The 50,476-nt window shown below is 46.7% G+C and carries 34 protein-coding genes (1 of these 34 only partly in view); 16 read left to right on the top strand and 18 right to left on the bottom strand.

The window, feature by feature from the left end; genetic code table 11:
• Positions 1-16 precede the first annotated feature (16 nt).
• On the top strand, positions 17-739 hold the full coding sequence (locus tag DW039_RS04030) for a LuxR C-terminal-related transcriptional regulator (RefSeq protein ID WP_371682735.1): 723 nt from the start codon (positions 17-19) through the stop codon (positions 737-739).
• A gap of 2 nt (positions 740-741) precedes the next feature.
• Here DW039_RS04030 and DW039_RS04025 read toward each other — a convergent pair whose 3' ends face one another.
• On the bottom strand, positions 742-1,326 hold the full coding sequence (locus DW039_RS04025; RefSeq protein ID WP_117703366.1) for a nucleotidyltransferase domain-containing protein: 585 nt from the start codon (positions 1,324-1,326) through the stop codon (positions 742-744).
• Positions 1,327-1,453: 127 nt separating this feature from the next.
• Between DW039_RS04025 and DW039_RS04020 the strand changes: the two genes are divergently transcribed.
• The gene (locus DW039_RS04020; protein ID WP_117703367.1) at positions 1,454-3,514 is read left to right on the top strand and encodes a 3'-5' exonuclease; all 2,061 of its coding nucleotides are present in this window, start codon (positions 1,454-1,456) and stop codon (positions 3,512-3,514) included.
• 286 nt (positions 3,515-3,800) lie between these two features.
• Here the strand turns inward: DW039_RS04020 and DW039_RS04015 are convergent, their stop codons facing one another.
• Positions 3,801-5,090, bottom strand: coding sequence for an MATE family efflux transporter (locus DW039_RS04015; RefSeq protein ID WP_117703368.1), 1,290 nt, complete (start codon positions 5,088-5,090; stop codon positions 3,801-3,803).
• A gap of 627 nt (positions 5,091-5,717) precedes the next feature.
• Here DW039_RS04015 and miaA point away from each other — a divergent pair.
• The 9 genes from miaA (at position 5,718) to DW039_RS03965 (ending at position 17,222) form a co-directional block, all read left to right on the top strand.
• A complete protein-coding gene (miaA, locus tag DW039_RS04005) occupies positions 5,718-6,635 on the top strand; it encodes a tRNA (adenosine(37)-N6)-dimethylallyltransferase MiaA (protein WP_005835499.1) in 918 nt (305 codons plus the stop codon).
• 66 nt (positions 6,636-6,701) lie between these two features.
• Positions 6,702-7,628 carry a diacylglycerol kinase family protein gene (locus DW039_RS04000; protein ID WP_005828845.1) on the top strand — a complete coding sequence of 309 codons (927 nt, stop codon included), beginning with the start codon at positions 6,702-6,704 and terminating at the stop codon, positions 7,626-7,628.
• Between the two features lie 23 nt (positions 7,629-7,651).
• Positions 7,652-8,452, top strand: a complete 801-nt coding sequence (gene kdsA, locus DW039_RS03995) for a 3-deoxy-8-phosphooctulonate synthase (protein WP_005828848.1) — start codon at positions 7,652-7,654, stop codon at positions 8,450-8,452.
• A 103-nt stretch (positions 8,453-8,555) separates the two neighbouring features.
• Positions 8,556-11,384: a pitrilysin family protein gene (locus tag DW039_RS03990; RefSeq protein WP_005828850.1), complete on the top strand. Its 2,829-nt coding sequence runs from the start codon at positions 8,556-8,558 to the stop codon at positions 11,382-11,384.
• 83 nt (positions 11,385-11,467) lie between these two features.
• The gene (locus DW039_RS03985; protein WP_005835497.1) at positions 11,468-12,955 is read left to right on the top strand and encodes a DUF5687 family protein; all 1,488 of its coding nucleotides are present in this window, start codon (positions 11,468-11,470) and stop codon (positions 12,953-12,955) included.
• 25 nt (positions 12,956-12,980) lie between these two features.
• Positions 12,981-13,784 (top strand): ABC transporter ATP-binding protein, encoded by an 804-nt coding sequence (locus DW039_RS03980; RefSeq protein WP_005828854.1) that lies wholly within the window; start codon positions 12,981-12,983, stop codon positions 13,782-13,784.
• On the top strand, positions 13,781-14,293 hold the full coding sequence (locus DW039_RS03975) for a C40 family peptidase (RefSeq protein WP_005828855.1): 513 nt from the start codon (positions 13,781-13,783) through the stop codon (positions 14,291-14,293). Before DW039_RS03980 ends, DW039_RS03975 begins: the two co-directional genes overlap by 4 nt.
• 78 nt (positions 14,294-14,371) lie before the next feature.
• On the top strand, positions 14,372-15,256 hold the full coding sequence (locus tag DW039_RS03970; protein WP_005835496.1) for a TraB/GumN family protein: 885 nt from the start codon (positions 14,372-14,374) through the stop codon (positions 15,254-15,256).
• A gap of 439 nt (positions 15,257-15,695) precedes the next feature.
• On the top strand, positions 15,696-17,222 hold the full coding sequence (locus DW039_RS03965; RefSeq protein ID WP_120381716.1) for an ATP-binding protein: 1,527 nt from the start codon (positions 15,696-15,698) through the stop codon (positions 17,220-17,222).
• A 78-nt stretch (positions 17,223-17,300) separates the two neighbouring features.
• Here the strand turns inward: DW039_RS03965 and DW039_RS03960 are convergent, their stop codons facing one another.
• From DW039_RS03960 to DW039_RS03900, 13 genes are all read right to left on the bottom strand, one after another.
• Complete coding sequence (locus DW039_RS03960; protein WP_087332990.1) at positions 17,301-19,544, bottom strand: GH92 family glycosyl hydrolase; 2,244 nt, start codon at positions 19,542-19,544, stop codon at positions 17,301-17,303.
• 295 nt (positions 19,545-19,839) lie between these two features.
• Positions 19,840-20,811, bottom strand: a complete 972-nt coding sequence (locus DW039_RS03955; protein ID WP_005828866.1) for a glycoside hydrolase family 130 protein — start codon at positions 20,809-20,811, stop codon at positions 19,840-19,842.
• Positions 20,812-20,834: 23 nt separating this feature from the next.
• Complete coding sequence (locus DW039_RS03950) at positions 20,835-22,145, bottom strand: MFS transporter (protein ID WP_005835491.1); 1,311 nt, start codon at positions 22,143-22,145, stop codon at positions 20,835-20,837.
• 21 nt (positions 22,146-22,166) lie between these two features.
• On the bottom strand, positions 22,167-24,437 hold the full coding sequence (locus DW039_RS03945; protein ID WP_005828868.1) for a GH92 family glycosyl hydrolase: 2,271 nt from the start codon (positions 24,435-24,437) through the stop codon (positions 22,167-22,169).
• 166 nt (positions 24,438-24,603) lie between these two features.
• Entirely contained in the window at positions 24,604-26,586 is a 1,983-nt protein-coding gene (locus DW039_RS03940) for a BT_3987 domain-containing protein (protein ID WP_120381715.1), read from the bottom strand.
• 38 nt (positions 26,587-26,624) lie between these two features.
• On the bottom strand, positions 26,625-27,779 hold the full coding sequence (locus DW039_RS03935; RefSeq protein ID WP_005828870.1) for a DUF1735 and LamG domain-containing protein: 1,155 nt from the start codon (positions 27,777-27,779) through the stop codon (positions 26,625-26,627).
• Positions 27,780-27,788: 9 nt separating this feature from the next.
• Positions 27,789-28,802, bottom strand: a complete 1,014-nt coding sequence (locus DW039_RS03930; RefSeq protein ID WP_005835485.1) for a glycoside hydrolase family 18 — start codon at positions 28,800-28,802, stop codon at positions 27,789-27,791.
• A 22-nt stretch (positions 28,803-28,824) separates the two neighbouring features.
• Positions 28,825-30,414, bottom strand: coding sequence for a RagB/SusD family nutrient uptake outer membrane protein (locus DW039_RS03925; RefSeq protein WP_005828876.1), 1,590 nt, complete (start codon positions 30,412-30,414; stop codon positions 28,825-28,827).
• Between the two features lie 11 nt (positions 30,415-30,425).
• On the bottom strand, positions 30,426-33,812 hold the full coding sequence (locus tag DW039_RS03920; protein ID WP_120381714.1) for a TonB-dependent receptor: 3,387 nt from the start codon (positions 33,810-33,812) through the stop codon (positions 30,426-30,428).
• Between the two features lie 303 nt (positions 33,813-34,115).
• Complete coding sequence (locus DW039_RS03915) at positions 34,116-36,392, bottom strand: GH92 family glycosyl hydrolase (protein ID WP_120381713.1); 2,277 nt, start codon at positions 36,390-36,392, stop codon at positions 34,116-34,118.
• 65 nt (positions 36,393-36,457) lie between these two features.
• The gene (locus DW039_RS03910; protein ID WP_035450066.1) at positions 36,458-37,447 is read right to left on the bottom strand and encodes a FecR family protein; all 990 of its coding nucleotides are present in this window, start codon (positions 37,445-37,447) and stop codon (positions 36,458-36,460) included.
• Between the two features lie 11 nt (positions 37,448-37,458).
• Entirely contained in the window at positions 37,459-38,052 is a 594-nt protein-coding gene (locus DW039_RS03905) for an RNA polymerase sigma-70 factor (protein ID WP_005828885.1), read from the bottom strand.
• An 11-nt stretch (positions 38,053-38,063) separates the two neighbouring features.
• Positions 38,064-40,295 (bottom strand): GH92 family glycosyl hydrolase, encoded by a 2,232-nt coding sequence (locus tag DW039_RS03900; protein ID WP_117749677.1) that lies wholly within the window; start codon positions 40,293-40,295, stop codon positions 38,064-38,066.
• A 173-nt stretch (positions 40,296-40,468) separates the two neighbouring features.
• Between DW039_RS03900 and DW039_RS03895 the strand changes: the two genes are divergently transcribed.
• The 4 genes from DW039_RS03895 to serS all read left to right on the top strand — a co-directional run bounded on the left by DW039_RS03895 (position 40,469) and on the right by serS (position 44,733).
• Entirely contained in the window at positions 40,469-42,481 is a 2,013-nt protein-coding gene (locus DW039_RS03895; protein WP_022401695.1) for an HAD-IA family hydrolase, read from the top strand.
• 226 nt (positions 42,482-42,707) lie between these two features.
• Entirely contained in the window at positions 42,708-43,025 is a 318-nt protein-coding gene (gene rplU, locus DW039_RS03885; protein ID WP_005828892.1) for a 50S ribosomal protein L21, read from the top strand.
• Between the two features lie 22 nt (positions 43,026-43,047).
• Positions 43,048-43,317: a 50S ribosomal protein L27 gene (gene rpmA, locus DW039_RS03880; protein WP_005828893.1), complete on the top strand. Its 270-nt coding sequence runs from the start codon at positions 43,048-43,050 to the stop codon at positions 43,315-43,317.
• A gap of 141 nt (positions 43,318-43,458) precedes the next feature.
• Positions 43,459-44,733 (top strand): serine--tRNA ligase, encoded by a 1,275-nt coding sequence (gene serS / locus DW039_RS03875; protein WP_005828896.1) that lies wholly within the window; start codon positions 43,459-43,461, stop codon positions 44,731-44,733.
• Positions 44,734-44,880: 147 nt separating this feature from the next.
• Here the strand turns inward: serS and DW039_RS03870 are convergent, their stop codons facing one another.
• From DW039_RS03870 to DW039_RS03860, 3 genes are read right to left on the bottom strand one after another with little or no spacing between them, the layout of a single operon-like run.
• A complete protein-coding gene (locus DW039_RS03870) occupies positions 44,881-45,582 on the bottom strand; it encodes a LytTR family DNA-binding domain-containing protein (protein ID WP_005828898.1) in 702 nt (233 codons plus the stop codon).
• Position 45,583: 1 nt separating this feature from the next.
• On the bottom strand, positions 45,584-46,597 hold the full coding sequence (locus DW039_RS03865; RefSeq protein ID WP_005828900.1) for a sensor histidine kinase: 1,014 nt from the start codon (positions 46,595-46,597) through the stop codon (positions 45,584-45,586).
• A 5-nt stretch (positions 46,598-46,602) separates the two neighbouring features.
• A complete protein-coding gene (locus DW039_RS03860) occupies positions 46,603-48,738 on the bottom strand; it encodes a TonB-dependent receptor domain-containing protein (RefSeq protein WP_034533151.1) in 2,136 nt (711 codons plus the stop codon).
• A 196-nt stretch (positions 48,739-48,934) separates the two neighbouring features.
• Between DW039_RS03860 and DW039_RS03855 the strand changes: the two genes are divergently transcribed.
• Positions 48,935-50,476, top strand: the 5' portion of a protein-coding gene (locus DW039_RS03855; RefSeq protein ID WP_005823564.1) for a bifunctional dihydroorotate dehydrogenase B NAD binding subunit/NADPH-dependent glutamate synthase. The gene runs 765 nt beyond the window's last position; 1,542 of the gene's 2,307 nt are visible here — the first part of the coding sequence; its start codon is at positions 48,935-48,937; its stop codon lies beyond the right edge, outside the window.

Raw genomic sequence — 50,476 nt, 5'->3', positions numbered from 1 at the left:
GTGGGGCACTTTTTAAATGTTGTTCCGGGTCCCTTTTCAAGTGTTAGCTACATGGAACAAGAAAAGAATATCCGTGCAAGCGTTCTCACAAATGAGTCAGAGCTGTATTTTTACAGTTGACGTATTTAAAGAGAGATACGATTTTGCATCCGACAGTTTTGCCCATCTTTTCGGATACAATCCCACTTGGATAAAGACAATCAGGCAACAAGGCGATTTACTGGAAGAGAGAATACACCCTGATGACAGAATGCAACTCACGGAATGCCAAATCGAGCATGGACAGTTCATCTACTCACTCCCACCGGAAGAAAGAAATGACTACCGGCAAATATTTCAATTCCGTATGTTGAATGCACGGCAACAGTATATCAATGTAAGTAGCCGGCAACAAGTCATAGAAACAGACCGGAATGGTAAAGCCTGGATAATCATGGGAGTAATGGACATACTTCCCGACCAGACCCCTATCGAAAGAATCAAACGGACGGTGGTGAACAGAAAAACGGGAGAGATGCTTCCAACATGCACTGTTTCTCCCGACAAACAATTATCCAACCGGGAGAAAGAAATATTACGACTCATCCGACAAGGTTTTCTAAGCAAGGAAATCGCTTACCAGCTGGGAGTGAGCATCTATACTGTGAACAATCACCGGAAAAACATCCTAAGCAAGTTAGATGCCAACAATATAATGGAAGCCATCCATATAGTAGAAAATCTTGGCATCTACCTCTAAGATTACGGAAGCCAACCGAGACTGTCCGCCAACTGATTTGTTTTGCGCCACTCTTCAAGCTCCTTATAAGTGCGGACACCTCCCGTAAAGACAGCATGATAAATCTCTATACCTGGAATCGTTACACCATCCGGCACATCGAATTTGATTTGCAATATCGTTTTCCTAATTTCAGGAGTAAGGCGCTCCGCAATAGCGGCAGTCACCTTTTCTACAACACCATCATACCTGGAACCTTTCCGGATGTGAATCATATCAAACTTCCAAGTATTCTGTTCTCTATCCTTATATAAAGCATGCCACTCCATGCACTCTTCCTCCGTATGGATAAGGTTCCTATATTGTATTTCCTGCAAAGGCAACCGTTCCGCAAGTTCCCGGATGACCGAAAAGCTCTCTCCTACATCCAACCTATCGGTATAAATATGGATATCTATATCCCTACTTTTCGCCAACAGCCCGGTACGGAGTGAGCCCACCAAATGAACGGTTGCTCCAATGCGCTCCCATGCTTCAATAATACGGGTATCTTCCAATACTTTCCATGCAGATTGCTGATTCTGCCTTGCAAGCTCATGAATGTCCATTTACCTCCACTTTTTTGAATGTGCAAAGATATAAAACTTCCCAGTATATAGCTATAAATAGCCATTTCCCTTCCCGATACAATACACTAATTTTGCACACTGTCTTATCTTTTAGCAACAACTAATTATGGCATTCAATCAAACAGAGAAACAAGAGAAAGAATATTTAAAGCAAATAATCAGTTTTCTGAAAAAGGTTATCGGTAATACCGACGCATCAGTGAAAGACCACGTCGACACCTTGGCAGAATACAAAGACTATATCTGGTCCAACAAAGACATCGACCCGCATGAGATACGCTCCATGCGCGAAAGCATCCTAAACCATTTTGCCTTGGGGGAAAGTGTAATCAACAAGCGTAAGCGGCTCACCAAGATACTTGCCATTCCTTACTTCGGACGAATTGATTTTTTGGAAAAGAAAGAAAACAGCAAAGTGATGCCTATCTATATAGGCATCCATACCTTCTATGACCCGGAAAGTCGAGCTACCCTTATCCATGACTGGCGAGCACCCGTTTCGAGCATGTTCTATGACCATGAATTAGGAGAAGCAGGCTATCGGTCTCCATCGGGAGAGATTAAAGGAGAAATTTCCCTAAAACGCCAATACAGAATTCGGGGCGGCAAAATGGAATTTATGATTGAAAGTGCCCTGACCGTCCATGACGACATTCTGCAAAAGGAGTTAAGTTCCAATGCAGATGACAAGATGAAAAATATCGTTGCCACCATCCAACGGGAACAGAACCGGATTATCCGTAACGAAGATATCCGCACGCTTATTATTCAAGGAGTGGCCGGCTCTGGAAAAACATCCATCGCCCTGCACCGCATAGCCTACCTGCTCTATACCTTCAGAGACAGCATCTCGTCAAAAGATATTCTGATTGTCTCCCCCAACAAAGTGTTTTCCGATTACATCTCCAACGTCCTCCCCGAACTTGGAGAAGAAACCGTGCCCGAAACCAGTATGGAACAAATACTCTCCGGAGTGTTGGAACACAAATACAAGTACCAAACATACTTCGGGTTAGTGAATGAACTGTTAGAGAAGCCATCCTCAAGCCTCATCGACAGAATAGCCTATAAAGCCTCTTTCGGCTTCATTTCAGAGCTTGACAAGTTTATCCTCCACATAGAGAACACCTACTTCAAGGCAGCAGACGTGAAGCTGACCAAATACATCACCATACCTGCCCCGTTTATTGAAGAACAGTACCTACGTTTCAACCGTTATCCCATACGCCGACGATTTGATGCTATGGCTGATTATATGCTGGATATGTTGAAAATACAATACGCCTTTACGGTAACCACCGCCGGCAGAAACCTTTTGAAAAAAGAAATCAGACTAATGTTTGCAGGCAATAACGACATTCAAGTCTACAAAGATTTCTTTAAATGGACAAATAATCCCGGAATGTTCAAAATGCGAAAGGGACATACACTCGAATACTCAGACTTGGCACCGCTGGCATACCTACACTTGGCATTGGAGGGAAGCGGGAACCAGCCATTCAGAGTCAAACATCTGTTGATAGATGAGATGCAGGACTATTCGCCCATACAGTACAAGGTAATACAGAAACTCTTTCCATGCCGGAAAACCGTGTTGGGCGATGCAGGACAGTCCGTGAATCCTTATGGCTCATCCACAGCAGAAACTATCCAAAAGTCACTTACTGCAAGTGAAATCATGAAATTGTGTAAGAGTTATCGTTCCACCTTCGAGATTACGGATTTTGCGCAAAAGATTCATCCTAACGCAGAGCTGGAACCGGTTGCCCGGCATGGAGAAAAGCCACAAATCCTGCAGTTCGGCAGTGCCGTAGAAGAACTGTCCGGCATTATGGGACTAATCTCCACTTACCGGAAATCCGGATATAAGTCTCTTGGCATCATATGCAAGACGGAGCAGCAAGCCAGGGAGATGGCAGACGTGCTGAAATCATATGCCAATGATATCAGCTTCCTATCAAGTCAAAGCTCCGCATTTGTGCAAGGCATCGTCATCACCTCTGCCCACATGGCAAAAGGGCTTGAGTTTGACGAAGTCATTATTCCACAGACGGATGAGAGAAATTACCGTTCGGAGATTGACAAGAGTATGCTTTATGTAGCTGTAACCAGAGCTATGCACCGCCTAACCTTGACATTTCACGAGGCAAGACCGACAACTCACTGATGATGGATTATTAAGGAAATCTATCCCAACAGCCTTGTACAAGATGCGGCAAGCAACGGCGTATCTCATCAATAGTGTATCTTTTCTTGCCGACAAGTTGGCAAGGTTTTGCCTCCTTCTTGGCAAGACTTTGCCACCGCATTGGCAAAACTTTGCCATCGGCTTGGCAAAAGTTTGCCAAAAGCACGGCAATAGGTTGGCAAAATTACTCTCTGATTGACAACAAGTTAAAACAATCATCACATCGGTAACATGAAAGATATGCCAAGTCAATTCCGCCAACGGTTTATTGTTTACTTCTTAAATAGAAAACCGATTGCAGTGCCAGCAAAATCACAAAAAGGTATTCTGCCGTTAAGTAAATAGCCAAGGATGCATGAGTGCAAGCGCTTAACCAATAAAGATACCCCAAATACACGACAGTGGTAGTCACTTGGAAAAGAAAAGTAATCCGGGTTTTACCGGTCCCTCCAACTGCGTTGAGATATACATAGCCTGGCAAGGCAAAGGTATAATTCAGCAACGTCACAACAAAAGGGATGAAAGCCTGCTCCGTCAACAGTTCGTTATCTGTATAGATTCCTATTATCAAGCGATTACAGCATACAGCTACCCCTATCAGTGGAAATCCAGCAGAATAGCCCAACCTCAGTATCTTACGGCAGATAATGAAAACAGCCCTCCTTTCTCCAGCCCCAATCGCATTACTGACCAGCGAACCCGTAGTGACCGCAAAAGAATTGACTATTACAAAAAAGACAGCAGATACACTTCGCGTAATATTGGAAATGGCTAATTCCGTTTTACCCAAATGTTCCACCGCCACAAAAAACAAGAACCACGGAGCCACGCTGATAAAGGCATGAAGCATGCTCCATACCGACAAGCTCAGCACATCCACCAACAGCTTTCCGTCATATACCGGTTTCAATCCATATTTCCCTTTATCTATTTTCAGCCATACATAGAAAAGAAGCATCACCAAAGAACCCATCTCTGCCAGAGAAGAAGCAATGGCAGCTCCCGATATTCCCAGTCCTCCAACAATTATCAGAATATAATTCAAAGGAATATTAATCACTATTGCAACGGCAGCAGCCCACGATAATGCCCGAGTGCATGTTATTCCCACAAGAAAAGAACGGATAACCAAAAACGGAAACGAAAACAGCAAACCGAAACTGCGCCAGTCCAAATATTGAATTACAGCCCGATAAATCTCCGGCGAGGAAATCAACCTTCCCAATATGAAAGGAGAACTTGCCTGCATCAGCAGACAAAGCAAAATGGCCAATCCCGATAAAAAGAAGAAACCTTGAAAAAATATCTTCCCAGCCTTACCATAGTCACATTCTCCATTCCTTCGGGCAATCATCACCTGCAATCCGATACTAAACCCAAACCCAAGCATGTAGACCGCCAAATAATAAATCCCCGCAATGGCAGATGCTCCCAATTCCACCTCGCCAACGTGACCTAAGAAAACAGCATCGGTTATATTTATCAGCTGCTCCATCAAAATGCTCATCATTACCGGAAAGTTGATAAGCCATATCTGTTTATATGTATAATGCATTGCTCAACAATAAAATAGCACAAAACAACACACTGTACAAGTACAGCATGCCATCCTGCAAATTCATGAATAAAAGGATACACAATCTCTGTGGCAAACGGGTCATCGCTTGCCAGATAGCTGAATAGCTTTATCAAGCAGGGCTATTCGTTGAGCGTAGCTATATACAGAGCTTCATAAAAGGTGAATATGTTTGTTCATTCAAGATATAGTGCAAAAGTACAGAAAAAATGTGCCAAAGTTCAGTTTAGGGCATAAAAAAAGGAGTACCGCTGTACTCCAACCTTTGTTAACCTTAAATCTAATACTATGAAAAACACATTGCAAAGGTACGGACTTTTGGGACATTGACAAACTTTCCAAGAAAAAAAGCATGTTTCATAACACATTTTAATAAGATAAATGCTCGTTTTCACGTCCTTTTTCACTTTTTCTGCTTCAAAATAGAAAAGGAGGTATAGCATCACGTAAAAAAATAAGCAAGTTCTTTCCATTATACTCCCAGTTTGCATTATCTTTGCACTAACACGAAGATAAGCTGCACCTCAGCATAAAAAATGAACGAGTTCATTTTATTCTGCATTCGGTTTGCACTATCTTTGTAATGAGATTAACAAGAACTTATATATGCCAGACTATGATTTAATCGCCATATTAGGGCCTACCGCCTCAGGAAAGACTCCATTTGCAGCCGCCTTGGCCGCCGAACTCCATACGGAAATCATCAGTGCCGATTCACGGCAAATCTACCGGGGGATGGACCTGGGCACCGGCAAAGACCTTGCCGACTATACCGTCGACGGGAAACAGATTCCCTATCACCTCATCGACATAGCCGACCCGGGCTATAAGTACAATGTTTTCGAGTATCAGCGTGATTTCTTGAATGCTTACGAGACTATTAAACAAAAAGGTTGCCTGCCCGTTGTATGTGGAGGAACCGGAATGTATCTCGAATCAGTGCTGAAAGGCTACCGTCTGCTGCCCGTACCCGAGAATCCTGAGTTGCGCACCCGTCTGGCGGACAAATCGCTGGAAGAACTGACCGACATACTGAAAGGTTACAAAAGCCTGCACAATACTACGGACGTGGACACAGCCAAACGTGCCATACGAGCCATCGAAATCGAAGAGTACTATGCCCATACCCCAGTAGACGAACGTTCCTTCCCCCAGATGAACAGCCTCATCATAGGTGTGGACATCGACCGGGAATTGCGTCGGGAGAAAATCACCCGCCGCCTGCACCAGCGCCTGGAAGAAGGAATGATAGACGAAGTGCGCCGTCTGATAGAGCAAGGCATCCAACCGGATGACCTCATCTATTACGGACTGGAATACAAGTATCTGACACTTTATGTCATCGGCAAGTTGACCTATGAAGAGATGTTCACGCAACTGGAAACAGCCATCCACCAGTTTGCCAAACGCCAGATGACCTGGTTCCGCCGTATGGAACGGCGTGGATTTACCATCCATTGGATGAATGCCCGGTGGCCGATGGAAGAAAAGATAGCTTTTGTAAAGAAGAAGTTGGAAGGATGATGAAATGATAAAGTGACCGGGTGATTTAAATCGTAAATAGTAAATAGTCAAATTGTAAATAGAATCATGAGTGCAGAACCCGAAAAGTTGGGAGTGATATACAACCCCAAAGCCGGAACACGGAAAGTGCAGAAACGGTGGAAAGAAATCAAAGAATACATGGACAGCAAAGGTGTGCCTTACGACTATGTGCAGTCCGAAGGGTTCGGTTCGGTAGAGCGTCTGGCAGGCATCCTCGCCAACAACGGCTACCGCACCATTGTTGTAGTAGGCGGTGACGGCGCACTGAATGACGTCATTAACGGCATCATGCTTTCCAATGCACCGGACAAGGAGAATATAGCCATCGGCATCATCCCCAATGGTATAGGAAATGACTTTGCCGACTATTGGGAAATGAGTTCGGATTACAAGAAAGCGGTGGATTGCATTATCAACAACCGCCGCCGGAAAATAGACGTGGGTACCTGCTATTATTACGACGGTGAAAAGCATCTGACACGCTACTTTCTCAATGCCATCAACATAGGCCTGGGAGCCCGTATCGTGAAAATCACCGACCAGTGCAAGCGTTTCTGGGGAGTGAAGTTCCTCTCTTACTTCATGGCACTGCTATCCATTATCTTCGAACGGAAGCTGTACCGCATGCATCTCAAGATAAACGGCGAGCATATACGCGGACGCATCATGACTGTCTGCATAGGCAGTGCGTGGGGATACGGACAAGCGCCTAGTGCAGTGCCCTATAATGGCTGGCTGGATGTTTCCGTCATTTACCGTCCCGAATTGCTGCAACTATGGTCGGGATTGTGGATGCTTATCCAAGGGCGGATTCTGAACCATAAGGTAGTGATGCCCTACCGTACGCAAAAAGTAAAAGTGCTGCGTGCGCAAAATGCCTCTGTCGATTTGGACGGACGTATTCTTGACCGTCATTTTCCACTGGACATCAGCGTACTGCATGAAGCAATAACATTGATTATACCCAATTGAAAATACTTAATCAGTAACAACCTATGATTGAATTAAAGAATAATCCTGCCGGAAACTTCTTCCTACTGGCAGGTCCATGTGTCATCGAAGGAGAAGAAATGGCAATGCGCATTGCCGAACGTATCGTGACTATCACCGAAAAACTGCAAATCCCCTATGTATTCAAAGGGTCGTACCGCAAAGCCAACCGCTCCCGCCTGGATTCCTTTATGGGCATCGGCGACGAAAAGGCGCTGAAGATACTGCAAAAAGTGCACACCACCTTCGGAGTACCTACCGTGACCGACATTCATGCAGCCGAAGAAGCCACCATGGCTGCCGAATATGTGGATATTCTGCAAATTCCCGCCTTCCTCTGCCGGCAGACAGACCTGCTTGTAGCCGCCGCCAAAACCGGAAAAACCATCAACATCAAGAAAGGGCAGTTCCTCTCTCCGCTTGCCATGCGCTTTGCGGCTGATAAAGTAGTGGAAGCAGGCAATAGGAACGTCATGCTGACGGAACGCGGAACTACTTTCGGTTATCAGGATTTAGTCATCGACTATCGCGGCATCCCCGAAATGCAGACCTTCGGTTTCCCCGTCATCCTGGATGTAACCCACTCCTTGCAACAGCCCAACCAGACCAGTGGCGTCACGGGAGGTATGCCGCAACTTATCGAGACCGTAGCCAAAGCCGGTGTTGCCGTAGGTGTAGACGGACTGTTCATCGAAACCCACGAAAATCCCGCCGTAGCCAAGAGTGACGGCGCCAACATGCTGAAACTCGACCTGCTGGAAGACCTGCTGACCAAATTGGTCCGCATCCGGGAAGCAGTCAGATAAATTCCATTTATCCGGAATGGAATCCGAAAAAAACAACAGAAGTTGTGATTTATCCAAGGGCTGTCCGACAGATAGTTCAAGAACAATTTAAATTCATAATAATATGAAACATCTATTACGTGGTTTATGGATTGTAGCGTTAATTCTTTGCTGCAATTTTCAGCAGGTATTTGCACAGCAAATGCCGCCTATCCCGGTCGACAAAAATGTCCGTATCGGAAAGTTGGACAACGGATTGACCTATTATATCCGCAAGAACAGCCAGCCTGCAAACCGGGCCGACTTTTACATTGCCCAAAAGGTAGGCTCCATTCAGGAAGAAGCCGACCAGCGCGGCCTTGCCCACTTCCTGGAACACATGTGTTTCAATGGAACGACCCACTTCCCCGGTGATGCACTGAAGCAATACCTGGAGCGTATCGGGGTGAAATTCGGTGAGAACTTGAACGCCTATACTTCCGTAGACGAAACCGTATACAACATTTCCAATGTGCCGGTCACTACTCCGGGAGCCATCGACTCCTGCCTGCTGATTCTGCACGACTGGAGTAACGATTTGACCCTGGACCCGAAGGAAATAGACAAAGAACGCGGAGTCATCAACGAAGAATGGCGCACCCGTATGAGCGCCATACAACGCTTCCAGGAGAAGATGCTTCCAGTCATGTTCGAAGGAACGAAGTATGCCACTTGTTTCCCTATCGGAACGATGGAGGTCGTTATGAACTTCAAACCGCAAACTTTGAGAGACTACTATGAAAAGTGGTACCGTCCGGACCTTCAGGGTATTGTGGTAGTTGGCGATATAGATGTGGACGCCATCGAAGCCCAAATCAAGAAAATGTTTTCTGATATTCCCGCCCAGCCCAATGCTGCCAAACGCGAGTACTATCCGGTAAACGACAACAAGGAGCCTATTGTATTGGTTTATCAGGACAAGGAACAGTCCAATGTACAAGCCCTCATCTTCAACAAGCACGAAGCCACTCCTGACGAGCAGAAAGGCGACATGGGCTATCTGGTACAGAATTATGCAACCACGCTCATCAACAATATGCTGAATGCGCGTCTGAACGAATTGGTACAGACCGCCAATCCTCCTTATATATATGCCGCCACTTATGACGATGATTTCTTTGTTGCCAAAACCAAAGATGCCTTCACCGGTGTCGTTGTCTGCAAGGAAGATGCCATAGAAAATGGAATAGCCACTCTCCTGCGCGAAACAGAACGCGCCCGCCAATTCGGCTTTACGGAAACGGAATACAACCGTGCCCGTGCCGAATATCTGCGCCAACTGGAATCTGCTTATAACGAGCGTGACAAACGCAAGAATGAAGAGTACGTGGATGAATATGTCCGTCATTTCCTCGATAACGAACCGATTCCGGGCATCGAAAACGAATACGCCATCATCAATCAGATAGCTCCCGCCATTCCGGTTGCCGCACTGAACCAGATGATGCAAGCCCTCGTGACAGACAGTAACCAGGTAGTCGCAATTCTCGGTCCGGATAAGGAAGGATTGAAAATGCCGACAGAAGATGCAATCAAGAAGATTCTGAAAGATATTAAAGCTGAAAAACTGACTGCCTACGTAGACAAGGTGTCGGATGAACCTTTGATGGCCGAAGCCCTGAAAGGCGGAAAGATTGTATCCGAGCAGACAGATGATACATTCGGCACTACAACGCTGACACTCTCCAACGGAGTCAAGGTCATTATCAAGAAGACAGATTTCAAGGCAGACGAAATCCGCATGAAGGGAGTCAGCCTAGGCGGTAGTTCCCTGTTCCCCGACTCGGAAATCATCAACATCAACGGACTGGATGCAGTGAGTGTCGGTGGTCTGGGTAATTTCAGTGCCGTAGACCTGGAAAAAGTTCTGGCCGGCAAGAAAGCTTCCGTCAGCTATGGTATCGGTGACAAGACAGAAACCGTCAATGGCAGCTGTTCACCGAAAGACTTCGAAACAATGATGCAGCTCACTTACTTGACGTTCACCGCTCCACGCCGTGACGACGATGCCTTCGCATCCTACAAGAACCGCAACAAAGCTGCTTTGCAGAATATGGAAATGAATCCCCAGGTAGCGTTCAGTGACTCTGTCTCGGCCGGTATTTACATGCACCATCCCAGAAGAGCCAGAATAAAGGCGGACATGATTGACAAGATGGATTATGACAAGATTCTGTCCATGTATCAAGACCGCTACAAAGATGCCAGCGATTTTACCTTTATCTTTGTAGGAAATGTGAATGTGGAGGAAATGAAACCACTCATCGCCGAGTACCTGGGTTCACTGCCTGCCATCAACCGCAAGGAAACATTCAAGGACAATAAAGTGGACATGCGCCAGGGAGTTTATAAGAACGAATTCGTACGGAAGCAGGAAACTGCCAAAGCGTCGAACTTTGTCCTGCTGAACGGTGACTGCAAGTACGACCTGAAAAATGACATCCTGCTGAGTATGACCAGCCAGATTCTCGACTTGGTTTATACAGCCAAGGTACGTGAAGACGAAGGGGGCACTTACGGTGTATATGTAGGCGGCCAATTAAGCAAATATCCGAAAGAAAAGGCTCTCTTGCAGATTGTATTCGAAACCGCTCCGGCAAAAAGAGAAAAGCTGATGCAGATTATCTTTGCAGAACTCGACAACATCGCCAAAGCAGGTCCGTCGGAAGGAGACTTGAATAAAGTGAAGGAGTTCATGCTGAAGAAACATGCCGAAGACTTGAAGGAGAACAGCTACTGGCTGGGAAGCATTGACGAATACCTGTTCACCGGTATGAATCCGATAAAGGATTACGAACAGATTGTCAACAGCATCACCGTGAAGGACATCCAGAAGTTCACCGACGACTTGTTCAAGCAGAAGAATGAGATTGAGGTATCAATGATTAGTCCTGAAACTCCTGACAAAGAATAAGAGAGCCATACACACAGAAGGCTGCGTTGTTCGATGAAAGGCAGCGCAGCTTTTTTTATACAAACTCTATATATACAAATACTATGAGTCTTTTCTTAGATTTGCGCAAGCACGGAAAACTGGCAGAAAAACGAAATCCGATGTACGAAAAAAGTAAATTCGGAAAATTCTGGATGTACTTCATGTTTGTCTTCTGGGCCGGTTACCTGATATTCTTCGGTACGACCTTTGCATTCGCCTTTGACGGCGGTGCCACAGAAGCCTATCACGTAATGAATTCCGGATTGATATTTGTCCTTGTGCTGGATTTCCTGATACGCCTGCCTTTCCAAAAAACACCCACCCAGGAAGTGAAGCCCTACCTGCTGCTTCCCATCAAGCGGAACCGTCTTATCGACTTCCTGCTGATCCGTTCCGGACTGGATGGCTTCAATCTGTTCTGGCTGTTTCTGTTTGTTCCGTTTTCCATCATCACCGTCACCAAATTCTATGGAATCAGTGGTGTGCTGACCTATTGCATTGGCATCTGGCTGCTGATGGTATTCAATAACTACTGGTTCTTGTTGTGCCGCACACTGATGGGTGAGCGCATCTGGTGGCTGGCACTACCGGTAGTAGTATATGGTGGCATTGCCGCCGCACTATTCATTCCGGACAACAGTCCGCTTTTCGACTGTTTTGTCAATCTGGGAGAAGGGTTCATCACCGGCAATATACTGTCATTCATCGGTGTACTGGCTGCCATCGCCCTCATGTGGTTCATCAACCGCACCCTGATGCAGAAACTCATCTACAATGAACTGAACAAAGTGGAAGATACACGGATAAAACATGTATCCGAATACAAATTCCTCGACCGCTACGGCGAAATAGGCGAATACATGAGACTGGAACTCAAGTTATTGCTACGCAACAAGATTTGTAAGCGTTCGCTCTATTCCATCACCGGTGTAGTGATAATGTTCAGTAGTATCATTAGCTTTTCCGATGTGTATGACGGAGGTCTGAGAGATTTCTTCGTCCTTTATAATTACATTATCTTCGGCATCATGTTCCTCAGCACACTGATGGGTTACGAAGGCAATTACATTGACGGACTGATGAGCCGCAAGGAATCTATCTACTCGCTGCTGCGTGCCAAATACATACTGTACAGCATTGCATTGCTCATTCCTACGATTCTGATGATTCCCGGTATGGTTACCGGGAAGGTATCCGTACTCGGTTGCATTGCATGGCTGATATTCATTCCGGGAGCCGTATACTGCTGTCTGTTCCAACTGGCAGTCTACAACAACAAGACTACCGACCTGAATTCAAAGATGACCAGCCGGCAGAATATAGGCACCGGTCTGCAGAATCTGATTTCAGGAGGTGCTTTCGGCATACCTTTACTGCTGCTTTTTGCACTGAATGCCATCTTTGGCAAAGAGGTCACCCCCTGGATACTTATCGGCATCGGCGTGGCATTCATCGCCACTTCCAAATTCTGGCTGATGAATGTATATCACCGACTCATGAAACGCCGCTACAAGAATATGGAAGGCTTCAGGGACAGTAGACAGAAATAGAAATCATTAAACATCAACCACTAACATGATACGCATCAACAATTTACAAAAGAATTTCGGCACAAAAAAAGCCGTAGATATAGAGAACTACACCATCGGGCAAGGCGATATGCTGGGACTGGTAGGCAACAACGGTGCAGGCAAGACCACCCTCTTCCGGCTTATTCTTGACTTACTGCAGGCAGACCGGGGCAATGTAACCATCAATGACATTGACGTCAGCAAAAGCGAGGACTGGAAGAACTTCACGGGAGCCTTTATAGACGACGGTTTCCTGATAGACTACCTCACCCCCGAAGAATACTTCTACTTCATCGGTAAGATGTACGGTCTGAAGAAAGAGGAGGTAGACGAACGCCTGCTTCCCTTCGAACGCTTCATGAACGGCGAAGTGATGGGGCAAAAAAAATTCATCCGCAACTATTCTGCCGGAAACAAGCAGAAAATCGGCATCATCTCCGCTATGCTACATCACCCGCAACTGTTGATTCTGGATGAACCGTTCAACTTCCTTGACCCCAGTTCACAGTCTGTAATCAAACACTTGCTGAAAAGATACAATGAAGAGCACGGAGCCACCGTCATCATTTCCAGCCATAACCTGAATCACACAGTGGACGTTTGTCCACGTATTGCATTGTTAGAAAACGGTGTTATTATCCGCGATATACGAAATGAGAACAACTCTGCCGAGCAGGAATTGGAAGCTTACTTCAACGTCGGTGTGGAGGAAGAAGCCGTGGTAGAAGAAACGGTAGTAGAAGCAGCCGTAGAAGAAATAACGGAAAAAGAAGATAAAACGGTAGAAGAAAAAAATTCGGAAGCATGAAAAAATATCTTTCTTATATAGTAGCTCTTACCATCATATTGATAGGTCTAAGTTCCTGCCATACTTCCGCGCCACGCCTGGACTACAAAGCCCTGGCGCAGGCATCCGTCCGTTTGGGAGTGGATATTGAACTGCAGGACAACCACAAGCTGTACATCCATGCCTCCGAATGGATAGGCACCCCCTATCGTGCAGGCGGTGACAGCAAGCGTGGAACGGACTGCTCCGGACTGGTATCGCAACTGTATAAGAAAGTTTACCACACCCGTCTGTCGAGAAGCACAGACGGGCAACTGAAAGAGAGCAGCAAAATCTCCCGCCGCAACTTGCGTGAGGGAGATTTGGTGTTCTTCACCAGCCGTGCTTCCCGCAAAAAAGTAGCCCATGTGGGTATTTACCTCAAGGACGGCAAGTTTATCCATGCCAGTACCAGCCAGGGAGTCATAGTCAGCAACCTCCGGGAAAAATATTACACCCAACACTGGCTCTGCGGAGGAAGAATAAAATGATACTAATTTTTCCCCTTCTTGTGATTTTCTTTACTCTTTCCCGACTGATAGTCCAGAAACAATTAAAAGAAGAAAGCAATGAAGAAACTTTTAGGCATCCTCTTATTCATCAGCATTGCGCTGAGTGCCAATGCACAACTTTTATGGAAAGTATCCGGTAAAGGATTAGAGAAACCATCCTATATTTTCGGTACTTACCATCTCTCTCCACTCAGCATCAAGGACAGCATCGCCGCCATGCCGCAGGCCATGAACGAAACCACCCAAGTCTACGGTGAGGTCGTGATGAGCGAAATGGCGACTCCCGCCTTCATGCAAAGCATGCAACAGCAGATGATGATGCCCAAAGACACCACGCTGCAAAACCTCTTTACTCCCGAGCAATACGAAGAAGTGGGTAAAGTTGTAAAAGAGAATATGATGGTAGACATCGCCATGCTTGCTCAACTGAAACCGGCTGCCATCAACCAGCAGCTTGTCGTCCTGCTCTACATGAAACACACTCCGGGCTTCAACCCGCAAGAACAGCTCGACACTTACTTCCAGCAGCAGGCCGGACAGCAAGGCAAGAAAGTTGGCGGTCTGGAAACAGCCCAGTCACAAATAGACATTCTGTTCAACAGCCAGACGCTGCAACGCCAGGCAAACCTCCTCTACTGCGCTATCAGTGACATCGAGAAAGGTATCGAGCAAAGCAAGCGCCTGATTGCCGCTTATGAAAAGCAGGACCTGGATGCCATGCTGCAACTGATGGAAGAGCGCGACGGCAATTCATGCGACCCGCTGCCTGGAGAGATGGAAGCCATGCTGGACAACCGCAACAAGGCATGGGTTGAAAAGATGCCTGCTATCATGACAGAAGCCCCTACCCTTTTCGTAGTCGGCGCCGGACACCTGCCCGGAGACAATGGAGTGTTGAACCTTCTGAAACAACAAGGATATACGATAGAAGCCATGAAATAAATCCTCTAACAATTCTCTCTAACAACTTTTAATGGCAAGCTATACAAAGCGTGACGGTCAAATACCATCACGCTTTGTTTGCATATACACTTTATTCTCCTCATCATATCGTACATCCAAAAAAAATATACTACTTTTGCACCAAAGTCTTGGCAGTTATAGTGATAACGGCCATTTTTGACTTGATTCGATAAGAACGCAAGAAGCGAAAGTTATTATCCCTGCCTATTCGGAATCTGGAAAATTCAATAAACGTCATGGGATGATAGCAACAGTTTCTTCACGTCTATGTTATTATATACTTAGGCGTGGGGACTGTTGTCTATTTATGACGTGGGCATTTTCCAGAGCCTCGAATGCAGATAGGCAATAACAGTCCTCGCGCTTTTTATATAATAACCTTCGTCAATGGGGACAGACGAAATGAAAGACACCGCGTATGCATCTTACATTATTTGGAGAAGTACAGTTATTTCTGTTAATTGCCGTTACATCTGCAAGCTTTCTATACTGGATAAATCATAAATACAAAAGTCTGAACAGACAGATTATCCGGGCAATAGACATTCCAGTATATCTGCTGAACAGACAAGGTATTGTCGTAAAACTACTTAATACACCTACCGAAAAGGCAAACAGACTTCCGTTCCTGAATCCGGGAGTTCTAAATATCAATAATTTAGTGACAGATGCCGATGAATGCCGGAAATACATGACGTCGCTGTTACGCGTACTGAATACCCGCACTTCGGACAGCCTGACCCTAAAGATAAGAATAGAAAGTGGTGAGAAACTATATATCGCAGTGCGCATGGTCTACCTCAACAGAAATTATGTCATAGCCTTCATACGCGACATTACGGAAGATGAAGTCCAACGCCGGGAAAACGAAAAATACCGTTTCTTCCTTGAAAGTATTCTGGAGAACCTTCCCATCGCCACGACAGTAAAAGACAAAAACGATGAAGGACGCTACCTGATATGGAACAAAAAAGCGGCAGAGATGATGGAAGTCCCCGCTGAGGATATTGTGGGACACTATGAAGAGGAGTTCAAACCCCTAATGCAAGATAATTTCATCCAAGAGACAGATAAAGAAGTTGAAGAGTCGGAAACTCCCCAGTCCTACATCAAACACTTTGTCAATCCCAAAGGCAGAGAGTATATTCTGTCGTTTCACAAAACGCTGGTGTCCTACAACAAAGGGAAAGAGAGGTGGATTGTCAGTTCTGCACTGGACATCACCGAACTGCTGGCAGCCAAAGAGAAAGCAGAAGAAGCCAACCGCCTGAAATCGGCTTTTCTCGCCAACATGAGCCACGAGATACGTACTCCGCTAAACGCCATCGTCGGATTCTCCTCCATACTTTCCGATTATATACAAGACGAAGATACAAAGGAATACATACATATCATCGAAGAAAACACCCAACTGCTGCTGCAACTGATTAATGATATTCTCGACCTGTCACGCATCGAAGCTGGCATTCTCGAATTCACAGAAGGAGATATGGATGTAAACAAGACGCTTGATGAAATGCAGACGATGGCAAAACTGAAACTTCCGTCCGAAGTCAGTATACGTCTCCTGCCCGGTGCGGATTACTGTATTATTCACACAGTCCCCAAACGGGTAAGACAAGTACTGAACAACTATCTGTCAAACGCCCTCAAGCATACGGAAGAAGGTTTCATCGACATTGGTTATCACCTGCCGCAAGAAGACAGGATTCGCTTCTTTGTCCGTGATACCGGTTGCGGCATTCCTCCTGAAAAGCAAAAGGATGTATTCGAACGCTTTGTCAAGCTAAACAGTTTTAAACAAGGCACGGGTCTCGGACTCTCCATCTGCACCATGATTGCCGAGAAAATGAACGGAAAAGTGGGCGTCAGCTCTATTCCGGGGAAAGGTTCCGAATTCTGGTTCGAAATACCCTATCAGCCTGCCGGAAGCCAACCTGCATAGAAAAGCCCGCCACTGACATGAACTCTGTCAACGACGGGCAACCTAAACCATCACCGATGCTATCCTGACTCACAATACCTATCGAAGCCTAAATCGCAGTTTTCCACTCTGCACCAGTTCTTCATGAGTGATACGATATCGGGACAGTTTTTTTCCTCCCAGTTCCATTTCACGGATATAAAGCGACTCTGCCGACGGGCGTTCCGTCTCTATCACCAGTTGGTCGCGTCCCCAATACTTAGGGTCGAGCTTTATGGTCACCTTATCAAATACCGGAGTAGACAGCGTATAAGCCGGTTCTCCGGGACAATCCGGATAAAAGCCCATCATATTGAAGATAGCCCAAGCGGACATCGTTCCGGTATCATCATTGCCGGGAATTCCGTCGGGGGCATTCTTGAAATACTTCTGCAAAAGGCGGTGCAGCTCTTTCTGCGTGCGCCACTCCTCACCCTTGAAATAAGAAAAAAGATGGGCGTATGCAATGTCCGGTTCGTTGGCAGGGTCGTACAGTCCTTCGTCGAACACACGCTGAAGCTTGTCTACGAACGGCTTCTTTCCACCCATGAGCCGGGCAAGCCCTTTCACATCGTGGGGAACATAGAAAGTATAGTTCCAGGCACAACCTTCGTGAAATCCGGGGTTCGGCTCAAAGTTCTCTCCCTGCCTCGGGTCGAAAGGAGCATAGAATTCACCGTTAGGCAGGATAGGACGGAAAGTACCGTACTCCTTACAGTAATAATGCTTGTAGCCCAGCGAACGTTCGTGGAACAGACGGGCATCCTCCTTCTTGCCAAGCGCAGCGGCTATGCGCGACAAAGCATTGTCGGCAATATAGTATTCCAGGGCATGCGAAACGGAATTGTCATACTGCTCCCGCAGGGGCACATATCCCAATGACACGTAGTCGTCATTGTCCGGTCGGAGCAGATTCTCCGCTCCCGGCAGGGTGGCTCCCTTGCGCATGGCTTCGTAGGCCAGTTCTATATCAAAGTCGCGCAGACCTTTCAGCCAGGTGTCGACGATGACGGGAATGGAAGGGTCACCTTCCATGGTCAGCGTCTCACGTCCGTAGAGTTCCCATTTGGGAAGCCAGCCGTGTTCGCGGTACATGTCGAGCATGGAACGCACCATCTGCAATTGTCGTTCGGGATATACCAGCGTAAGAAGCTGGTGCACATTGCGGTAAGTGTCCCACAAAGAAAAGACGGTATAACGGTCGCCTTGGGTAGTCAAAATCTTATCACTCTCCATAGCGGGATATTCCCCGTTCACATCTTGCAGGATATTGGGATGTATCAGCGTATGATAGAGTGCCGTATAAAAAACGGTTTTCTGTTCTTCCGTACCTCCTTCCACAAGGATGCGCGAAAGGTCATCGTTCCAGCGGCGACGAGCTTCTTCCAGCACTTGACCGAAGTTCTTTCCCTGCTGCTCGGTATCCAGATTGAGGCGGGCATTCTCCATGCTCACAAAAGAGACTCCCATCTGTACTTCCACCTGCTCGCCTTCTTCGGTATCGAATGTAAGATAGGCGCCGATATCATCTCCCGCCAGTTCCTTCTGGTAGCGGGTGTAAAGTTTGTAGCGTCCGTTATCGGGGTCCCATTCGGCCTCTACACCGGTCATGGGGCGCTGCTTCTTCCAGTAGCCCGAAGCGGCGGGCTGCTTGTTGACACGCATCACAAAGTAGATGGGAAAAACGGCTTGTGGGTTGTAGCAGAAAGTACCCAGCAGCTTCATACCTTCAAACTCGCATTTACCCGTCTGGCGCAGAAAAGCTCCCGATTCATTGGTCAGGCCTTCGCCCAGGTTCAGCAGCACATGGCTCTGCCCGGCAGGAAAGGTGAAACGCGCCACACCCGTGCGAGGAGTTGCCGTCACTTCCGTCTTCACATTGTAGCGGGTCAGGAAGTTGCTGTAATATCCGGGGGATGCCTGCTCGTCCTTATAGCGGCTTCCATATTCCTTATAATCTACGGACAGCTCTCCCGTAGTGGGCATCAGCAGCAGAGAACCCAATTCCGGACAGCCCACACCGCTCAAATTGACATGCGAGTATCCGGTAAAGAAACAATTGTGATACTCATAGGGAGTAGACCACCAGCGGGCATCTTTATCGTATTTGTTGTCCTCCGAACCCATCACGTTGAAGGGCACTACGGACATCATTCCATTGGGACAGACGGCTCCCGGATTCGTGGTACCGAAGTTGGTGGTACCGACAAAAGGATTCACATAGTCCGCAGGATGCTTCTCCGCAGCCATAGATGCCGTGAGCATTCCAAAGGAGATGATACAGAAAGTAATCAGTCGTTTCATAATATAGTAAGGATTTGTTCTTTATTAGTTAGTGAGCACGCTACCCATGCCGGTGTCATTGCATGCACTCTGCAAAGTTATTGCAAACGGTCTGCAGTGACACTGCAAACTACTTTGCAGTAGCACTGCAACAGTTTTGCAGTGACGCTGCATCAGCTTTGCAGTGGCGCTGCAACGGCTTTGCAGTAGCACTGCAAAAAGCATGCAGTATCTTTGCAGTGATATTACACTAAGTATAAGGCAGTTACGGCAGGCGCTTTTCAGCAATACCGAGCGCCTGCCAACTGCTTGGTACTTACAAAATACTTGTGCGCTTCGTGAACTCCAGAATCTCGCGGATATACCCAAAGGCAAGCCCCACTACCGTATCGGCTGCACCGTAGTATACAGCTACACGTTCTCCATCTTGCAACGCTGCGCAAGGGAACACCACGTTGGGAACATCACCTTGCAACTCATAAGGAGCAGCAGGCGCAAGCAGATACTCACGGGTGCGGTAGAGCAACTTGGCAGGATTGTCCTTATCCAGAATAGCTGCTCCCATGGAGTAACGGAAACCGTTACAAGTGGTTATCACGCCATGATAGAACATCAGCCAACCCTCGTCCGTGAGGAACGGTACCGAACCTGCCCCTATCTTGGTACACTGCCAGGCACTTTCGGGGAAAGGCGTAGGAGCCATCACATGGCGGTGTTCGCCCCAGAATTTCATGTCAGGGCTGAAGCTAATGTAGATGTCGCCAAAAGGAGTATGTCCGCTATCGCTGGGACGGCTCAAGAGCGCATATTTGCCATCGAACTTCTGAGGCAACAACACACCGTTGCGGTTGAAAGGCAAGAAAGCATTCTCGCACTGGAAGAACTCCTTGAAATCGAAAGTATAGCCGATGCCGATGGTGGGGCCGTAGTAGCCGTTGCACCACGTAATCCAGTAGCGGTCCTCAATCCATGTCACGCGCGGATCGTATTTATATTCGGACTCTATCATGTCCGTATTCCCGGCCTTGAACTTGATTGGCTCATGCTCTATTTCCCAGTGGATGCCGTCCTTGCTGAAACCGGCAAAGATATTCATCTGCACCGCCCGGTTGTCACAACGGAACACACCGGCATAACCATCCTTAAACGGAACCACCGCACTGTTGAAAATGCTGTTCGACGACGGAATATGGTAGCGGTCTATTACGGGATTCTCCGAATAACGCCACATTACATCCTTACAGCCTGCCGGCCGTTCTTCCCAAGGCATTGTGATTTTGTTGCTCATAATTGCTCTATATTATTAATTGGTTATTGTTGTTTCTTCTCATCGGCATACGTAAATGGTATGAAGTACGTAATGAGGAACGCCGGAATGGTGGCAAACAGCGTGAAGGTAAAGAACGCCTCGTACCCCAACCAGTCGCTGACAAAACCGCTGATTGTGCCCGGCAACATCACACCCAGATTCATGATGCCCGAAGCAAAGGCATAATGTGCCATCTGGTGCTTTCCCGGCGCCACCTGCTGCATCATGAACAAAGTCAGTCCCACAAAACCAAAACCATAACCGAAGTACTCGAGCACGATGGCACTACCTATCAGCAACCCGCTTTCCGGCTGGTACATGGCAAGCAGGGTATACGCCACAAAAGGCAGATTGAAGATGCAGCACAGAGAGAACAGCGTCCGCCGCAATCCCCGGTGCGAAATGTAATAGCCTGCCAACAGTGACCCCAGCACAAAGGCGGCCGCCCCATAAGTGCCGTAGTACAAACCTATCTGCTGCTCATTCAGTCCCAAGCCACCTGCCGAACGCTCCGCCTTCAAGAAAAGAGGGACAATCTTCATGACAAAACCCTCGGCAAGGCGATAAAGGATAATGAACGCTATATAGTACCAGATGTGCTTCTTCAAGAAGAAATCCTTGATTACCGCCACCAACTGCTCCCACGTCTCTCTTGCCGACTTGGCGCCGGATGCGGCAGCACCGCCCGATGGCAGCATGCGCATGTGGTAGAAGCCAAGCAGCAGCATCACCGCCGCCAATATCAGCATCACCGTCATCCATGCATGCCGGGTAGCCTCGTGGCGGACTGCCTCTGTGGCCCCCTCCACCCCACCGAAACCTACCAGCAAGGCACCTGCCAGCCAGACCAACCCGCCGGACGCCACAATCTTCGCTATATTGTAGAAGGCTCCCTGCCAACCGATATACTTGGCCTGGTCCTGCTTGTTCAGTTCCGACATGTAGACACCATCCGTAGCCACATCGTGCGTGGCTCCGCTGAAAGCAATCACTGCCAGCAGCGCAATGCATATCGCAAAAAAGAACGGTAACTGCAACGCCAAAGCCACCAGAGCAAAACCTGCTCCGGTAACCATCTGCGTCAGTACCACGAAAAACTTCTTCGTCTTGAACATTTCAAGGAACGGACTCCAAAGGAACTTCAGCGTCCAGGGCATCATGATGAGCGACGTCCACAGAGCAATCTGCGCGTCACCGATACCCATCCCCTTGAACATCAGCACAGAAACCATGTTCAGCACCACGAACGGCAATCCCATGGCGAAATATACGGTGGGGACCCACGATATAGGATTATGATTTTTTCGGCTCATCCCTTCTGTATATTATCTGTGTCACTTCAACGGTTCACTGCCCATAGTCAGCTCCAGCGTACCGCCGTCCACTATATCCTGATGCGTGAAGAATGGAGTCTCCAACTTATTGCCGTTCAGCACAATGCTCCGCACATACTTGTTGTCGCGGCTGTTGTTGTGGGCTATCACCTTGAACGACTTGCCGTCTTTCAGATGAACGGTCGCCTCGTTGAACAGCGGGCGTCCGATGGAATATACCGGCTTGCCGGGGCATACTTGATAGAAGCCCATCGCATTCAAAATGTACCATGCAGACATCTGTCCGCAGTCTTCATTGCCCGAAAGTCCGTCGGGGTTGTTGAAGTAAAGCGTATGCAGCACCTCATCCACAATCTCCTGCGTACGCCAGGGCTGGCCTACGTAGTTGTAGAGATGGGCAATGTGATGGCTTGGCTCATTGCCGTGGGCATACTGGCCTATCAGACCGGAAATATCCACCGAGGTCGATTCACCTTCCAGCTTGGAATCGGCCGTGAACAGAGAATCCAACTTGCCGATGAAGGCGTCGCGTCCTCCCATCAGTTCCACCAGTCCGTCCACATCGTGGGGAACGAACCAAGTCCACTGCCATGCCGTACCTTCGCAATAGTCATCGTTACGGTGATTGGAAGCGCGGGGGTTGAAAGGCGTACGCCAGTTGCCCTCACTGTCCAGTCCGCGCATGAAGCGGGTACTCGGATCGAAATAAACTTTATATCCCTCGGCAAAAGCCGCATACTTATCGCGGTTGGCTTCGTCGTCCAAGGCACCTGCCAGTACGGAGATACACCAGTCATCGTAAGCATATTCCAAAGCTTTAGCCACAGATTCATTGTCTTTATCGCAAGGCACGTAGCCAATCTTGTTCTTCCAGTACTTGGCCTGCGGCATCAGATGCGGCACAACCAAAGGATGGGTGATAATACCCGTCGTATCGTATTCTGCCGTACGGAGGCAAGCCTTGTAAGCCTCCTGCACGTCGAAGTTACGGTATCCCTTTACATAAGAATCCGCTATGAGGGAGGCTGCATGATAACCAATCATGGTACCCGTATAGTTTCCGGCCAGTTCCCACATAGGCAGGACGCCGCCCTCGCGGGACTTCTGGATGAGCGAACGGATGAAAGCCTCGTTCAGTTCAGGATCAATAATCGTCATCAGCGGATGATAGGCACGGAAAGTGTCCCATAAAGAGAAAATGGTGTAGATAGGCTCGTCCACCCTGCCTTGATGGGGCTTCAAGTCCATACCAAAGTAACGTCCGTCAGCATCGGTAAACAAGTTGGGCTGCATACCCGTGTGGTAAAGTGCCGTGTAGAACATGGTACGCTGGTCGTTGTCCTTCGTATCGATGTCAATCTTGGAAAGATAAGTGTTCCACTGCTGGCGGGCAGCACGGCGCACACCGTCAAAATCCCATCCGGAGATTTCGGCTTCCACATTCTTGCGGGCACCGTCCATATCCACGGCAGACACACCTACCTTTACCAATACCTCCTCATTGGGCTCCGTCTGGAATTGCAGTAAAGCTTTAGCTGTAGGCAGAAGCGGACCGCCTTCGTCCAATGCCATGGAGTCCGTGACCAGCGTATAGGTGAATGGTTTGGAGAACTTGGCATAGAAGTTGATATACTGGTCGAAAGCCCAATATACAGTCTTCTTGCGTCCACGGATTTCAGTATCACTGATTACTTCCAGCTCCATCTGTTCATTCTTCTGGCGCTGGATACTGTAATCCAGGTCGAGGATAAAACCTGCATCTTCCGCTTTCGGGAAGGTATAGCGATGAATCGCCGCACGTTTGGTAGAGGTCAGTTCGGCTTTCACCCCGTAGCGGTCCAAAAATACGGAATAATATCCCGGTTCGGCTGTTTCATTCTCGTGGGAAAAGGCAGAGGCGTACGCCATCTGCTGGCTCTTCGAGCCCATGGAGTGGTAATCCTGCCGACCTACAGTGGGCATCAGCAGCACATCCCCGTAATCGGCACAACCCGTACCGCTGACGTGGGTATGTGAAAATCCGTTGATAGTAGTATCTGCATAGTAATATCCGGAGCAGGCATCCCACTCGTAGATACGCGTGTCGGGGCTGGGCTGAATCATCCCGTTGGGAACTACCGCTCCGGGATAGGTATGCCCATGTCCACCCGTACCGATGAACGGATTGACGTAAGACGCATAGTCCGGTGCCGTCTGGGTACAGCTGCAAACCGCCCCCAGCAGAAAAAGTCCGCCCAACAGTATGGAACTAGATTTCATGTTTTTCTTCATATTGTTTATTGTATAAGTAGGTGTATAGCTTCATAATAGAATCTTGTTATATGAGAATGCTTGAGGAGGGCCGCCCTATTACTTTGAGCAAAGCCCTCCTTTGTTTCATGTATGAAAAGGTTCAAGCATCCGTTTTCCGAAACCTCAGTTTACGGAAAACACGGCATCAGCGTACCTTCTTCATCGTATAGTTCTCACTCACGAAGTAAGGAACATCGGGGAAGATGTCGGTCTCAATCTCACCGCCTACATACTTATAGGGATTGATAGCCCATCTGTTGCCCAAGCCATAGATATGCATATCACCGTTAGGAGCAATAGCACCATCCATATAGTAATCATCATAGTTAGGATATGCTTTCCACTGGAAATTCTTGCTGTAAGTACCGAAATGCATCTTGTAGGTAGCAGGGTCTTCAGCATCGCCCTCATGAATGGTTTGCGGATAGATGAGCAGTGCACCGTTATAGTAATCGCAATGCATCGGATACTTACCGGTGATTTCGGGGAAAGTGCCCCAGTTGTAAACCACATATCCGGTACCTTCTTCATCCTTCTCTATAATTACATTCTTCTCAAACTCCTGACTGCCTTTCCAATCCCACCAGCGAGGATTGCCTTCTTCATCCACATAGGTAAAGAGAGAATTGCTGGAAGTTACCTTCCACTCGCCGACCAAATCTTCATAACCCAACATTTTGCCCTGATAAGCTTCACCGATACGGCTCCAGTACTTGCCGCTCCACTCCACTTCATCATCAAAAAGTACTTTACTTATTTCCGAAAGCAACGTATAATACTGATACACCAGCGGTTTGGGATTGTAGAACATCTGAATGCCATAACCTTCATCTTTCACTTTCTGGAATTTGCTCTTGTCAAATCCACTCCAACCTCCGTTCAACTCATCATTAATCTTCCAAGGCAGCGGAGCATACTTGGATTTGGGCAGGTTCTCAAAATGAGACTCTTCACGGCCAAAGGCTCCCTCGGGATTCTGATTCTGGTAGTAACCGTAGGTCATATAGTCCACAATGTCACCTACCTTCATACCCTCTACCTCACCGTCTGGAGAGTCGAGCGAACCATATTCATACACACCGATCAGCTTGTCTCCAAATACCTGGCGGCACTCATAAACCAAACGCGCGAAGTTGGCACGTGAGCGTGTTTCGAAGCCGGGACCGGGATTGGAGTTGTTGTAGTTGGTGTACTCATCATCAAAGTCAATACCATCCAAGCCATAAATATCCAAGTAGGCTTTCAGTTCCTTGGCAAAGTCTTTGGCAGCAGCTTCCGAAAGGTTACCCATACCAGCCTCGTCATGGTTGCCAAGAATAGTCATCACCACCTTAATGCCCTTAGCCTGCAAAGGACGGATGAACTTATCCGCATTTCTCAGCAAGAAGGAAACCTGGTCATTGCAGAAAACATGTACGCGACCGGTCTTGCTATCCACATTGATGTTGGCAGCAAAAATGCTGACTACATCAAAGAAAGGCTTTCCGTCGCTCTTCATGGTATATTCACCCATATTCAAGATGTTCTCGTCATTTACTTCCACAAAGCAATGTGTAAGTATATCACCCTTACTGATACTCCCAGGAATAGCAGCCAAAGGCTTTACCAAGTAAATATATTCCTGATTGTTTGTAGAAACTTCCACACCGTTATTGGCAGATGCAGAAACGGCAACAGCATAAGTCTGTCCGATTGTGCCTCCGGCATTGATATTCAGTTCCACAGAAGCCGACTTCTGTTCGCCCGCCTTGATAGTGGCAGTTCCACCGTTCGCCAGGCTCAGCTTATCGGCGGGATACATTTTATAGCTTGTTCCATTCTTCTTATTGTAAGCCTCCAAAACGTCTTCGTCCACTTTGAAGGTCACCGTAACATCCTGCTCTGCAGCTTTGCTCAGTTCAAAATAGAGATGTCCGGTAGCAACCTTGTCGCCAAAAACAGAAATCGGAGTAAGTTCACGTGCACCGGCGGCAGACTTTACATAGCCATACACGCCATCCACAGTATCCAGCTTGTCACTGTTGCCGGTGTTGATGACAACATCATCTTCACAACCGGTGAAGCATATTCCTGCACATGCAAAAGCCATTGCCAGCAAGCCTGATTTTACATGATTCATATATTTCATAATCAATATCTTTTTATTTGAATTAAGGTATAACTAAATTATTTAGCGGGCAGTTCCACAGCAGTCCAAGTCAATGATTCCACTGCAGTAGCATTGTTCTCATTTCCGCTATAATCGTGAATGGCAGTACCGGCGCCCTCATCGAACTTCCAGTAAGAAACCAGTCCGTCAGCATCCGGCTCTACCTGGTAGAAGTGGTCCTTTGCATTGATTTCTGCTGATGTCAACACCTTGTTCCAGATACGCACCTCTGAGATATTACCTTCCAACCAACGGTCACGATTGTATGAATGGCCAATCCAGAATCCGTTACCTTCATCGGTCATGGTCTGGCCCCAGTTCACGACTCCGCAGTCCAAAGTAGTCTCCAGCATATTCTTACCATTGATGTAGATTATAACTGTTTTTGCATCCGCATCGTAGGTCACAGCGATATGTGTCCATTCGTTTGTCGGAATAACCAGACTCTCATCGGTCACATTGCCGCTACTTGTAGCCACCTGCAACTGGTTTTGAGGAATTCCGGCATCACCGATGCGGAGCAGGAACTTACCTTCGATACCCATAATGGAAGTCAGCATCTTGTCGAACTTGCTTACGCGAATCAACGCTTCTGCCGTCAGTTTATTCATATTATTGGCAACATCCGGATTGGTCCAAGTTACGTAAACCAGATTCTTGGTAATATCAGGAACCGTATTAATCAATGCAGCACCCTTCAGCACGTAGTACATGGTACCGGAGCTCTTCAAGACTCCGATGCTTGCCTGGTCTACCGTAACCGGCAATACATATACCTTCTCACGGTCCAGTTCCGTCAAGTTTTTGAAGCTGACAGTGATGTCGTCTGAAATGACAGCACCGGCCAAAATGGTAGCCTGCGGAGTTTCTACCGTATAATAGTTTTCCGGCAGAGCCTCGGCTGTGTCATAATAGGTAGCGTTATAAGTAGCTACCAGTGAAGGGTCCGCCTTCAAGGCAATAGTTATATCCTGTGATTCAGGGCGAGCCATTGAAATCCGGAATGAGCCTTCCGTATCGGAAACTGTGTTTTTCAACAACACAGTGCTGGTCATCGCCGAGCCGTTGATATACACCTGATTATCGAAATTCTCAACGTCATTATCATTACAAGCAGCAAATACACCTGCCAATAATGCCATCGATACTAAATATATACTTTTCAGTTTCATGATATTCTTTTATTTTTTAGGAGCAGGATTCATAATATTGATAGCTTCTCTCACGTATTGATAGGTATTGGTGGCATTGTAGTAATCATTCTGCATGTTCTCAATAGCCAGACCGGCTTTTGTAAACTCTGCAGACGGTTCTGTCACCCAATAAGCAGCTTCCGACAGAGCTCTCAAAGCATTGTAATATCCGGTAGTCTTATCTGTTGTATCCAGAGAGACGGTAGATGCCGATACAATGAAGCGGTCAGCCGGAACACCGTCTGCCATCAAGGCCTGAAGCGCTTCTATCCCCAGTTGGGCAACATCTGTGACATCATTTGTAATCAAGATGATATGGTCACAAGAAGAGAGCACAGACTGGCCTATCAGGTTGGCAGGATACCCCTGGAACACCAGTTGCTTACCTGAATTGGCACTCTTCCAGTTGGATATCACACCGAAGAAAGTATCCTGATTTGCCTTTGCTTCAGCCTTGTCGGCTTCGGACATGTAGATAGGATTGCTACCACGATACTCGGCTACAATACCGTCGAAAGGTGCTTCAAGAGCTATCAGTCTGTTCAGCTCAGCCGACAGATAAGCCGAGAATGCAGATGTTTCTGTTCCTTCTTTCACCTTGTCGGTATGTTCCTTCAAGATATTGTCATAGCTGATGGAATAGAATACTTTCGTTCCCTTCTCATGTACATTTGCAATATCTTCCAATTCGAATTCCGCCAAATCGGGAGTAGTTGCGATAATTACGTCCAGGCTGTCGGGAACATCCGACATGTGCTGCCCGCGGCTGAAAGGAACTTTCTCACTATTATCAAACCAGCCGTATACAATCTTATGGTCAGAATTCTTGTATTCCTGCAAGTTCTTCAGATACTTGGCATACAGTTCGGGAGACTGTTCGTCGATTCCGGGTTCTTTCAGTTTAATACTCTCTGAATCCGTCCAGTCGGAGCAGGCAGACAATGCCAATACGGAAAAAGCTGCCAGCGCGATTCCTTTGAATGATTTCTTATATAATTTCATAATTATTCAGCATTTATTGTTATTATTTGCGTGCCCACCATACGTCAGTAGCCATGTTGTCCGGTCCACCCAGATAGCTGTTTACTGCCTCTTGCACGTTTTCAGTATTACTTGTATATTCTTCAGAAGGATAAGGCATACGGCGTGCACCTTTCTCGCTATCAACAATTCCACCACTCAAGTTACCTTCACTGGTTGCAGGCAACAGTTTGGGATAGCCTGTACGGCGATAGTCAGCCCAAGCTTCGTTACCTAACGGCCAATTCGCAATCCACTTCTGGGTAATGATACGTTCCTGTTTTTCTTCCTTGGATGCCCCTTCATTCCACTTGACAGTAATGGCTGAAAGGTTCTTTTCATAAGTATTAAGACCGGCGGGATCTTTGTAAAGAGCAGGTACACTGCTTTCATCAGCCAGATAGCTGTCTACACCGGTAGCTCCCCACTGTTCGAAAGAGAGACGGACACCTTGTTCATAAAAATCAGCAGCGGTTCCTTTCATGTTGAAACCATAGATTGCAGTGGCTTCAGCACGCAAAAAAGCAACTTCTGCCGCATTCATCCAAAGCACGGGATCAGAAGAGGAAATCTTCACACGTGAATAATTGATGAAATACTCCTTCATCTTACTGAGGTTGATACCGCGACGTAATCCTACATAAGTCTCTCCAGGCCATTTTGATTCCTCAAAATAGCTGGCACGACGATTGTCGTTGTAACCGTTCATGTAGCAGATGATGTCGGCAGCAGGATGGGTATCACCACCTGAAGCTTCTTCATTGTAACGTACTGCCACAAACAACGGATTGCTAATTGTACCGAAATACTTCCATGTAGCATTGTCTGCATTTGTTTCAATCAGACCCAACTCGTGATTCACTGCACTTTCAGCCATTTCTTTAGCCTTAGCAGGGCTTACATTGGCAATACGGATAGCCAAACGCAGTTTCAATGAATTGGCAAACTTCACCCACTTCTGTACATTACCACTGTACACGAAATCTGCAGAAGCAACCAACGCCGCATTTCTGTTTTCAGTCAGCACCTCGATGGATTCGTCCAGTTCCTTGAAGAATGCGTTATATACTTCTTCCTGCGTATCATAAGGAATGGTAATCTTGCCATCCTGACCGATTTTAGAATAAGGAATAGGACCATACGCATCAGTCACGCGACTCATGGCAGCAACCTTTATGATTTGAGCAATGGCATAAGGAACCGGATTATTGGTATTCTCCGATACTTGTTTCACTGTGCTCAAGTTACCGTAAAGTGTTGAAATGATACGGTCACTTATCAAGAACACACGCGTCCAGTCATTTGTAGCATTAAAATTGGATATTGTATTGGACCAGCCGGCATTTGAATCGGCAAAATAACCTCCCAACGGTCCACCCAACAAACAATCAGTAAACTGTGCCGTATTGACATCTGATGAGATAACCGTACTTGCCAAGTTACTCATGGCAGAACCCAGTGCATAATCATCCGGAGTCAAATCACCCGGTTGATAAGGATTGGAGTTGATATCCATATAATTGCCGGTACAGGACATAAAGCCCATAACCAACGGAGCAACAATCAATTTATTTATAATATTTTTCTTTTTCATATCGTTTGGTATTAAAATTTAAAGCTCAAGCTAAAGCCGATGTTACGCAAAGCCGGCATCATGAAATAGTCTATTCCCTGATAAAAGTTATCGGTAGAAGCTACACTTTCGGGATCGAAAGGAGCCTTGCTGTAAATCATCCACAAGTTGCGGCCTACCAACGAAACCTTGATATCGCACACATCATTCAACAACTTTCTGGGGATGGTGTAACCCAAAGATACTTCCTGCAGACGAACATTGGTAGCAGAATAAGTGTAGTATTGGGGAACAGACGTGCCGCTACCTACTACACCGTACCATGTTTCGGGGGTTACCTTATCTCTACCATTCACCAACACGTAACCTAAATCACGTGCATCGGCAGAAGCCTCGGACACACCGTAATAGTCCAACATAGCTTGTGTACGTGAGTAAACCACACCACCCAAACGGGCTGAAATCAAGAAACCTGCTGTGAAATTCTTCCAAATGAAGTTATTACGCCAAGCCAAATTACCTTTAGGAAGTACGCTTCCCAACTTGATGTATTTATCCGGGTCCGTTATGGCTTCCGTAGCAACCGTTCCATTTTGGTCCACAAAAATCTGTCCATTGGCATCACGTTTCATATCTCGCAGTGAGTAAAGGTCACCCATGCTCCCACCTTCTTTCAGCAAGAAGCGGGCATCACCTAAGCCACCCATATTCAACGTGCTCAAAGAGAACAGCTCACCGGTAACGGGATTGATGGCATTGTCTGCCAAAGTCAGGATTTTATTCTTGTTACTGGAGAAGGTTATACCGGTATCCCATGTAAAATCTTTCCAGGTATTCTTGTAATTCAGCGACAACTCAATACCGGAGTTACGTACGGCACCAGTCTGGATATACATAGCCGACCAACCGCTGACAGGCAACTGCGGGTTGAATGTCTGGTTCATAGTCTTGGCATTGTAATATGTCACGTCCAATTCAAAGTTCTTGAGGAAACGCATGTTCAAACCGATTTCCCAAGAATTGGTACGTTCAGGTTTCAAATTGTACAACGGATATTGGGTCGTGATACTCCACTGGCCGGAACTTGAATTCCATTCATAGTGGGGATTAGCCAAATATCTGGAGAAAGCACTACCAACAGATGCCCATGAACCACGAACCTTTATAAAAGAAAGATAATCTTTGTTCAAGTTAGGCATTAACTCAGACAGTACAATAGAACCACCGACTGAAGGATAGAAGAATGATTTGCTGTTGGAGTTGGGACCTGCCAGCTGTGAAGGCCAGTCGTTACGTCCGGTCAGCGTCAAGAAGTAAGTGTTCTTGTAACCAAGCTCAGCCGAAGCGAAGAGAGACTGGGTCTGTTCACGCCATCCTTCCTGCAAACGCTGTGTCTTGCTGGCACTCAGGTTCTGGATGGCAAAGTAGTTGGTCAAACCTACCGGTTCGCCGCTGAAGGCATCGCCACCATCAGCAATCGGACCACGTGTTTTCATTGCATCCGAACGTATATCGGAGAATGAACCACCGACGTTGGCCTGGAGTGACCAATCTTCACCGAAATATTTGTTGATACTCACCAGGAAGTCTGCATACAACTGTTTGTCCTGCGTCTTGGTAATACCATAAAGACCTCGTGAAGAGCTCTCGGTGAGCTGTGTATTGGTAGAAGCATAGAACTTTTCTGTATAATCATTGTTGGAGTTATCCAAACGTACACGTCCTGAAACAGTCAGCCAGTCCAGAATCTTATAGCTCAAACCGGCATTCAGCATATAGCGGTCCTTCTTGTTCTGGCGCAGATTGCGGTAGTTAATCCAATAAGGATTCTGCATTACCATACCTTCGTCACCTACCGGCCAGTATTGCGTATAAATTTTACGGGCAGCGTCATAGCGCTCATACATGCTGATATCAGACCAGTCGTTGCTGCGCGGGAACAAATAAGCACCCACCAACGGGTTGTTGTAAGTACCCTGGTTCGTCATGTTCTGGTCATTCTGCAGAATATAGCTTGCACCGAAATCCAGAGTCATCTTGTCGTCCAGGAAAGTAGTGGTGTTACGTACCGTAAAGTTGTAACGGTTGTATTTGTTGTTGGAAACAATACCCTTGGAGTTTACAGCAGCAGCCGATGCATACGTCTGGTTTTTCTCTGTACCGGTTGACAAAGAAATGCTCTCTGTTCCTACAATACCCGTCTGGAAATAATCATCTCTCGGGCTGTAATTGTAGTTATTGGCTGCAGACAAAGGCGCTCCCCAGCTCATGGCTCCTGAAGTGCTCATCACACCACCGGTTCCCGTACCGTAACGGTTTTGGAAGCTCGGCATCACAAACGGATTGGTGAATTCAGTATTACTGCTGACAGTAAGGCTCACCTTACCTTCTTTACCTTTCTTTGTAGTAATGACAATGGCACCGTTGGCAGCTTCCGAACCATACAAGGCAGCAGCGGCGGCACCAGTCAGGACTGACATTGACTCGATGTCTTCCGGGTTGATATCGGCAATCGGTTCTGAAGATCCCTGGGAGTCGAACTCCTTACCTCCGGCAGTACCACGGCCAGAGAAAATAGGCACACCGTCAATTACATAAAGTGCATTGGAAGACTGCATGATAGATTTCGTACCACGCATCACTACCTTTGATACACCACCTACACCGGATGAAGAAGCATTGATGTTCACACCCGCTACCTTACCACTCAATGAGTTCACAAAGTTGGCATCTTTATTGGAAGTAATGGCATCTGTATTCACCTGCTGTACATTGTAGGACAATGCCTTTTCCGAACGCTTGATACCGAGTGCAGTAACCACAACTTCTTCAAGCTGTTGGGTATCTCCGGCCATCATTACATTAATCGGCGCATTACCTTTCACGGGGATTTCCTGCGTAGTATAACCGATATAAGAGAATACAATCACCGGATTCGCCTCCGTAGTGGTCAGCGTAAAGTTACCGTCGAGGTCGGTAATACACCCGTTGCTGGTACCTTTTATCAATACATTCACACCAATCAGAGGTCCCATGTCATCTGACACGACTCCGGTAATCGTCCGTTCTTTCCCTTGTTGGTTGCCCTCTTGAGGAGCAGCAGACTTTTCAGAAAGATAAACGATGTTATCCTCCACTTTATAGGAAATGTCTTTCCCTTTGAGAATAACATTCAAAGCATCTTCTATAGACGCATTGTTCACTTTGACGTTTTCTACCGGCAACGCAGCCAGTTTGTCGTCATAAAAAAATTGATACTTGGATTGAGACTTGATTTGTTCAATGACTGTCCCCAATGTGCCGCGAGACACATTCAGGTTTAACTGGGCAAAGCCCCACTGGATAGAAACTGCCATGAACAACAAAACTAATAAAGCCCGCATGAACGTCGAACTCCGAAAAGCATAATTGTCTTTCATAAACACAATTTATAGGTTATACAATAAATTACTTCGAGAGATTCATTCTCTCGCATTCCTATATAAAACAACAGACAATGAAAATACACTTACTGAAAAAGTATCTTTTTTATCATTAATCCTAAAAAAAAGAGTTACCCCGAAAACAAGTTGATATATCATTTTGCTCAATATTACTAACGAAGTAAATAATTATTTCCACCTGATTCAAGAAAAACACCTATAATACAGATAGTAAATAACAAAATGATATATCAACTTATTTTCGAGGCAACCCTTTTCTTACTATATTATTACTATTCTTTACTTCTTCAGTTCATTCGAGAAAGAATAAGGATAATCTTCCGGCTGCGTACCTCTCTTCATATTAGGCTGGCTGCCCATATCAAACCTCAAGGTACCGCCATTCAGCAAATCGCCATGCGTCAGATAATTCCTGGAATAATCCACGCCGTTCACCTTGAGAGACTCAATATACATGTTCTCCGGTGAGTTATCCGGAGCGTCAATTGTCAGGGACTTACCGTTCTCGAAATGGAGGGTAGCCTTACGGAACAGAGGGGCGCCCAGTACATACTCGTCCGTACCAGGGCAAACCGGATAGAAACCAAGTGCAGAGAAGACATACCACGCCGAAGTCTGACCGTTGTCCTCGTCACCGCAGTAACCGTCGGGACCGGCAGTGTACATGCGGTTCATAACCTGACGAAGCCAATATTGGGCCTTCCAAGGCTCCCCAGCATAATTATAAAGGTAAATCATGTGCTGGATGGGCTGGTTGCCATGGGCATAGTTACCCATATTCATCACTGTCATCTCACGGATTTCATGGATTACCTGGCCGTAGTAGCTGTCATCGAACAAGGGCGGGACAATAAATACAGAGTCAAGCATCTCTACGAAAGACTCTTTTCCACCCATCAGGTCTATCAGACCTTGAGGGTCGTGGAATACAGACCAGGAATAGTGCCAGCTGTTACCTTCAGTAAAGGCGTCACCCCACTTCAAAGGAGAGAAAGGAGACTGGAACTGGCCGTCTTGATTACGACCACGCATCAGCTTGCTTTCCTTATCAAATACATTCCTATAGTTCATGGCACGTTCCGCAAAGAGTTTCTGCTCCTTCTTCGGACGGTTCAGTTCTTTTGCCATGCGGTAGATGCACCAGTCATTATAAGCATACTCCAAAGTACGGGCAGTGTTCTCGTTGATTTTCACATCGTAGGGAACATAACCAAGCTTGTTGTAATACTCATAGCCGAGGCGACCCGTGGAAGAAACCTCGGGATGGACACTCTTAGTACCACTGATGAGACCTTCGTACAGTGTCTGCACGTCCTCCACCTTCACGCCTTTTAGATAGGCATCTGCCAGCACGGAAGCAGAGTTGTTGCCAATCATACAGCCACGGTGACCCGGACTTGCCCATTCGGGAAAGAAACCGCTTTCCTTATAGGTGTTGACAAGGCCTTCCTGAATCTGCCTGTTCACCGACGGATACATCAGGTTGAGGAATGGGAAAAGACAGCGGAAAGTGTCCCAGAAACCGGTATCCGTATACATATAGCCGGGCAACACTTGCCCATTGTAGGGACTGTAATGAATCGGATTTCCCGCCTCATCCAGTTCATAGAATGCACGCGGGAACAACAAGGAACGATACAAACATGAGTAGAAAGTACGGTACTGGTCAAGGGTTCCGCCTTCCACATCAATACGGCCCAGCACCTTGTTCCAGGCATCCTGACCTTTCTGAACCAGTGTTTCCAAATTGTCATTGCCAAGCTCCTTCAAGTTACGGTCAGCCTGCTCAAAACCGATGAAAGAAGAGGCTACACGGGCATGTACCACTTCACCCTTACGGGTTTTGAAACCGATAACAGCACCGGCATGTCCGGCTTCCTGCTCAACCTTATTCTCGCTCAAGACGCCATCGGCTACAGAAGCCTTATAAGTAAAAGGCTTGTCGAACTCTATCACGAAATAGTTCTTGAAGTTCTCGGGAACACCGCCGCTGTTACGGGTAGTATAACCGATAATACGATTCTGCTCCGGAAGTATCTTCACATAAGAGCCCTTGTCAAAGGCATCGACAACAATGTATGAATGATCATTTTCAGGGAAAGTGAAACGGAACAATACGGCACGGTCGGTAGGGGTGAACTCGGTAACCACATCGTGTTCGGCAAGATATACCTTATAATAATGAGGAAGTGCCACTTCGCCCTTGTGGGAGAACCAGCTTGCACGCTTCTCTTCATCAAACTCGGGTTTGCCAACCACCGGCATAATGGAGAACTGCCCGTAGTCGTTAATCCAAGGACTGGGCTGGTGTGTCTGCTTGAAACCACGGATCTTGTTCGCTGTATAGACGTATTGCCAGCCGTCACCCATCTTACCCGTCTGAGGAGTCCAGAAGTTCATACCCCAGGGACGTGCGATCGCAGGATAGGTATTACCGGTGGAAAGCTCGAAAGTAGACTGCGTGCCGACAAGAGGACTGACATACCGGGTAAAGTCTTTGGCATGCAGCCATAAAGCACTGCTCACAAAAAAAAACAATAGGATTAATTTTCGCATAATATTAGAAAGTTGTTAGTATTAAATAAATTCTTCTCGTCATATCTCGAATTTGTGCAGCCTTCCTACTTCGTTGAGGAGAGGAAAACACTGTTCCCCACAATTTTATACTCCAATGGAATGGCATTCTTTATCAGATTCAGCACAGCCCCTACACTCTCTTTTTTCTTCAGTGTACCCGAGTAAGTCTTGCTTACATCTATGTTCGGTGCCAGAATTACCCTCACCCCATACGAATTCTCCAATGTACGCGCAATGGTGTATAGGTCAGCCTTCTCAAAGACAAACTCATTATTGTGCCAGTTTTCGATTCCCGTATCCACCTGCTTCACCACCAGACGCCTAGTCATTCCGTTCAGCTCGGCTTTCTGTCCGGGGGCAAGGATAATCATACCCTCGCCATGATTACCTTTCACCTCTACTTCGCCTTTCAAAAGGGTAGCTACTGCAGACATCTTAGCCTTGTCAGACTTGAGGTTGAAAACAGTTCCCAATACTCTGACCTGCATGGCCTCACTCTGTACGACAAACGGTTTTTCCAGATTCCTCATCACCTCAAAATATCCTTCTCCTTCCAGATAAACCTTTCTTCCCTTCCCTGCAAACTCATGTGGATATTTCAGGGTAGTGTTTTTATTCAGCCAGACTTTGGTTCCATCCGGCAGTTTCAGTTCCTTAATCTTATCATGAGTGGTGACAGCCAGTAATGTTTCCGGCTGGCTATAAGTCTGATAAAAAAGATAGCCGAAAGTTCCCAAAAGGAAGAAGCCCACAAATACGGCCGCATACCGCATCCACCCAACCATCCTCCGTACCTTGTATTGTTTCGTCTTCTCTTGTTCCAGCCTTTTAAACAATCGCTTTTCGGCCTTTTCTATGTCTTGTGTATTCGAAGTATCCCCCAGTCTCCCCAAGTGGTAAATCTCCTCCAGCCTGAACAATTCGCGTGCATTCTCACCCGACCCTTCCAGCCAGGCGTTCACCTCACGAAGTTCATCTTCCGTACATTCACCCATAAGGAACTTGGCCAATATCTCCTCATTCAACTTATTCATTCTTTCCTTCATTATGATAATAAAACAACGCTGCTCGCAAAAACACTTACTTTCCCGATGAAAAACAGAGCCAACATCAGGTTCAGATACCCCAGTTTATCGCGCAGTAACTTCAAAGCTTTGTACATGTGAGCCTCCACCGTACGCAATGACACTCCCATCGTATCAGCTATCTCCTTATTTTTCATATCATGCAGATAGCTGAGTTTGAATACCATCCGGCACTTGTCCGGCAATTCATTGATGGCATCGGACAGCTTCCTCCTGAGTTCGGCATCCTCTATCCGTTTCACCACATCATTGCTGTCAGGTTGATAGAACTCAACCCTCTTTTTATGGATTTCGAGCATGACAGCCTCATAGCCACTCACAATGTCCCGATGCTTCAGAACGTTCAAGGCACGGGTATACACCGCCCTATACAGAAAAGCCTGAATCTGCTCTCCCACCTTCATGGTATCTTTCCGCTTCCACAGCTCCACGAAAACATCCTGTACCACATCTTCCGCATCTTCTTCCCCCACAATGCGTGTGGCATAGAACAGCAGGTTGGTATAATACCTGCGGAAAAGGGATTTATATGTCAAGTCGAAATGTTCATTCATATGTTAGCCGGTTATCGGGGACTGTACCATGCCTGACCTGGCTTATCCCCCATTTCAAATTCGAAAACACTTCCATCCATTATCTGTTCATGCGTAATATAACTTTTGTCATAGTTCTTACCGTTGAGTTTGACAGATTGAATGTAGCAATTTTCCTTGCTCACCGCCGGCGCCAGTACCGTAAAGGTCTTTCCACCGGGCAGGTGCATCTTCATTTCCGGATATAGGGGGGTACCGATTTCATATTTTCCACCAACCGGGTCTACCGGATAAAAGCCCATCGCACTGAACACATACCAGGCGGACATCTGTCCGCAATCCTCGTTGCCGCACAAACCGGCAGGAGTGTTCAGGTAGAGTTCACGCATCACCCGGGCTGCATATTTCTGGGTTTTCCAAGGTTGATCCACAGCATTGAACAGATAGATGACGTGATGGCTAGGCTCATTTCCATGCGCATACTGGCCAATCATCCCGGTGCTGAAAATAGGCAACTCATCATCTGCAGAAGGATTGTAAGTAAACATACTGTCCAGCTTCTGGGCAAACCGTTCCTTACCTCCGGTCAAAACTATCAAACCGTCAATATCCTGCTGCACAGACCAGAAGTATTGCCAGCCGTTGCTCTCGCAGATGTGCGGAGTATAGTCGTCCGGCGAGAAGTTCCGGATAAACTCTCCCTTGTCATCACGGGGCTGCATGAAAGAACTTACCGGATTGTAGACATTCCGGTAATTACGGGAACGCTTATAAAACTCGTCCGCAACCTCCTTATCGCCCAGCTTCTCTGCCATACGGGCTATACAATAGTCATCATATGCATATTCCAGTGTTTTAGAAAGTGACCAGTTTTCCGAATTATACTGATCCGTCACATTATAAGGAACATAGCCATATTTCTTATATAACCCAATGCCACGATAGGAATCGATATTGGCAGTAGCTACACAAGCCTCCAAGGCCTTTTTCGCATCGAAGTCCCCAATACCTTTCAGATAGGCATCTACAATAACCGGCACAGAGTGGTAACCTATCATCATATCTGTCTCGCCCCCCTGAAAATTCCATACGGGAAGGCGGCCGTTCTGTTCGAAGAAGGCGAGGAAGGACTTCACCATATCATTCACCCGTTCCGGCTCAATAAAAGTATAGAGAGGATGAGCCGCACGGTAAGTGTCCCACAAGGAGAAAGTACTGTAATTTGTCCAGCCCTCTACCCGGTGCACTTGCTTGTCGGGACCGTAATAGGCGCTGTCCACATCACTGTAAATGGTAGGAGCAATCATCGAATGATATAAAGCTGTATAGAACTTGACTTTCTCATCGCGGTCATCGCATTTTATTTCTATCCGGGACAATTGTTCGTTCCAATCATCCTGCACAGCAGCCAGGTATTTGTCGAAATCATCATCAGGTACTTCTGCTGCTAGATTACGTGCCGCCCCTTCCATACTTACACCGGAGATGGCAGTACTGACAAGAATCTGTTCTCCTTCCTTAGTCTGAAAGTCGAATCGTGCAATGACAGATGTCCCTATCCGCTTGCCTTCTTTCTCTATGGCAGCTGTATCGAGCTGCATCGCAGCAAACGGTTTGGAGAAACGTGTACGGAAGTAGAGGCGCTGGTCGCGTGCCCAACCGTCAGAGTAACGGTAACCTTGCACCGTTACCGAATCGACGGCTTCTATGTGAGAATCATTGGTAAAATCCCAATTCATGGCTTTCCGCAAATTCAGGAAAACGGCAGCATCGGCTTTTGGGAAAGTATACCGCTGAATGCCACAACGCTCGGTGGCCGTCAACTCTACATTGATATTATAATCTTTCAGACGCACCTGATAATATCCAGCGCTTGCCGACTCTTCCGAATGAGAGAACAAAGAGTGAATGCCGAGCGGAGCTTCCGCCTCCTTATAAGGCAATGTCACCGGCATAAAAGAGATGTCATACAAGTCACCAGCGCCGGTTCCGGAGAGATGGGTATGACTGAAGCCTGCAATGGTACTGTCCGGATAAAAATATCCGGAAATACGGTCCCAGCCCGGCAGTCCGTTGTCAGGACTGAGCTGCACCATGCCAAACGGCGCCTGGGCACCCGGATAGGTGTTTCCAGTAAAATCTGTACCGATAAAGGGATTCACAAACTCTGTATAAGACACACTCTTCACATCCGACACCTGCGAGGTGCATGCCAGAAAGGATGAAAAGACCACAAACAAACAACAAGATTTTATCAAATTCATAACATTATAGGGTTAACGTGTATAGTATAACAACCTAACCGGATAAAACACTTACACATCTTGTCACTTTTCTACAGAATTCATGCAAACAAAAGTAATACAAAATTCCGATTAATCCTCTTTTTTATTTTGTAAAAATATACTTTACACTATCTTTGTCACAAAAAGTCACAATGAATTACACGACCTATCTTTTCGACTTTGATTATACGCTTGCTGATTCTTCCCGCGGAATCGTCACTTGTTTCCGCAACGTACTGACCCGTCACGGATATACAGAGGTGACGGATGACGACATCAAACGTACTATCGGCAAGACTCTGGAAGACTCTTTTTCCATCCTCACCGGCGTGACAGATGCCGGACAACTGGCAGGATTCAAGGCAGAATACCGAAAAGAGGCCGATACGCATATGACTGTCAACACGGTGCTTTTTCTGGAAACCAAGTCCGTACTGACTGCACTGAAGGACTCCGGCGCTCGCATCGGAATCATCTCGACCAAATATCGATTCCGCATCAAGGAACTCCTCGACCAGCATTTTCCTGAAGATTTTATGGACATCATCGTGGGTGGTGAAGACGTGAAAGCCGCCAAGCCATCTCCCGAAGGGCTACTCCTTGCCATTAAGCGGCTACATGTCAGCAAAGCCGAGACCCTCTATATAGGCGACAGCACGGTAGATGCGGAAACAGCCCAAGCAGCCGGAGTAGACTTTGCCGGAGTCACCCACGGAGTAACCACTGCCAAAGAATTGGAGAAGTACCCACACCGGAAAATAATGAACACTTTAGAAGAACTGCTGGCAGTTCAGGAGGAGCATCCTTCCATATTCAAGATTGAAAATCCCATCCGGCCGGAAAACATGCATGCCACTTCTCTCCGGAAACAGAAAAGGATAAGTGTCTGGCAAATCCTCCTTCTAGTGACACTCTTCTGGTTGGCTATTGAAGAGCTGGACATGACCGACGACAGCAACTTCTTCCCGGTTGTCTTCATACTGACATTGTGGGGCATCCTCCAAAAAAGAAGGATACTACCCAACAAAGCAAGAACTTTCATCGACTCATGGTGGCACCCCTGCGCAGTACGCTTACGCGCATTTCACATCAAGCTGATACAAGGGAGAAAAACTCCTCCCGCTGGCAACGAAACCTGCACCTGCCTGAATTGCGGCACCACCTATACCGGCAACTACTGTAACCGTTGCGGACAAAGCCGTAACACTCCACGCTATCGGTTGAGTAACGCGCTTAAAAACATTGCCGGAGGCTTCTTCAATATAGATAATGGCTTTGGACGTACCCTTCTGGAACTCCTCTACCGTCCGGGGTACATGATTAGAGACTTCATCGGTGGTAAGCGTGTAGAGTATTTTCGCCCGTTCCAGACACTCTTCATTCTTGCAGCCCTTTATATCATGGCTGTGCAACTGGTAGACCCGGAAGCCCTAAGCAAAAAAGAAAAGACGGAAAAGACAGAGCAGACAGACAAAGAAGAAATCATTGCCGCTAAAGAGAAGCTTACCAAAAAGATGGAGAAAACCTATAGCAAAGAGGAAAAGCGAGCCCTCGCCATCACTATAAAAAGCCTGGAGAAAAGCTTGAACAAACTGGAAGAGAAGAACGACTCCACTTCTGCCACACAGGTGTCCGAACAGAACAGCGATGATGGCGACCTCATCGATGAATTTGTAAACGACACCTCGGAAGTGGGAGACAGACTGGAAAAAGTCTTACAGAACTCTCCTTTCCTAATGAAAGTATGGAATCTGATGAAGAGCTGGGGACACGGAAACAAGGCATTCCGCATCATTGCCACACTGCCTTTGTTTGCACTTGCCACCCAACTTGCCTTCCGACGCCGGAAATATAAGTTAAACTACAATACCACGGAGCATGTGTTCATACAAGCCTACATAGCTTGCCAGATACTCCTGCTGAGCATCATCGTGCTGCCTTTCAACGGGTACGCAAAGGTAGACGATTTGTATGAGCTGCCTTTATGGCTTATTTTCGTCCTATTCTGTTGGGATTACAAACAATTGTACCGCTGCACCTGGTGGAGAAGCTTTTGGCGCACTATCCTCATGCTGACTTACAGTCTTGTGCTACTCGTCATATTCGCGTGTCTTGTAATGGCGCTGATGCTGGCCGGTATCTATGTTCTGAAATTCATTTTGTAACAGAAACCATCCCTACACGGACTGTTTCTCCTTGATGAAACAGTTTTTCTCCAATAATCTAAAAGTACAATCTGCATTAAAAGAACAAAAAAGCAAAAGAACATTTGTCCATTTAGAATAAAAAGAGTACTTTTGTGCCCGATTATTCCGCACCGGGTTCGACCAAGTGCTTTCTAAGTGATTAGAGACCACCCGACGGAGCTAACTTATACATTATATATAAGAAATGTACGCAATTGTAGAAATCAACGGTCAGCAATTCAAAGCAGAAGCTGGCAAAAAGCTGTTTGTACACCACATCCAGAATGCAGAAAACGGTGCAACAGTAGAGTTTGACAAGGTTCTTTTGGTAGACAAAGACGGCAACATCACCGTAGGTGCTCCCACAGTAGAGGGTGCAAAGGTTGTTTGCCAGGTCGTATCAAACATGGTAAAAGGCGATAAAGTTCTTGTTTTCCACAAGAAAAGAAGAAAAGGTTATCGTAAGTTGAACGGTCACCGTCAACAATTCACAGAGTTAACAATTACAGAAGTAGTAGCTTAATCAATTAAAACAGTAAGAAGAAATGGCACATAAAAAAGGTGTCGGTAGTTCTAAGAACGGCCGCGAATCACAGAGCAAGAGATTAGGCGTTAAGATATTTGGTGGCGAAGCTTGCAAAGCAGGTAACATCATCGTTCGTCAAAGAGGTACTGAATTCCACCCGGGTAATAACATCGGTATGGGAAAAGACCACACTCTTTTCGCTTTAGTAGACGGAACTGTACAATTCAAAGTGGGCAAGGAAGACAGACGTTCAGTTTCTGTTATCCCTGCAGAAAATGCAGAAGCATAAGTTTCCGAACAAGAAATAAGGAAAAGGGATGCAATCCGAATAGGTTGCATCCCTTTCTTTTATGTCAAAAGCAACACTTTATTTGTTTTTTCCATATCTTTGCACTCACAAAACCGAATAACATAAAAACAAGTATAAGATATGCTTACCATCAAACAAATTACAGAAAACACCGACGCGGTTCTCCGCGGACTGGAAAAGAAGCACTTCAAGAATGCAAAAGAAACCATTGCACAAGTGCTGGACTTCAATGACAAAAGAAAAGCCAATCAAACCATCCTAGATAAAAACCTGGCAGAAGCCAACTCACTCTCCAAATCCATCGGACAACTGATGAAGGAGGGCAAGAAAGAAGAAGCAGAAGCCGCCAAAAGCCGCGTGGCCGAGCTGAAAGAAGTCAACAAGGACTTGCAAGCCAATATGGACCAGGCTGCCAACGATTTGCAGACTTTGCTTTATACCATCCCCAACGTTCCCTACGACAGCGTGCCTGAAGGCGTAGGTGCCGACGACAATGTAGTAGAGAAAATAGGTGGTATGGAAACCGAGCTGCCCAAAGACGCCCTGCCCCACTGGGAACTGGCCAAGAAATATGACTTGATAGACTTTGACCTGGGTGTCAAGATTACCGGTGCCGGCTTCCCCGTATACAAAGGCAAAGGCGCACAACTGCAACGCGCACTCATCAACTTCTTCCTGGACGAAGCACGCAAATCCGGCTATACGGAAATAATGCCGCCCACAGTGGTGAACGCCGCTTCCGGCTACGGCACGGGACAGCTGCCTGACAAGGAAGGGCAAATGTATCATTGCGAAGTGGACGACCTCTACTTGATTCCTACCGCCGAAGTCCCCGTAACCAACATCTACCGTGATGTGATTCTGGACGAAAAGCAGTTGCCCATCAAGAACTGTGCATACACACAATGTTTCCGCCGTGAAGCCGGTTCATACGGGAAAGACGTACGTGGCTTGAACCGCCTGCACGAATTCTCCAAAGTGGAACTGGTACGCATCGACAAACCGGAACACAGCAAACAATCCCACCAGGAGATGTTGGACCACGTGGAAGGTTTGCTTCAAAAGCTGGAACTCCCCTACCGCATCCTGCGCCTTTGCGGTGGCGATATGAGCTTCACGGCTGCCCTCTGTTTTGACTTTGAGGTGTATTCCGAAGCACAGAAACGCTGGCTGGAAGTAAGTTCCGTCTCTAATTTTGACACTTATCAAGCCAACCGTCTGAAATGCCGCTACCGTACGGCAGAAAAGAAAACAGAGCTTTGCCATACGCTGAACGGTTCCGCACTCGCTCTGCCACGCATTGTTGCCGCCTTGCTGGAAAACAACCAGACTCCAGAAGGAATCCGCATACCAAAGGCATTGGTTCCGTATACGGGATTTGAAATAATAGACTAAGGCCATAATAGTCACGTGCAGCAATACGCCTTTGACACTTTCTTTCGGGCACGAATTACATGAATTTCACAGTTGCGGTTAGCAAAAAACGTGAAATCCATGTAATTCGTGCCCGGAGTTTTATCATGACAAGCTTCTCCTGCGCAACTACAAAGTATTCTTCAAAATACGTGCAAACACCTCCTCGCGGAAATTACGTGCCACCGGAACAGTATGCCTCCCAACTATAATCCGATTGCCATCTATCATCTCAATCTTTTCCAAATTTATCAGATATGATTTATGGACTTGCTGAAATACTCCACCAGGAAGAGCCTCTATCATACGCTTCATGGTAGAACGTACAAGCAGCTTTGTGCTTTCCGTATAAATACAGACGTAATTTTCCAGCCCCTCCACCACCAGAATATCCTTAAACAACACCTTATGCATCTGACGGTCTGAACGGACAAATATAAAATTATTAGCTTCATCCGGCCATTTCTCCTGCTGCAAAAGACCATGTACTTTATTCACCGCTTTCAGGAACCGGTCAAACGAAATCGGTTTCAACAGATAGTCCGTAACATCAAGTTCATAACCTTTCAATGCATACTGCTCATAAGCGGAAGTGATAATCACATGAGGCGGATGGGCAAGAGATGCCAAGAGTTCAAGCCCCGAAAGATAAGGCATTTCAATATCCAGAAACAACAAGTCCGGCTGCTCAGTCTGCAAAAGAGTGTTCAACTGCATAGTATCTTCACATACACCCATTAAAGAAAGGAAATCCACCTTTTCCACATAGCGTTGCAATCCTTCACATGCAGTAGGCTCGTCATCGGTTATTACACATTTTACCTGTTTCATCCTATAATTCTATCACAAGTTTTACTCTAAACAAAGTATCTCCTCTATTTATGTCCAGCGTATGACGCTCCGGATATAGCAGCTCCAGCCTGCGCCTCAGATTTTCTATGCCGATTCCATGTTTTCCTTTCTGGTGCACTAATGGTTCCGGTATAGAATTTTCAATACTAAAACACAACTTGCCTTCTTTCAGACACATATCCATAGCTATAAAATAGTTCCCTCCCACATATTTGAAAGCATTCTCCACCAACGGTACAAACAACAATGGATAAATCTCAACCTGCGCCTCCATTTCATCGAAATGCACCTGCAACTGCAGCCGCTTCGTAGCACGAAGTTTACATAGGCTGATGTATTGTTTCAGATATTCCACTTCCACACGGACTTGCACTTTCTCCCCATCATTGTATAATTGGTAACGAAGCAAATCGGACAATTGCTCAAGAGTATGCCGCGGAGCCTCATTATTCTCATCTATCTGAAAATAAACCGTATTGAGTACATTAAAAAGAAAGTGTGGATGATATTGCGCTTTAAGGAATTTCAGTTCTGTCTGGAGCTGGTCATTTTTTATCTTCTCCAACTGCAGGCGTTGAGCTTCATTTTCCTTCTGTATCATCTGATTACGCAAGAATATATAAAAGAAGCCGCCAAGCAACATACTGACTATGGCCGGAACAGGCACATCGTATAAATCAAGACTTACCCCCATCAAAAAGCGGATGACCCACATCGTCAGAAGACACCAGACGGGAACCGTCAGGACAACTACCCCGTATTCCTGCCACCATACCAACTTCCGCTTCCGGCACAAACGAAGCCAATACTTCAATAGAAAAAAGATAGGATAAGACATGAAGAGTACCACAAGCATATCCTTCAGCATGAAATTCCACTCATTACTTTCCCAATAGTATTCATGTTTCGGAATATCATTCGCCACACGAATACACAGAAAAAGAATCACGGCAAATAATGCCGGCACCAGCCACTTGTTCCACAGTCTGCCCATAACAGTTACAAATTTACTCTTTTTGTTTCATCTATTTCTTTTTTCCTTCTGCTTTCTTTTGTCTCGCTGCCTTTTTGAAAACGCCAGGCGAAAGCAATACCCAGCACACGTTTGTTGTGCCGTTCGTCAACAAACGCCTGCACACCGGGAGATTGAATATCTACTTTTTGATAATTGGTGTTGAATACATCCTTGGCAAACAAGGTAACGGTGCATCTGTTACGGAACATCTTCTTTTGGATGCCGACATTCACTTCCAGCGCCGGATGTACTGTGGCTTGTCCGTAGGCCATTCGTCCATTATAATTTGCCGAAAGTTCGGCCGACCATACGGAAGTGAAAGCAAACTGGTTCATGCAGCCGAATATCGGGGTAAACATACGGTTTTTCATTTTCTGCCCTTGCTCCGTCCAACCATAATTATTATAAATACCGATAGCGGTCAGATTCACCTTCCAAAAAGAAACAGGTGAGAGGTTGGCGGCATGTACACGCATACCCGTCTGTACATAGGAAGACAGATTCTGGGGCATTACATAGATACGCCGCCCCTCCTGTTCGCGATAGCTCTTCATGATAGCATCATCTGTATGCGAGAAAAAGAGCACTGTCTGAAACCAGTCACGATACACATACCCCAACTCTATATTATCAGAGAAAGAAGGATGCAGCTTCGTATTTCCCCCTTCATGGGTATAGTCATCAAATATATAGGTAAAAGGATTCAAATCACCATAATTGGGGCGGGTAATACGCCTGCCATACGAAAGCTGAAACAGATGTTCCGAAGTCAAACCGTATTGCAAAGCAATAGTAGGAAACAATTGGAAGTAATTCGTTGTAAACGAAGAGTCTTTCTGTTGTGTATTTCCTCCAAAATCCCCGTGTACATGGGTATGTTCCAACCTTAGACCCGCTGAGATTTTCAAGCGGTCTTTCTCATAGCCGACTTGTAGATAAGAGGCATTGATATTCTCATCATATACGAATCGGGAACCAAGTGCCCCATCCGGCAGCCAGCCGGAAACCGACGGACGCATATAACCTGCCGTATTGTCTATCGTAACAAATGAGGTTTTGACTCCGGCCTGTAACTTCCAAACCTCACTCAATGGATAAACCGCATCTATCTGTCCGACATATAAGTCGGTATTTCCCTTCATATCCCCTTTCAATGTATCGGGCTTAAAACTATCCATCAACTGGTTTCCAACACGGTAGTAATGGAAATAATCAAAAGAAGCGCTGAGTTCTCCCCCTTCTCTTTTCAGCTTGTGCACCATACTGGTTCCGGCAGAAACATTATTCCGGTTTTGCTCCGCATGGCTGTAAGTATTTCCCGCAACTCCGGTTTCTCGGATTTCCGTAAACATGCCTGCATTTTCCCTTTGCCGGGAAAAGTTTCCACCCAATGAGACTCCCCAAACTGTCCGCTCATTGAGATAATAATCACATCCGGTACGAAAATAGTGCGAATAATTCCTACGCTTCCGGTAAGAGTCCTGCATCATCCTTCCTCCATCCCGTTCGAACGCACGGTCGATAAACAAGTCTATGACATCCTTCCCCTGATAATACGAATAGTTCAAATAAAGATTGAACTTATTCTCCCGGATATTCATGGAGGCACCTCCATAACCGCTACCCGTCCGTCCAAGACTGCCATTGCCGTTCAAGGCCAGATTCACACCGCGCAGTCTGATTTTTCTTGTACGGATATCAATCAACCCGGAGCTTCCCGCCGCATCGTGGCGTGCGGAAGGCTGGGTTATCAAGTCTATCTTATCAGCATTAGTTGCAGGAGTAGATTTCAACAGACTCATCAATTCATCTCCCGAAAGATAAGTAGGCTTGCCATCCATCAGAATCGTCGCACCGCTTTGTCCGTTCAGCAAGATATTACCATTGGAATCTATCACGACTCCCGGCAGGGAAGCAAGAACATCATAAAGACTTCCCGTACTTTGAGTGACTGACGCATCCATCCGGTAACTTGTTTTACCGGCAGATATTTCTACCAACGGGAGTTTAGCAGTTACCATAATTTCTTCCAAACGCTGGTCGGCAATCGTATCCTGCTGCGACCAAACCACCAAAGGCATACTCAATAAAATTGCCCCTAAAAAAACATTTCGATACATACTCTTCCTCATTTTTTATTTCAAAAGTAGGCAGGCTGTAGAAAGTGAACAAATTATAGTGACAAAGGAATGTTATCCAGTGACAACATGCAGTTTTACCCTATTCTTCTTTTGATATTACCAAATAACCCCTATCTTTGCAAAATCTATCAATCTGACAGTAATTGCGTAATTACACCAACAAAATTATTAGATAATGAATAAAATCATTAGCAAAGAACACTTTTCTGAAAAGGTCTTTAAGTTAGTCATTGAAGCACCATTGATTGCCAAATCACGTAAGGCAGGGCACTTTGTCATTGTACGTGTGGGCGAAAAAGGCGAACGTATGCCGCTTACCATTGCGGAAGCCGACCCGGTAAAGGGAACCATCACACTGGTGGTTCAGGAAGTCGGGCTCTCCTCTACCCGTCTTTGCGAACTGAACGAAGGCGATTACATTACGGATGTTGTCGGCCCGTTGGGACAAGCCACGCACATTGACAACTTCGGTACTGTGGTCTGTGCGGGAGGTGGTGTAGGCGTAGCTCCCATGCTCCCTATCGTGCAAGCGCTAAAAGCTGCCGGTAACCGCGTCATCACCGTGCTGGCTGGACGCACCAAGGAACTCATTATCCTTGAAAAGGAGATGCGCGAAAGCTCCGACGAAGTCATCATCATGACCGATGACGGCTCTTACGGACGCAAAGGACTGGTGACGGAAGGCGTGGAGGAAGTCATCAAGCGCGAGAAGGTAGACAAATGTTTCTGTATCGGCCCCGCCATCATGATGAAATTTGTTTGTTTGCTGACAAAGAAATACGAAATCCCCACGGATGTATCCCTGAATACGATTATGGTAGATGGTACCGGCATGTGTGGAGCTTGCCGAATCACCATCGGAGGAAAGACCAAATTCGTATGCGTGGATGGTCCTGAGTTTGATGGGCACCAAGTGGACTTCGACGAAATGCTGAAACGCATGGGTGCCTTCAAGAGCATCGAACGCGAAGAGATGCACAAACTGGAAGAACCTCAGACCTGCCAAGCCACCCATGAGAACGTGCAGGAAGCGGACGAGAAAAGCCGCAATGCCGCCTGGCGCCAAGAACTACGCAAGTCCATGAAAGCCAAAGAGCGTACCGCCATTCCACGTGTAGAGATGAACGAACTCGATGCGGAATATCGTTCGCACAGCCGCAAGGAGGAAGTCAATCAAGGCTTGACGGAAGAGCAGGCACTGACCGAAGCCAAGCGTTGCCTGGACTGTGCTAATCCGGGCTGCACGGAAGGCTGTCCCGTAGGTATCGACATCCCCCGCTTCATCAAGAACATTGAGCGCGGAGAATTCCTCGAAGCGGCCAAGACACTGAAAGAAACCAGTGCACTGCCTGCCGTCTGCGGTCGCGTCTGTCCGCAGGAAAAGCAGTGTGAATCCAAATGTATACACCTGAAGATGAACGAGAAGCCGGTAGCTATCGGTTATCTGGAACGCTTTGCCGCCGATTACGAACGGGAGAGCGGGCAAATCTCCGTACCGGAAATCAAGGAAAAGAACGGCATCAAAGTTGCCGTCATCGGTTCGGGTCCCGCCGGTCTGTCGTTTGCCGGAGATATGGCAAAGTATGGCTATGACGTTACCGTTTTCGAAGCACTGCATGAGATTGGCGGTGTATTGAAATACGGCATTCCGGAGTTCCGCCTGCCCAACAAAGTGGTGGATGTGGAGATTGACAACCTTGCCAAAATGGGAGTGGAA

The organism is Bacteroides sp. AF39-16AC (assembly GCF_003602735.1).
In the GTDB taxonomy this organism is placed as follows: domain Bacteria; phylum Bacteroidota; class Bacteroidia; order Bacteroidales; family Bacteroidaceae; genus Bacteroides; species Bacteroides uniformis.
The sequence above is the reverse complement of the archived record's forward strand: the minus strand, read 5'-3'. Positions and strand labels throughout refer to the sequence as shown.

Coding starts and splice junctions, on each gene's coding strand:
- DW039_RS03905 (WP_005828885.1), bottom strand. CDS start 38,052: ATGAATGAACATTTCGACTTGACATATAAATCCCTTTTCCGCAGGTAT.
- DW039_RS03940 (WP_120381715.1), bottom strand. CDS start 26,586: ATGAAATATATGAATCATGTAAAATCAGGCTTGCTGGCAATGGCTTTT.
- rplU (WP_005828892.1), top strand. CDS start 42,708: ATGTACGCAATTGTAGAAATCAACGGTCAGCAATTCAAAGCAGAAGCT.
- DW039_RS03860 (WP_034533151.1), bottom strand. CDS start 48,738: ATGTATCGAAATGTTTTTTTAGGGGCAATTTTATTGAGTATGCCTTTG.
- DW039_RS04000 (WP_005828845.1), top strand. CDS start 6,702: ATGAGTGCAGAACCCGAAAAGTTGGGAGTGATATACAACCCCAAAGCC.
- DW039_RS03955 (WP_005828866.1), bottom strand. CDS start 20,811: ATGAGCAACAAAATCACAATGCCTTGGGAAGAACGGCCGGCAGGCTGT.
- DW039_RS03870 (WP_005828898.1), bottom strand. CDS start 45,582: ATGAAACAGGTAAAATGTGTAATAACCGATGACGAGCCTACTGCATGT.
- DW039_RS04015 (WP_117703368.1), bottom strand. CDS start 5,090: ATGCATTATACATATAAACAGATATGGCTTATCAACTTTCCGGTAATG.
- rpmA (WP_005828893.1), top strand. CDS start 43,048: ATGGCACATAAAAAAGGTGTCGGTAGTTCTAAGAACGGCCGCGAATCA.
- DW039_RS03925 (WP_005828876.1), bottom strand. CDS start 30,414: ATGAAAAAGAAAAATATTATAAATAAATTGATTGTTGCTCCGTTGGTT.
- DW039_RS03910 (WP_035450066.1), bottom strand. CDS start 37,447: ATGAATAAGTTGAATGAGGAGATATTGGCCAAGTTCCTTATGGGTGAA.
- DW039_RS03960 (WP_087332990.1), bottom strand. CDS start 19,544: ATGAAACGACTGATTACTTTCTGTATCATCTCCTTTGGAATGCTCACG.
- DW039_RS03990 (WP_005828850.1), top strand. CDS start 8,556: ATGAAACATCTATTACGTGGTTTATGGATTGTAGCGTTAATTCTTTGC.
- DW039_RS03980 (WP_005828854.1), top strand. CDS start 12,981: ATGATACGCATCAACAATTTACAAAAGAATTTCGGCACAAAAAAAGCC.
- DW039_RS03975 (WP_005828855.1), top strand. CDS start 13,781: ATGAAAAAATATCTTTCTTATATAGTAGCTCTTACCATCATATTGATA.
- DW039_RS03895 (WP_022401695.1), top strand. CDS start 40,469: ATGAATTACACGACCTATCTTTTCGACTTTGATTATACGCTTGCTGAT.
- DW039_RS03920 (WP_120381714.1), bottom strand. CDS start 33,812: ATGAAAGACAATTATGCTTTTCGGAGTTCGACGTTCATGCGGGCTTTA.
- DW039_RS04020 (WP_117703367.1), top strand. CDS start 1,454: ATGGCATTCAATCAAACAGAGAAACAAGAGAAAGAATATTTAAAGCAA.
- DW039_RS03865 (WP_005828900.1), bottom strand. CDS start 46,597: ATGGGCAGACTGTGGAACAAGTGGCTGGTGCCGGCATTATTTGCCGTG.
- DW039_RS03950 (WP_005835491.1), bottom strand. CDS start 22,145: ATGAGCCGAAAAAATCATAATCCTATATCGTGGGTCCCCACCGTATAT.
- DW039_RS03900 (WP_117749677.1), bottom strand. CDS start 40,295: ATGAATTTGATAAAATCTTGTTGTTTGTTTGTGGTCTTTTCATCCTTT.
- DW039_RS03915 (WP_120381713.1), bottom strand. CDS start 36,392: ATGCGAAAATTAATCCTATTGTTTTTTTTTGTGAGCAGTGCTTTATGG.
- DW039_RS04030 (WP_371682735.1), top strand. CDS start 17: ATGTTGTTCCGGGTCCCTTTTCAAGTGTTAGCTACATGGAACAAGAAA.
- miaA (WP_005835499.1), top strand. CDS start 5,718: ATGCCAGACTATGATTTAATCGCCATATTAGGGCCTACCGCCTCAGGA.
- DW039_RS03935 (WP_005828870.1), bottom strand. CDS start 27,779: ATGAAACTGAAAAGTATATATTTAGTATCGATGGCATTATTGGCAGGT.
- DW039_RS03945 (WP_005828868.1), bottom strand. CDS start 24,437: ATGAAGAAAAACATGAAATCTAGTTCCATACTGTTGGGCGGACTTTTT.
- DW039_RS03970 (WP_005835496.1), top strand. CDS start 14,372: ATGAAGAAACTTTTAGGCATCCTCTTATTCATCAGCATTGCGCTGAGT.
- DW039_RS04025 (WP_117703366.1), bottom strand. CDS start 1,326: ATGGACATTCATGAGCTTGCAAGGCAGAATCAGCAATCTGCATGGAAA.
- serS (WP_005828896.1), top strand. CDS start 43,459: ATGCTTACCATCAAACAAATTACAGAAAACACCGACGCGGTTCTCCGC.
- DW039_RS03965 (WP_120381716.1), top strand. CDS start 15,696: ATGCATCTTACATTATTTGGAGAAGTACAGTTATTTCTGTTAATTGCC.
- kdsA (WP_005828848.1), top strand. CDS start 7,652: ATGATTGAATTAAAGAATAATCCTGCCGGAAACTTCTTCCTACTGGCA.
- DW039_RS03985 (WP_005835497.1), top strand. CDS start 11,468: ATGAGTCTTTTCTTAGATTTGCGCAAGCACGGAAAACTGGCAGAAAAA.
- DW039_RS03930 (WP_005835485.1), bottom strand. CDS start 28,802: ATGAAATTATATAAGAAATCATTCAAAGGAATCGCGCTGGCAGCTTTT.